Origin of the sequence: Cohnella suwonensis (genome assembly GCF_042655365.1) — a bacterium.
Lineage (GTDB): Bacteria > Bacillota > Bacilli > Paenibacillales > Paenibacillaceae > Cohnella > Cohnella suwonensis.
Window position 1 is genome coordinate 1 of record NZ_JBHSMH010000021.1, and the last position, 57,671, is coordinate 57,671.

At 49.0% G+C, this 57,671-nt stretch carries 51 protein-coding genes (1 of these 51 running past the window's edge); 26 read left to right on the forward strand and 25 right to left on the reverse strand.

Annotation, left to right across the window (positions count from 1 at the left end):
• Nucleotides 1-141: 141 nt before the first annotated feature.
• From ACFPPD_RS08715 to ACFPPD_RS08755, 9 genes are all read right to left on the reverse strand, one after another.
• Nucleotides 142-507, reverse strand: coding sequence for an ArsR/SmtB family transcription factor (locus ACFPPD_RS08715; protein ID WP_209750327.1), 366 nt, complete (start codon nt 505-507; stop codon nt 142-144).
• 108 nt (nt 508-615) lie between these two features.
• The gene (locus ACFPPD_RS08720; protein WP_378081888.1) at nt 616-1,368 is read right to left on the reverse strand and encodes a YheC/YheD family protein; all 753 of its coding nucleotides are present in this window, start codon (nt 1,366-1,368) and stop codon (nt 616-618) included.
• A 3-nt stretch (nt 1,369-1,371) separates the two neighbouring features.
• Nucleotides 1,372-2,493 carry a 2-aminoethylphosphonate aminotransferase gene (locus ACFPPD_RS08725; RefSeq protein ID WP_209750325.1) on the reverse strand — a complete coding sequence of 374 codons (1,122 nt, stop codon included), beginning with the start codon at nt 2,491-2,493 and terminating at the stop codon, nt 1,372-1,374.
• 18 nt (nt 2,494-2,511) lie between these two features.
• Nucleotides 2,512-3,651, reverse strand: a complete 1,140-nt coding sequence (gene aepY, locus ACFPPD_RS08730; protein ID WP_209750323.1) for a phosphonopyruvate decarboxylase — start codon at nt 3,649-3,651, stop codon at nt 2,512-2,514.
• Entirely contained in the window at nt 3,651-4,538 is an 888-nt protein-coding gene (gene aepX, locus ACFPPD_RS08735) for a phosphoenolpyruvate mutase (protein WP_209750321.1), read from the reverse strand. Before aepX ends, aepY begins: the two co-directional genes overlap by 1 nt.
• Nucleotides 4,539-4,597: 59 nt before the next feature.
• Nucleotides 4,598-5,413: a YheC/YheD family protein gene (locus ACFPPD_RS08740; protein WP_209750319.1), complete on the reverse strand. Its 816-nt coding sequence runs from the start codon at nt 5,411-5,413 to the stop codon at nt 4,598-4,600.
• A gap of 324 nt (nt 5,414-5,737) precedes the next feature.
• A complete protein-coding gene (locus ACFPPD_RS08745) occupies nt 5,738-6,919 on the reverse strand; it encodes a KamA family radical SAM protein (protein ID WP_209750335.1) in 1,182 nt (393 codons plus the stop codon).
• 132 nt (nt 6,920-7,051) lie between these two features.
• Nucleotides 7,052-7,963, reverse strand: a complete 912-nt coding sequence (locus ACFPPD_RS08750) for a phosphotransferase (RefSeq protein WP_209750317.1) — start codon at nt 7,961-7,963, stop codon at nt 7,052-7,054.
• A complete protein-coding gene (locus ACFPPD_RS08755; protein ID WP_209750316.1) occupies nt 7,941-8,993 on the reverse strand; it encodes a phosphotransferase in 1,053 nt (350 codons plus the stop codon). The genes ACFPPD_RS08750 and ACFPPD_RS08755 overlap by 23 nt, the downstream gene beginning before the upstream one ends.
• A gap of 211 nt (nt 8,994-9,204) precedes the next feature.
• On the opposite strand from ACFPPD_RS08755, the gene aroC reads away from it, so the two are divergent.
• From aroC to ACFPPD_RS08770, 3 genes are all read left to right on the forward strand, one after another.
• Complete coding sequence (aroC, locus tag ACFPPD_RS08760; RefSeq protein WP_209750314.1) at nt 9,205-10,260, forward strand: chorismate synthase; 1,056 nt, start codon at nt 9,205-9,207, stop codon at nt 10,258-10,260.
• Between the two features lie 66 nt (nt 10,261-10,326).
• Entirely contained in the window at nt 10,327-11,532 is a 1,206-nt protein-coding gene (locus ACFPPD_RS08765) for a cytochrome P450 (protein ID WP_209750313.1), read from the forward strand.
• A 110-nt stretch (nt 11,533-11,642) separates the two neighbouring features.
• Nucleotides 11,643-12,716, forward strand: coding sequence for a glycosyltransferase (locus tag ACFPPD_RS08770; protein ID WP_209750312.1), 1,074 nt, complete (start codon nt 11,643-11,645; stop codon nt 12,714-12,716).
• Here the strand turns inward: ACFPPD_RS08770 and ACFPPD_RS08775 are convergent.
• Nucleotides 12,707-14,005 carry a DUF6395 domain-containing protein gene (locus ACFPPD_RS08775; protein ID WP_209750311.1) on the reverse strand — a complete coding sequence of 433 codons (1,299 nt, stop codon included), beginning with the start codon at nt 14,003-14,005 and terminating at the stop codon, nt 12,707-12,709. The two genes, ACFPPD_RS08770 and ACFPPD_RS08775, sit on opposite strands and share 10 nt — an antisense overlap.
• A gap of 27 nt (nt 14,006-14,032) precedes the next feature.
• Nucleotides 14,033-14,815, reverse strand: coding sequence for a polysaccharide deacetylase family protein (locus ACFPPD_RS08780; protein ID WP_209750310.1), 783 nt, complete (start codon nt 14,813-14,815; stop codon nt 14,033-14,035).
• 180 nt (nt 14,816-14,995) lie between these two features.
• Here ACFPPD_RS08780 and ACFPPD_RS08785 point away from each other — a divergent pair, with 180 nt between their 5' ends.
• The 4 genes from ACFPPD_RS08785 (at nt 14,996) to ACFPPD_RS08800 (ending at nt 21,075) form a co-directional block, all read left to right on the forward strand.
• Nucleotides 14,996-16,327, forward strand: coding sequence for a nucleotide sugar dehydrogenase (locus ACFPPD_RS08785; protein WP_378081896.1), 1,332 nt, complete (start codon nt 14,996-14,998; stop codon nt 16,325-16,327).
• A 19-nt stretch (nt 16,328-16,346) separates the two neighbouring features.
• A complete protein-coding gene (locus tag ACFPPD_RS08790; RefSeq protein ID WP_209750309.1) occupies nt 16,347-17,693 on the forward strand; it encodes a phenylacetate--CoA ligase family protein in 1,347 nt (448 codons plus the stop codon).
• 77 nt (nt 17,694-17,770) lie between these two features.
• Nucleotides 17,771-19,273, forward strand: coding sequence for a class I adenylate-forming enzyme family protein (locus ACFPPD_RS08795; protein ID WP_209750308.1), 1,503 nt, complete (start codon nt 17,771-17,773; stop codon nt 19,271-19,273).
• Nucleotides 19,274-19,305: 32 nt separating this feature from the next.
• Nucleotides 19,306-21,075: an AMP-binding protein gene (locus ACFPPD_RS08800; RefSeq protein ID WP_209750306.1), complete on the forward strand. Its 1,770-nt coding sequence runs from the start codon at nt 19,306-19,308 to the stop codon at nt 21,073-21,075.
• A 68-nt stretch (nt 21,076-21,143) separates the two neighbouring features.
• Here the strand turns inward: ACFPPD_RS08800 and ACFPPD_RS08805 are convergent, their stop codons facing one another.
• From ACFPPD_RS08805 to ACFPPD_RS08815, 3 genes are read right to left on the reverse strand one after another with little or no spacing between them, the layout of a single operon-like run.
• On the reverse strand, nt 21,144-21,614 hold the full coding sequence (locus ACFPPD_RS08805; protein ID WP_209750304.1) for a hypothetical protein: 471 nt from the start codon (nt 21,612-21,614) through the stop codon (nt 21,144-21,146).
• 18 nt (nt 21,615-21,632) lie between these two features.
• Nucleotides 21,633-22,235, reverse strand: a complete 603-nt coding sequence (locus ACFPPD_RS08810) for a hypothetical protein (RefSeq protein WP_209750302.1) — start codon at nt 22,233-22,235, stop codon at nt 21,633-21,635.
• A 36-nt stretch (nt 22,236-22,271) separates the two neighbouring features.
• On the reverse strand, nt 22,272-22,547 hold the full coding sequence (locus ACFPPD_RS08815) for a hypothetical protein (protein ID WP_209750300.1): 276 nt from the start codon (nt 22,545-22,547) through the stop codon (nt 22,272-22,274).
• Nucleotides 22,548-22,804: 257 nt separating this feature from the next.
• Here ACFPPD_RS08815 and ACFPPD_RS08820 point away from each other — a divergent pair, with 257 nt between their 5' ends.
• Both ACFPPD_RS08820 and ACFPPD_RS08825 read left to right on the forward strand, forming a co-directional pair.
• Nucleotides 22,805-24,970 (forward strand): CotS family spore coat protein, encoded by a 2,166-nt coding sequence (locus ACFPPD_RS08820; RefSeq protein WP_209750298.1) that lies wholly within the window; start codon nt 22,805-22,807, stop codon nt 24,968-24,970.
• A 27-nt stretch (nt 24,971-24,997) separates the two neighbouring features.
• Complete coding sequence (locus tag ACFPPD_RS08825) at nt 24,998-25,951, forward strand: aldolase catalytic domain-containing protein (RefSeq protein WP_209750296.1); 954 nt, start codon at nt 24,998-25,000, stop codon at nt 25,949-25,951.
• Between the two features lie 101 nt (nt 25,952-26,052).
• Here ACFPPD_RS08825 and ACFPPD_RS08830 read toward each other — a convergent pair whose 3' ends face one another.
• On the reverse strand, nt 26,053-26,211 hold the full coding sequence (locus ACFPPD_RS08830; protein WP_209750293.1) for a hypothetical protein: 159 nt from the start codon (nt 26,209-26,211) through the stop codon (nt 26,053-26,055).
• 206 nt (nt 26,212-26,417) lie between these two features.
• Here ACFPPD_RS08830 and ACFPPD_RS08835 point away from each other — a divergent pair, with 206 nt between their 5' ends.
• Genes ACFPPD_RS08835 through ACFPPD_RS08845 form a run of 3 tightly spaced genes read left to right on the forward strand, consistent with a single transcriptional unit; the run spans nt 26,418 to nt 29,781 of the window.
• Nucleotides 26,418-27,020: a 4-hydroxybenzoate synthetase gene (locus tag ACFPPD_RS08835; protein ID WP_209750291.1), complete on the forward strand. Its 603-nt coding sequence runs from the start codon at nt 26,418-26,420 to the stop codon at nt 27,018-27,020.
• Nucleotides 27,021-27,077: 57 nt separating this feature from the next.
• On the forward strand, nt 27,078-28,259 hold the full coding sequence (locus ACFPPD_RS08840) for a threonine synthase (protein WP_209750331.1): 1,182 nt from the start codon (nt 27,078-27,080) through the stop codon (nt 28,257-28,259).
• 22 nt (nt 28,260-28,281) lie between these two features.
• Nucleotides 28,282-29,781, forward strand: a complete 1,500-nt coding sequence (locus ACFPPD_RS08845; RefSeq protein WP_209750289.1) for a glycosyltransferase family 4 protein — start codon at nt 28,282-28,284, stop codon at nt 29,779-29,781.
• 2 nt (nt 29,782-29,783) lie between these two features.
• Here the strand turns inward: ACFPPD_RS08845 and ACFPPD_RS08850 are convergent, their stop codons facing one another.
• Nucleotides 29,784-30,686, reverse strand: a complete 903-nt coding sequence (locus tag ACFPPD_RS08850; protein ID WP_209750287.1) for an NAD-dependent epimerase/dehydratase family protein — start codon at nt 30,684-30,686, stop codon at nt 29,784-29,786.
• A 316-nt stretch (nt 30,687-31,002) separates the two neighbouring features.
• Here ACFPPD_RS08850 and ACFPPD_RS08855 point away from each other — a divergent pair, with 316 nt between their 5' ends.
• Genes ACFPPD_RS08855 through ACFPPD_RS08870 form a run of 4 tightly spaced genes read left to right on the forward strand, consistent with a single transcriptional unit; the run spans nt 31,003 to nt 35,187 of the window.
• Nucleotides 31,003-31,755, forward strand: a complete 753-nt coding sequence (locus ACFPPD_RS08855; protein ID WP_209750285.1) for a sulfotransferase family protein — start codon at nt 31,003-31,005, stop codon at nt 31,753-31,755.
• A gap of 42 nt (nt 31,756-31,797) precedes the next feature.
• Nucleotides 31,798-32,898, forward strand: a complete 1,101-nt coding sequence (locus tag ACFPPD_RS08860) for a glycosyltransferase family 4 protein (RefSeq protein WP_209750282.1) — start codon at nt 31,798-31,800, stop codon at nt 32,896-32,898.
• Nucleotide 32,899: 1 nt separating this feature from the next.
• Entirely contained in the window at nt 32,900-33,427 is a 528-nt protein-coding gene (cysC, locus tag ACFPPD_RS08865; RefSeq protein ID WP_209750280.1) for an adenylyl-sulfate kinase, read from the forward strand.
• 17 nt (nt 33,428-33,444) lie between these two features.
• Entirely contained in the window at nt 33,445-35,187 is a 1,743-nt protein-coding gene (locus tag ACFPPD_RS08870; RefSeq protein WP_209750278.1) for a glycosyltransferase family 2 protein, read from the forward strand.
• Nucleotides 35,188-35,372: 185 nt separating this feature from the next.
• Here ACFPPD_RS08870 and ACFPPD_RS08875 read toward each other — a convergent pair whose 3' ends face one another.
• The gene (locus ACFPPD_RS08875) at nt 35,373-36,359 is read right to left on the reverse strand and encodes a polysaccharide biosynthesis protein (RefSeq protein WP_209750276.1); all 987 of its coding nucleotides are present in this window, start codon (nt 36,357-36,359) and stop codon (nt 35,373-35,375) included.
• A gap of 275 nt (nt 36,360-36,634) precedes the next feature.
• Between ACFPPD_RS08875 and ACFPPD_RS08880 the strand changes: the two genes are divergently transcribed.
• Genes ACFPPD_RS08880 through ACFPPD_RS08895 form a run of 4 tightly spaced genes read left to right on the forward strand, consistent with a single transcriptional unit; the run spans nt 36,635 to nt 40,587 of the window.
• Complete coding sequence (locus ACFPPD_RS08880; RefSeq protein ID WP_209750274.1) at nt 36,635-37,666, forward strand: glycosyltransferase family 4 protein; 1,032 nt, start codon at nt 36,635-36,637, stop codon at nt 37,664-37,666.
• Complete coding sequence (wecB, locus tag ACFPPD_RS08885) at nt 37,657-38,748, forward strand: non-hydrolyzing UDP-N-acetylglucosamine 2-epimerase (RefSeq protein ID WP_209750272.1); 1,092 nt, start codon at nt 37,657-37,659, stop codon at nt 38,746-38,748. Before ACFPPD_RS08880 ends, wecB begins: the two co-directional genes overlap by 10 nt.
• The gene (locus ACFPPD_RS08890) at nt 38,741-39,730 is read left to right on the forward strand and encodes a polysaccharide biosynthesis protein (protein ID WP_209750270.1); all 990 of its coding nucleotides are present in this window, start codon (nt 38,741-38,743) and stop codon (nt 39,728-39,730) included. Before wecB ends, ACFPPD_RS08890 begins: the two co-directional genes overlap by 8 nt.
• 11 nt (nt 39,731-39,741) lie before the next feature.
• The gene (locus ACFPPD_RS08895; protein WP_378081905.1) at nt 39,742-40,587 is read left to right on the forward strand and encodes a dTDP-4-dehydrorhamnose reductase family protein; all 846 of its coding nucleotides are present in this window, start codon (nt 39,742-39,744) and stop codon (nt 40,585-40,587) included.
• Here the strand turns inward: ACFPPD_RS08895 and ACFPPD_RS08900 are convergent.
• From ACFPPD_RS08900 to galE, 6 genes are all read right to left on the reverse strand, one after another.
• Nucleotides 40,580-41,671 (reverse strand): glycosyltransferase family 4 protein, encoded by a 1,092-nt coding sequence (locus tag ACFPPD_RS08900; RefSeq protein ID WP_209750266.1) that lies wholly within the window; start codon nt 41,669-41,671, stop codon nt 40,580-40,582. The two genes, ACFPPD_RS08895 and ACFPPD_RS08900, sit on opposite strands and share 8 nt — an antisense overlap.
• On the reverse strand, nt 41,668-42,396 hold the full coding sequence (locus ACFPPD_RS08905; protein WP_209750264.1) for a glycosyltransferase: 729 nt from the start codon (nt 42,394-42,396) through the stop codon (nt 41,668-41,670). Before ACFPPD_RS08905 ends, ACFPPD_RS08900 begins: the two co-directional genes overlap by 4 nt.
• A gap of 100 nt (nt 42,397-42,496) precedes the next feature.
• Nucleotides 42,497-43,867, reverse strand: coding sequence for a UDP-glucose dehydrogenase family protein (locus ACFPPD_RS08910; protein WP_209750262.1), 1,371 nt, complete (start codon nt 43,865-43,867; stop codon nt 42,497-42,499).
• Nucleotides 43,864-44,838: a GDP-mannose 4,6-dehydratase gene (locus tag ACFPPD_RS08915; protein ID WP_209750261.1), complete on the reverse strand. Its 975-nt coding sequence runs from the start codon at nt 44,836-44,838 to the stop codon at nt 43,864-43,866. The genes ACFPPD_RS08910 and ACFPPD_RS08915 overlap by 4 nt, the downstream gene beginning before the upstream one ends.
• Entirely contained in the window at nt 44,831-45,703 is an 873-nt protein-coding gene (galU, locus tag ACFPPD_RS08920) for a UTP--glucose-1-phosphate uridylyltransferase GalU (RefSeq protein ID WP_209750260.1), read from the reverse strand. Before galU ends, ACFPPD_RS08915 begins: the two co-directional genes overlap by 8 nt.
• A 194-nt stretch (nt 45,704-45,897) precedes the next feature.
• The gene (galE, locus tag ACFPPD_RS08925) at nt 45,898-46,890 is read right to left on the reverse strand and encodes a UDP-glucose 4-epimerase GalE (protein WP_209750259.1); all 993 of its coding nucleotides are present in this window, start codon (nt 46,888-46,890) and stop codon (nt 45,898-45,900) included.
• A gap of 126 nt (nt 46,891-47,016) precedes the next feature.
• Here galE and ACFPPD_RS08930 point away from each other — a divergent pair, with 126 nt between their 5' ends.
• The 5 genes from ACFPPD_RS08930 (at nt 47,017) to ACFPPD_RS08950 (ending at nt 52,938) form a co-directional block, all read left to right on the forward strand.
• The gene (locus ACFPPD_RS08930) at nt 47,017-47,973 is read left to right on the forward strand and encodes a hypothetical protein (RefSeq protein WP_209750258.1); all 957 of its coding nucleotides are present in this window, start codon (nt 47,017-47,019) and stop codon (nt 47,971-47,973) included.
• Between the two features lie 100 nt (nt 47,974-48,073).
• Nucleotides 48,074-49,366, forward strand: a complete 1,293-nt coding sequence (locus ACFPPD_RS08935) for a nucleotide sugar dehydrogenase (RefSeq protein WP_209750257.1) — start codon at nt 48,074-48,076, stop codon at nt 49,364-49,366.
• Entirely contained in the window at nt 49,363-50,343 is a 981-nt protein-coding gene (locus ACFPPD_RS08940) for an NAD-dependent epimerase/dehydratase family protein (RefSeq protein ID WP_209750256.1), read from the forward strand. The genes ACFPPD_RS08935 and ACFPPD_RS08940 overlap by 4 nt, the downstream gene beginning before the upstream one ends.
• A gap of 18 nt (nt 50,344-50,361) precedes the next feature.
• Nucleotides 50,362-51,774, forward strand: coding sequence for a glycosyltransferase family 4 protein (locus ACFPPD_RS08945; RefSeq protein WP_209750253.1), 1,413 nt, complete (start codon nt 50,362-50,364; stop codon nt 51,772-51,774).
• Nucleotides 51,775-51,786: 12 nt separating this feature from the next.
• Complete coding sequence (locus tag ACFPPD_RS08950; protein ID WP_209750251.1) at nt 51,787-52,938, forward strand: hypothetical protein; 1,152 nt, start codon at nt 51,787-51,789, stop codon at nt 52,936-52,938.
• 134 nt (nt 52,939-53,072) lie between these two features.
• Here the strand turns inward: ACFPPD_RS08950 and ACFPPD_RS08955 are convergent, their stop codons facing one another.
• Together ACFPPD_RS08955 and ACFPPD_RS08960 are read right to left on the reverse strand one after the other, a co-directional pair.
• Complete coding sequence (locus ACFPPD_RS08955; protein ID WP_209750250.1) at nt 53,073-54,056, reverse strand: polysaccharide biosynthesis protein; 984 nt, start codon at nt 54,054-54,056, stop codon at nt 53,073-53,075.
• A gap of 148 nt (nt 54,057-54,204) precedes the next feature.
• Complete coding sequence (locus tag ACFPPD_RS08960; protein WP_209750329.1) at nt 54,205-54,606, reverse strand: CHRD domain-containing protein; 402 nt, start codon at nt 54,604-54,606, stop codon at nt 54,205-54,207.
• Nucleotides 54,607-55,232: 626 nt separating this feature from the next.
• On the opposite strand from ACFPPD_RS08960, the gene ACFPPD_RS08965 reads away from it, so the two are divergent.
• Nucleotides 55,233-57,671 carry part of the coding region annotated (locus ACFPPD_RS08965; protein ID WP_378081914.1) for a hypothetical protein on the forward strand (this coding region is incomplete at its 3' end). Its footprint extends 2,983 nt past the window's final position, so 2,439 of the 5,422 annotated nt are shown.

Consider the following 57,671-nt stretch of genomic DNA (forward strand, 5'->3'; position numbering starts at 1 on the left):
GGGATGTCGGATCGGTCGACCCCGAGAGTTACAAGGGTCATGGGTATGATTGCTTCATTATGGAAATCCGCCAAAAGTAAAAGGACCGGAGGCAAAGCCTCCGGTCTTTCTTAACCGTGCAAGAGGGGCGTCGATGAACGGTTATTCGTGTTCGAGATGCTGCAACGTCTGAATGAAAATTTGCTCGATGTGCGTATCGTCTAACGAATAATATACCATTTTGCCGCTTTTCCTTCGTTTGACCATGCGTATGTTGCGCAAATACCGAAGCTGGTGGGAAACGGCGGATTGACCCATGTCGAGCAAGACGGACAGATCGTGGACGCATAGCTCTTGACGCAGCAAGGCACCGATCAGCTTTACCCTTGTCGGGTCTCCGATCGCCTTAAATAGCTCTGCTAGTCGGGATGCGGATCGGTCGTTGATCATCTCCTGTTTGATCTCATGCAACGGTGCATTCGAATGGGTACAGTTTTCGCCGGATTGTTCAAATCTGATGATATCCATGATTTGGCTCCCTTGTCGCATTTGTAATGTTCTTTCATTATAACCGCGACAAGGTAATCGCGGAAATATGACGGGTTATGTTGCGTCATTTCCGCGATTCCGAGTTATTCACTTTAATATCAAGCGGCGATATCTGAGAATTCGCCGATACATCCTCTTATTATCCATTTTTTTGAAATGGCTCAGCATCGGACTTAAATTCGCTTCAATGATCCAGACGCGACCACGTGAGCTTAATCCCATATCGAAACCATAAATATACTTTTCCTTAAACAATTTGCTGAGTCTTGTAGCCGCACGTATAGCGACTTTATTCATTTTCGATCCTAATACTGTAGATGACGCATTTTTTAACGAAGATTTTCGGATGGCTCTTCTAAACGGCAGTACGGTTCCTTTGGATCTCTCAATGTTCGTGACGATATAACCTTCGCCTGCAACTTTGACTGCTTTTCCTGTTACTTTCCATGGATGAAGTTTACTTATGCGTTGTACGATGACCCGTATATCGAAAGGCCGGCCTTTGATTGTTGCGAGGGGAATACGCCGTTGTACGATGTATCTGCGATTGCCGATGTATCTATTCACCGCATCGTATAACCTTTCGTTTTCTTCCACGATTTCCTTCATGTACTCGTAGTGTATCTCGTATCGATCCCGGTTTACTTCAGATACCCGAATCACGCCGCGACCGCGTTTGCCGCCCATAGGCTTAAGTATAATATCGCGGTATTCTTTCAAAAAATCCATTAACGTTTTTTTCGTCATTTTTTTCGTATCCGGGAGGTGCCGTCTTAGTTTTCGGGATTTCTTCATGAACTTGTATTTTTTATATTTATTTTGCCTAATGGATATTCCCACCTATTATCCTCCTTTCTCCATACAGTGAATTTGACTGAGATAATTTTCCAGCAAAGTCGAGAAAGCTTCCATATCTTCGTAAGTGATGTCACCCATATTCGCGATTCTGAACGTTTTCAACTCTCCGATCTTTCCGGGATAAATCGTAAAGCCCCTATCGTAAAAATAATCATGCATGTCGTTAAAATCATAGTTGTTGCAGTCCGGTTCAACGATAGCGGTAATAATCTTCGAATGATGTTTATTATTCACTAGATACTTGAGCCCAAGCTCCGTAATTCGGTTGATTAACGTTTCCCATGACCTGCAGTAACGTCTATATCGTTGTTCGATGCCTTCTTGTTTAAGCTCATCAATCGCTTGTTTAAGCGCGTAAAGCGTTTGTACGGGCGGAGTGAAGCGCATTTGGCCGTTTATTGAAAAATATTGAAATTGAGCATATAAATTCAGGTAATAATTCCTTGGCTTTTGATGGCGGATGTTCTCCAATTTATTTTTATTTGCGATACAAATGGCGACTCCCGCCATACCCTGAATGTTTTTGTTGGAGCTTGCCGCCAAATAGCTGATATTCATGTCTTTCATCGACAAGGGAATGGCTGCGAACGAGCTCATGGCATCGACAATCATATCTATTTGATAATTGTCGCATATCTTTCCGATAGACGGGATGTCATTTAATAGTCCGGTTGTCGTTTCATGATGAACGACGGCAAGATGGGAGACCGTCCGCGGGCACGATCGAATAAAGAGTTCTAGAGCGGCCAAGTCGATGGCCGCGTCGGGAGCGCAATTAAATTCGAAGTAATCCAGGCCGTACGATTCCGCAATCTCGCACATTCTTTTCCCGTATGCGCCGTTATTGACGATAACCGCCGCTTCATCGTCAACCACGGAGCTAATAATCGATTCCACAGCCGCAGTGCCCGAACCGCCAAACAGCACCGTCGTGTATTCATTCGGATCGGCTATCAGACAGGTCAGTTCGTTAGAAACGTAAGCCATCAATTGGCCGAATTCCTTTTCCCTCGGACATATATCCGGTACCACCTGGGCGAATTTTACGCTGTCCGTCGTTGTCGCCGGTCCGGGATTGAGTAGAATATTACGTTTGACGGTTTGCAAGCGGCTGTCCTCCTTTATTCAAGGGTGGATATTTTTCAAAAATTTCATGAGTCGTTCCTTCACTTCATGGGGCTTGATTTGAGGTCGTCCAAGGTTCCGGTCAAGGCTTCTTGATATTTTCATGCAAATAAAAGTTAATCTTTTCGTCAGTTTCCATTCTTTTATCCGATATTCCAATTCATCTAAATGGTGTACATAAACAGATTTCTTGTAACCGCATGAAGCGGCAATATTCACGAAATTCACATTGTGCGAGACCGTACTTTGTCCTCCTGTCGAATCATGAGCGTTATTATCCAGAACGATATGCAGCAGGTTGGGAGGTCCGTAAAAGCCGTTTGTCGCCAGACTCCCCATGCGCATGAGCAGGGACCCGTCTCCGTCAATGACAACGGCGTCGGCATTCTTTTGGTTTAGTGCCAATCCAAGTCCGAATGAACTGATACAGCCCATGGAACCGACCATGTAAAAGTTGTTCGGGGCATCCTCAATTTCGTAGAGTTCGCGTCCCGTCTTGCCCGTCGTGGCCAATTGTACGGTCTTACCGTCTTTCAAGGCGTTAATGACCGTCAAGGCTTCACGCCTGGAAGGTAGCTGGTCAGGAGCATGCCTTTCGTCAGTTTCGTCATTCACATGCGAGGAACGCTTTTGCTTATGCAGCGGTTCGTTCTCGAACGTTCCTTTTCGTACAACGAAGAAAAACGATCGGTTACGGTCGATCCATTGCGCTGCAAGCGACAGTTGATGCTGCGCTTCCTCCATATCGGAAGATAAAACCATCCATTTCACCTGCATGTGCTCCAATAGGGGAATCGTGATTCGGCCCATCAGTTCATGCTGTGGCTCATCCTGCTTACCGGGTTCGCCCCGCAAGCTGACAAAGCCGAGCACCGGAACCCGGAAGGTGTAGTTGAGAGAAACTAAAGGGGAAACGGCATTCGTTAAACCTGAATTTTGCATGAGAACGACCGGTTTTTTCCCAGCGACGAACGCGCCTGACGCAATGGCCAACGCATCTCCTTCGTTCGCTGCCGCTACATAATCGCATTCGTTAATGGCATAGTTGATTAGATGCTTTAAAAATGAGCAAGGCACGCCTGTATAAAACGAAAACCCCAACTTTTGCAATTCCGATCCGAATCGTTTGGTGTGGATCATCAGCGACCACGATTACCGGAAGGGAGATATTTGCGTTCCGCTTCTTGCAGCTCTTCGGCCCTTTGCAGCCGAAAAACTTCTTCCAGGGAAACGATGTCCGACTCTGCATTCGCGATACTTTCTTCTTTGAAAATTCGTTCCGATATTTTCTGCATCGCAGCGATAGACGTCCGAAGGTTATGATTTGCCCAGATGGCAACGCTGATCCCCAAATCGACAAAGCGCCGTGTCGGCGTTTCGTAATATTTGGTAGGCACAACGACGACGGGAAGCCTGCCTTGCCATTCTTTCATAAACGATTCGATTTCCGATATATCCGATCGGCGACTATGAATAAGGACAGCGTCCACACCCGCTTGTCGGTATGCTTCGGCGCGCCGCAGCGTTTCCTCTAACCCCCAGCCCGCTATGAAAGATTCGACTCTTGCTACAACCATAAAATCATCGTCGGTTTGCGTGTCTTTCATGGCTTTGATTTTGCCGCAAAACTCGTCGATATCGGCAAGCGGCTGCGCCTGACCGTTAATAAAGGAGTTGGTTTTCGGGAACAGCTTATCTTCGATGCATACCCCTGCGATATTTCGCTGTTCCAGTTTTGTAACCAGACGTCTTGCATTATTGAAATTTCCGTAACCCGTATCTCCATCGAGCAAAATCGGAATGGACGTTGCATCGCTCATAAACTCCAAAACATCCAAAACTTGCGTCCAGGAAGCCTCGTTGTTGTCTCTAACGCCGAGACCAGCGGATATGGATAATCCGCTGGCCCAAATCCCTTTAAAACCGGTCTCTTCGACGATTTTTGCCGACAAGCCGTTGTGGGCTTCCATTAGAAACTCCAAGCTTTGGGAGTTGATTAGATGTTTTAATCGGGATGTTTTACCCATGTTTCAGCAGCCTCCATCCATCAAAAAGTCAGATCGGCTTTCTCGTGCCGATCGGCGGATTATTTCCTCCTTCGCTTTATCCTGTTCCTTCTTGCTAATCTTTTTGCGTATAGAAGGGGGGCCAAGTATATTTTTCTTCGTATTTTTGGTCCGTACGCCTTCGCTATAGAAACTTTTGCGGATTGAGCGTTGCATTCAATCAACCAAATTTTACCTTTTTTATCAACGGCAAAATCGATTCCGAGCTCTCCGAACTTCCCGTAACATTTTTCAACGCTTTTATAAACCAAGACTACAAAGTTTCTGATTTTTCCCTTCAAATCCTCAATTTCTTCTTTCGAGTATCCAGGGAACAAATCTTGCAACCGATCCTCCATTTTATAAGCGCTGGCATGGGTCGTAATGGGAGAATGACTTCGGCCGATCCGGATGGATATGCCGGAAATTTTAAGATTGCCTTTGCCGTTTCTTTGTAATTCGGCTCGAAAATCCACAGGTTGATGATCGCCTAACCGAATGAGATCGATAGCCTCTTGAACGATAAACTCCCGATTGCGAAAAAAACGTTTCATTACTTTTTTCAGGTCCTTAAAATGGTCGACTTTTCTCCTGACCAAACGGTCGATAACCGCATAACTGTATCTATAACCGCCCTCGGACCTTTTTACCGCGCGCATAACCTTAGTGCCTTTTCTGCCGTAGGTCGCTTTAATATACACGCTGCCCAGCCTTCGCACGTATTTTCTTACTTTGCTAAATCGATGAATGGTTTTGGTGTATGGTAAATAGGGTCGTATTTTCTCAACCCGTTTCAATTTGCGAAACAATTCGCTTTTGCTGAAACGAACCAAAGGATTGATTTTCGGGATACCCATTCTATCGAAACGTCTTACGGTACGCCGAACTCTTGCGCTTGAACCGCCGCGTACATACAGGACGTCAGGCCTCCGAATCCAACTTCTTACCCAACGTCCATTACGACTATTGAAGCGGATTCCTCTTATTCTTCTGCGTCTGAAATTCGCATTTCTCGCGGAGAAAAAGTGGAGCGTCGTTTTCGCGACTCGATTCGCTTTGGCAAGCTCACGCATACCTGTTGTTCTTACAAGTCGCCTTCCTACGATAACTCCGATAATCGGTCTTCTGAGACCGGAGGAGGATGCCATGGTGGTTACACCCCGCTTAATATATTTAAACAATCAGAAAGTATAAGTTTTCGAACTCGCGATTTTCTGCGGCCGATCCGGCAATTCATTGACGGAGATGACGTCCATCGTCTTTTTGCCCGGTTTTTTCCAGTACTTCTCGTTGTCCGGCAAATCATCGAACCAGGCGGCCTCTTTGGGACAATCAAGAATCATGAGTTTGCCGAATTCCCCGTCGCGCGACTGGTGGTACTTCAGATATGCTTTTCCTTTTTCGACGGCTAATATCTCAATTTTTCCCGAAGTATGGCTCATGCACAGCTTTACGCGTTTACCGAGGCCCGAAGTTATCGCTTTCGCTTCTTCCACGATACGATACACTTCTTCCAGCGAATGGACGAATCCGCGATTACCTGCTACAGGCCGATTAACGAAAAAATAATAGGGTGTAACTCCAGCCCACGATAATTTATCCATTAATTCGCCAAGTACGGCGGGGTCATCATTGATTCCTTTGAGAATCGGGGTTTGATTCACCACAATCGCTCCGGCATCGTATAATGCTTTAAAACATTTTTGGGCTTCGGGAGTGATCTCTCTCGGATGATTCACATGGGCCATGACGTAAATTCGCTTCTCTTTCGTGGAGTAGGTCCGGAACAATTGGAGAAGTTGTTCGTCTTCGTAAATTCGCATCGGGTTGAAAACAGGCATTTTCGATCCGATCCGAATGATCTTCACATGTTCCATTGCCCGCAGGCTTTCAATAATCCGGCTTAGTTTTTTCGTTGACAGGATTAACGGGTCGCCGCCCGTCAGCAGCACGTTGTTAATCTCGGTATGGGTAGAAATATAATCGAGACCGTCCTGAATATCCGGCATGGCTTCTTTTACGTCTTCACGAAACAGTCTTTTGCGAAAACAGAATCGGCAGTAGGAGCCGCATACCTCCGAAACGAGCAGTAAGGCCGTCGTCTTGTATTTGTGCTGGCATCCTTTCACGACATAGTTCGTGTCTTCATCGGAAGCATCCCATCGGCCGTATTCCTGAAGCTCGTCGTTACTTGGAATCACTAGCCGTCTTATAGGATCGTTCGGATCGGACCAATCGATCAGCTTTACATAATAATCGTTAAGCCGAAAAACGAATTTATCAATAACCTGCCGTAAGGAACGTTTCTCATCTTCGGTTAGTTCGGGTAGGCTTCCTATGTCCGTGATATATTTTACCGGCATGGCCCTTTGATCCTCCAATCCATAGGTCTCAAGACGTGCAATCCCATCACCCTTTCGAGTTTTATATCTTAGAAAATGCATCATTCGTCCAATAAGTGTTGGCAGACGCGGAGTGGGCGAAAAAAAATACAATCAGATGATTTTTTTTAAGCTGCCGACATACTGATCGATCATTTTTGATTTTGGCATCGCGTTTCTTATTTTTTGGCGGCATTTGTGCAATCGAATCGCTCGAACAAGCGGATAAGGAACGTGAAGCAGAGCAAACAGCAAATGCCTGTCTCCGCTGCTTAACGGCCTTGTACGATCGTAATGCTCGATCCATCGCAGCGTTTCGTCGCCCTTCCAAGCGACATTTCGATGCAGGATATGGGCAAGGTCCGCCATTCTTACCTGGTGAGACGTGTTCTCAAAATCAATCAGATGAATGAATCGCCGCCGATCGAAGACCAGATTGGGATAATTGTAATCTCCGTGTACAAAGGCGCGCACGGACTCTTCATATTTGATCGCTTCCAAGCTTTCCGGCTCACTCAAATAGCGAATGGCATCATCGCAAAGTGAAACGCAAGCGCTCATATTTTCTACCGATGGATACTCAAGCATATTTTTGCGGTAATCCGCGATAATGTTAGGCAACTTTGCGAATCGGTTCCTTTCCGGCGGCACGTCGCGGATCTCCATGCGTTCGGCGTGGCGGTGGAAATCGGCGAGCATCCGGATCGCTTTGCGCCACTCTAACCGGTCACCCAAATTCGGTGCTCTTCCCCGTACCCAATTGGTGATCATAAATGCTTTTTCTTTTCTCATCGTCCAAAGCGCTTGGTCTCGTGTCGGTATGATCCGGGGACCGTAACGAAATCCCGTCTCGGCAAGATGAATCATCACCTGCGCGATAAAGCGTACTTCCGGTTCAGGGATCGGATAGCTTTTGATGCAAAGCACGCGGCCCCTCGTCGTCAGCAGCCGATACACATCACGAACTTTGGTCATGTTTCGGATCGCCAGAGGAAAGGCGGCTTCAATGTGATCGTTCAGCGTCAATACCGGTCGCCTCCTCTTCCGGGATGAAAGGCGTATCATTAACCGGGGAACGCGGCTGCCGACTAGCCCACGCATCCAACCAACGAATCGCTTCCAAACGCTTAGACCAGGTTTCCATCAACACGTTAAACATGTCCGTACGTATGCCTGACCGAATTTGCTCGGCGACAATCCATGCTTCGCGCGGCAATCGACACAGGGAGGTTATGATAAGTCGTTCTTCCGGCATTAACGGGTAATGTTTCTCGTAACCGTTAAGAAGCGCCTTCATGTATGGCACCGAAAAAGCCGCAACATTATTTAACGTTTTGGCGACTTCGTAATAAGCCGAGCCGCGTCTTGCACGTTCCCAGTCCACCAAGTAAACACCGTCTGTATGAACGATGACGTTCGGACTTGTTACATCGCCATGGATGATCGAAGTTTTTTCCTTCCGTATGATCCGCTTAACGTCATGTTGCTTTAAGGTGTTCCACGCTTCTTCGGCCATGGAAAGGCATTGATCTCCCCGCTCCCTAAACCAACTGCCGCTCTCGTTTCTATTCTTTTGTATAATCCGCAAATGCCGCGCAAATGCCCGATGCCGCTTCCGAAAGCGATGGATTTCCGCCTTCGAGAAGGAAGGGCGGACAGACGACCGCCGGCGTGAGATCAGATGAAGCCGTGCCAGTACTTCACCCAGCCTCTCATAATCCTGCGGGTCTTCTCCCAATGGGGTACCTTCCATCCACTCCGTTACATAATAAATCCGTCTGTTTTTTGTAATCCAATGCTTTCCGTTAGCCGCCCTGTGCCACTGAGGCATGCTATCGAAACCGTGTTTTTTTAACCATGCAAGTTGTGAATAAACCCGATTGAGAAGGCTCTGCCGGCCTTTATAGGGTTTTAGCAAAAAAGAGCCCTTATCGGTAAACGCGCGATATGCTGCTCTTTTTTTATAAAGGGAGCGGCAAGCATGGATTTTATAAGTACGCAAGCCATATTGCTGTAAAATCGAACTCAACCGTTGCGACGGCCTTGGATGGGTCATGGCTGAAACTCCTCCCGTTCATCAACGCTCGGGACATTTACCCAAATATCGCTCCTTTACTGGAATGAAAGCAATATATGAATTAACGATAGGAAAAGATTGGACTTTGTTACGGGGTAAGTAACGTCTTACTCCTCCCGCCATATAATAAACAAGGACAATCGACTATTAGATTCACCATCTACGGGGGTATCGTGAAGGGGATGAGTTAATGGCTGGCAACGTGTTCGGCGAAAGGATTCAGATTACGACATTCGGCGAATCCCATGGAGAAGCGGTCGGCGTGATCGTTGATGGCGTTACTCCTGGAGTGGAAATAGACGAGGCATATATTCAGGTACAAATGGACCGGAGGAAACCCGGACAATCGACAGTTACTTCCCCGCGAAAAGAATATGACAAGGTCAATATATTGTCCGGGCTATTTGAAGGTAAAACAACGGGTACTCCCCTATTTATTATCTTATTTAACAAGGACATGAGACCGGAAGATTATGATGAGATCAAACATTCTTTTCGACCCGGTCATGCAGACTTCACGTACTTAAAGAAATATGGTTTACGCGACCATAGAGGAAGCGGCAGAGCCTCCGGCAGAGAAACGGCTGCCAGAGTAGCGGCAGGGGCCGTTGCGCGCAAACTGCTCGAACAAAGAGGCGTATCCGTTATAGCCTATACGACTGAAATCGGCGGGATTCAATGCCGCAACTACGTAGAGGGTTCTATTGAAGCTAATCCCGTAAGGGCTTGCGATCCTGAAGCGGCTGCCAAGATGATTGAAAAAATTGAATCTTTGGCATCGGTTGGAGACAGTTGCGGCGGGATCGTGGAGTGTAAACTGCGAGGCGTTAATCCAGGATTAGGGGAGCCCGTTTTCGATAAACTCGATGCAGAGATAGCAAAGGCTATGTTATCCATCGGGGCAATAAAAGGGATTGAATTCGGCGCCGGGTTTGCTGCGGCTAAAATGTTGGGGAGCGAACATAATGATCAAATGAATGCAGATGGTTTTATAAGCAATCATTCGGGCGGGATTATTGGAGGAATCAGTACGGGAGCCGATATTGTCTTTCGGGTTGCCGTAAAACCGGCATCCTCAATCTCGATTCCCCAGCATACGGTCCATGTTAATGGAGAAGAGCAAGTTATTGTTACAAAAGGAAGACACGATCCTTGCATCTGCCCTAGAATAGTACCTGTCGTAGAAGCGATGGCTTGTCTTGTTATCGAGGACCATTTTAAACGTCAAGCAGCGATGCTTCATTAGTTATTGGAATGTATCGGACGCGGCAGAAATAATATTAATCAATCCGGTATAGAGATGAGGCTTGATATGTCTGGTTTCGCAGAGAAGTTCATCGATAATCCGTATGCCGTCTTCAGGGCGGCCAGGCAGAGGCACCCCGTGTTATGGCAGAATTTTTTCGGCTTACCGATGTGGCTGGTGACCGGCTATAAAGAGGCGGAGGCGCTCCTGAAAGACGCGCGCTTTATTCGCGAAGTCAAGAAAGCCGATACGTCCGGTCACCAGCCGGTTCATCCGGAGAACACCCCGCCGCCTGAAGTCGGGCTTATGCGTAACATGATGCTGTTCCGCGACGCGCCGGATCACACAAGACTACGCAATCTGGTGAACAAAGCGTTCACTCCGCGAATGGTTCAGAGGTTGAGCCCCATTATCGAGAGTATTGCAGACCAACTGCTGGATGAGTGCCGCGCAAGCCCGCAGCATGAGCTGATCCGTGATTTTTCGCACCTGCTTCCGGCATTTGTAATCGCAGAGCTGCTCGGCGTGCCGAAGGAAGACCAGGGTTTCTTCCGGAATTGGTCGAACGCGTTCTTCCGGTTTATCGACTTTAATCCGTCTATGGAAGAACTGGAGAGCAATACCAGAGATATCGAGGATGCAAAACGATACTTCGAGGCACTGATAGAAACCAGACGGTCGCATCCCCGGGACGATCTGATCAGTCGGCTGATTGAAGCCAAAGAAAAGTATGATCAGCTAAATACGGAAGAGATGGTCGCCACCTGTCTGCTGCTAGTGTTCGCCGGGCATGAAACTACGGGCAATCTGATAACGAACGGATATAAACTGCTCCTGGATCACCCCGGGATGTACGATATGCTGCGCGGCAACGCTGTTTTGGCTCCCGCTGCGGTGGAAGAAACGCTGCGCTATGAACCGCCGATTCTGATGGTCTACCGGGTCGTGAGCGATGATCTCGTGTTTGCCGGTCAATCCATGCAGCAAGGTCAGGTCGTCATGATCGCGCTCGCCGGCGCGAACCGCGACCCCTCGGTCATGAGTCAGCCTGAGGATTTCAATATCGTTCGTTCCGATTGCAAGCATTTGTCATTCGCATCGGGCCCGCATTACTGTCTGGGAGCTCCGCTGGCTAGGCTGGAAGGCGAAATTGCCCTCCGGAAGCTGGTGGCACGCTTGGAAAAACCGGAAATTATCGGTCAGCCCCGATGGAAACAATCCATCGTTTTTCGCGGTTATGAAACGCTTCATATCCGTGCTGAGGTCGTGTAACGTCAAGGGATTCAGACCATTGGCAATTAGGAAGGCATGAAGAGCATACGGTTCCGTATGCCCTCAGCCTTCTTTTATTAGATTCACCTTCAACGGGGGGGTGTCATGGATTGAATCACGGTACAATCATTTTTGTTCCGACGAATGGCAGCGGTTTGGGTCATTTAACCAGGTCGCTCGCTTTAGCGAGGCGGATGAAAAAGCTCGACAAAAAATTGGAAATTATTTTTCTCAGTACGAGCCCTGCCATGCACCTTATTATGAGAGAGGGATTTTTAGGCTATTATCACCCTGCAAAAAGCGCCTTTTTGCAAAATATAACTATCGCGCAATGGAATGAACTATTGGGAAAACAATTATCTACGATATTACGGATACATCGTCCGAATATGCTGGTCTTCGACGGCGCATTTCCATATGATGGCATTCTATCGTCTTTCGATGAAGACGACTCCTTGAAAAAAATATGGATCAGAAGGACTCAAAATAAGATAGGGCCGGACGAGCAAACCCGGAATCATTATAACATGTTCGACAAAATCGTCGTTCCGGGCGAGGCGGGAAGCGCATTAAGAAAAGGAAACGATGAAATCCATTACTGTGAACCCGTTATTTATTTGGATAGATCCGAGCTGCTATCCAGAGAAGCGGTACGCAATGAATGGCGGGTAAAGCAAGACGAGAAGCTGGTCTATATCCAACTGGGTGCAGGTAATATTAACGACATCCATCCCGTAATCTCAATGTTGCTAAAAGTATTAAAGAGAAGAAGAGAGATCAGGATCGTACTCGGCGAGTCGATTATTGGAAAAAGATTGGGCTTTCACAATAAAAATGCGATGATTCTGCGCGATTATCCGAACTCGATTTACTTTAACGCCTTCGATTTGGCTATATCCGCCTCCGGTTACAATACTTTTCATGAGTTAATGTATTTTGGCGTGCCCACCATTTTTGTTCCCAATGAAAATACCGGGCGCGACGATCAGGTGGAGAGAGCGATTAATGCATCTAAAGCAGGCGCGGGAATTTGTTTGAAAAATCCGGACTACGATGATTTTGCTCAAGCTATGGAAATAGGTCTGGACCCGAGCATCAATCAGAGAATGAGAAAAGCGGCTATGCAACTTATTTCCAGGAACGGAGCCGATGATATCGCGCAGCTATTGCTTTATTACCTCTGAGCGCGGTAGGTTTCCAAGGCCTCCATCAAATCGGTGGAATATTGTTGATATTCGTGACTGGATCGGTATTGACCCAAATCCCAACTCTCAGCCTGCCGCTCCTCTTCGGCATTCATAACTTTCAGGTATTTCTTGATTTGCGTTTGGACTTGGGCGCGATATTTCGCAGGCAAAAGGTTAATCGAAGGACTGTACCACTTTTCCATCCACCTCACTTGAAGTTTATCGCCTCTTGTTCTTTTCTTCAATTTGTTCATAATCGGGTGATCCCCATCATAATGGGCGGTAATATAAGCGATGATATTTTCCGAGTGTATTGGAAATTTGGTCAGGTGCATTTCGACAGAGGAAAGGCTGAATAATCGATCAAGTTCGGCATTGCTTGGTTTTGTCCTTTCCAATGCCCTTTCCAGCAATCCTTTCCTGAAGCATTTCCAACATTCGCCGCAAGCCCCGTTACCGTTCCCGCGCATACAGGATCGAGCAATCGAACGATACCGCGAATTCAAGACGATGAGGGAGGTACCTACCTCGCAAATTCCTCCTGTTACCTGGTTAAACGGCATGCCCACCAGCTCAAAAAGCTTTCCCCAGCGATTAAAATGAAGTCTTTGCGCATAGTCGGCATACTTTAGGTTTCCAATCTGATAAGTCGAATCCATCACCGTGCCCCAAGCCACGCTGTCAAGCCCAACATAATCCGATAACAGCAGAGCAGGAACCGCGTTCGCTACATCAACCGGAAATCCCACGGGGTCTCTTACATATTCCAGATCGGTCTTGATCGTATATACGGATCGACCTTCTTTCCGCAAGAAGCGGCAGGCATACAAGGCCGCTTCTTTGTTATAGAGCGTTTGTTGGTTCATAGGCGTAATTCTTTCCAAGAAGATGCTGCAGGCGTTCGGCGGCAGCAGCATTAAAGCGGCAGTAGAATCGACTCCGCCGCTATAGGCCAGGGCAGGGGAGGAACGGTTGGGTACCTGTCTCGGAATTAAATATGGATCTACAGGTAAAATCTCCTTTTTCGTGGTGCGTTTAAAATGGTCATGGAAGGGTTGACTGACACCCTGGGGCACTACGATTTTGGAACCGGCGAACGGATAGATAATCAAAATAGCCGCTAATGCCAGCACATCGGGATGAACCTTGCCAATATCCCAATCGGCAGGCATGTGTATAACGCACGACTGTTTTGCCATTCTAACCTCAACGCCAGATTGGTAGTCCGGCTGCGAACTAAAACGATATTCCAACACTCCTTTTTCAGCCCGATAGTTTATTTTCACGATAAACCTCCATGAAAGCTTTATTTTTCACGTCCGGCGGGTATAACGAAGAATTTCTTTAATGAGACCTTTCGCGGATAATGCCCCGTCTCCGGCATTAATACGTTTCGCCAGCACTTGATTGGGATAGTTCATTCCTCTTGAGACCGTAAAAAACAATTCAATGCCTAATTTTTGGCAAATTTTTATTACGTTGTCATTATATGAGCCAAAGGGAAAACTTAATATTCTCGTGTGTTCGCCAAGTTCTTCGTTTATTCTCTTATCCGCTAATAAAAGATCCTCAATAATTCGTCGTTCATATTCGATTTCGGTTTCAAGTCGACCTTCTTTTTCCAGAAATAGAGGGTTGGTAAGCATCCTTTTGTCTTCTCCATAATTTGTATTGCGATGAAGGTTGTAGGTGTGACTGAAAAAATCGAATCCATGCTGCTTCATCTCGCGCATTTGATCCCAGGTAATGCCGCGATCGGCATCGATTCTTTGGCCCACGATAAAATTCGTCGCGGAAAGAGACCTTTTTTTAAGTTCGGGATAAGCGTAAGTGAAGAAGCTTTTTTCCCCGTCGTCAAAGGTGATGACCAACGCATTTGGCGGGATGTCTTGTCCTTCCTTCATGAATGCCGCGAAACGAGCCATATTGATAATTTGAAAGCCCCATTCTTCCAAGGCATCCAGATGCTCGCTGAATAGGTGAGGAGTGAGACTGTAGGGCGATATCGATTGGTCGTTTGGATTGATATCGTGATAGGTTAGAACGATTGCACCTTTTTCATAGTAAGTTTTTGTTGCTCTTCGAGATTGGGACACCATGCATCCTCCCTTCCGTTTTTTAACTATATGCCGCGAGCGTCGAATGCATATGGGATGAAGTCCATACTGACGGTTAAACACGCTCCTGCCTAATTTCCTTAATCAATTATTTTATTCTGACCAAAAAGAGCAAACTCCCATATTGTGTATAAGATCATTTGGTGAAAGGGGATTAGGATGAGCCTTAGCAGCATGGATCCGGCTCATACAAACACATCCATGATCTCGATCATCGGAATGGGATTTGTAGGTCTGCCGCTGGCAATGCTCCTGGTACACAAGGGCTTTCATGTAGTTGGAATAGATCTCGATCACGCCAAAATCGAAAACATCAATCGAGGGATAAGCGGTAATCCGGATATTGACAACAGTCAATTGAGCGGAATGATATCCTCCGGTCACTTAACAGCTTCCGCAGATTACGACGGGGTAAAAGATGCGAACATTATCATTATTTGTGTACCTACGCCGATTGGAACGGACCATAATCCCGATTTAATCTACCTTAAGAGCGTTGGAAGGGCACTTTCATTCCGGATTAAAAAAGGGCAGCTAATCATCCTGGAAAGTTCAAGCTTCCCCGGAACGACAAGAGAAGTGCTTTTGCCTCTGCTTGAAGCAAGCGGATTAAACGCGGGGCGTGATTTTCATTTGGCTTATTCTCCCGAACGAATCGATCCGGGCAACAAGATACATGCGCTGGATCAAATCCCCAAGCTTGTAGGCGGGCTTACCGAGGACTGCGTAAATGGCGTTGTTCAATTTTACAGTCGTGTTTTTCAGCAAGTCGTGAAAGTATCTTCTCCCGAAGTCGCGGAACTGTCCAAGCTTCTGGAAAACACCTACCGGTTTGTTAATATCTCGTTTATGAATGAATTCGCGCAGTTGTGCGACAGGTTGAACATTGATGTATGGGAAGTCATCGAAGCAGCCGATACCAAGCCTTACGGTTTTCATGCTTTCTATCCTGGACCTGGCGCTGGAGGCCACTGCATACCGGTAGATCCCCTATATTTGCAATGGAAACTCAATCAAAGCGGTTTCCAAAGCGAGTTCATTACGCTTGCGCATACCGTTAACGGGAACATTCCGGCCTACATCGTAGATCAAATCAAAATGCACTTATCTCGCAGTACGGATTTAAGCGGAACGAGTATCATGATATACGGCGTCGCCTATAAGAAAAATACGGCAGACATCAGGGAGTCGGCCGCATTATCAGTCATTCGAGCGTTACTGGGCGAAGGCGCTTCGATCTATTACCATGATCCGCACGTACCTGAATTTACGGTCGACGGCCATAAGTTTGTAAGCAAGTTATTAACGGATGACTTGTTGGTAAAGACAGACTGCATGTTGATCCTTACGGATCATTCCGATATTCCCATTGAACGAATATTGGAATATGCAAAGTTCGTCTACGATACCCGGAATATTACGAAGAACAGGATCGGAAAGGCCGAAGTGATTCGATTGGGCGGGGGAACTCATTCGTATATCGAGCATTAATATGAAGAGGAGGGTATGCATGAGAAACCAGTCTCACAAGATGACGGTGTCGATCGACGAGCATACGTCGCATTTGGAGCAATTAAGAGCGTTCTTCGATCAATTGGACGAAGAAGGAAAAACAATCGAAAAGCTTCCGCGCGAGCTGCGGGAGCAATATCAACTGAAAGCAATAAACTTGACGCTAGAGCATATTTGGAACCATAACGAATTTTATCGGTCGGCACTTGAAGAAGCCGGATTCAAGCAGCCTTCGATCGACAATCTCGGGCAATTGGCTTCAGTGCCGCTGTTAAATAAAGACGTCATTCGCGGCGATAAATTGAAGCTGCTGTGCGTCGAACCGAAGGAGATCGGCCAGGTTCACCTCACAAGCGGAACATCCGGCAAACCGATTTATACGTCGTACACGCTGGCCGACCAGTACATTTACGATCTATTGCCCAAATATTTGGAGCTGTTTCCGGAGTCGGACAGCGATATTACCGCGATCGCCCTTCCGTACGAATTCGCGCTCCCCGGGCTCGGCTTCCAACGATTGTTCCAATTCGCTTTCGGAACCGCGATTCTATCGCTTGGCAAAGGCGGATACATGGCGCCGATCGATAAATCGCTGGAGCTCATGAAGGAATTTCAAGCGACCGTGCTCGTCACCACGCCTTCATATGCGGCGCTGTTGGCAGAAGAAAGCGAGCGGTTCGGCATTGTGATAGGCCGGGATATTTCTCTGCGGAGAATACTGCTTACCGGGGAAGGGTGCTCCAATACCTTTCGCAATCGGCTGGAAAAATGGTGGGGATGCGAAGTGTCGTTCTTTTACGGTTCGACAGAGTGCGGCGTAATAGCCGTCGAGTGTAAGGAACATAAGGGTTATCACGTCATGGATGGACACGTGAAAGTGGAAATCATCAATTCTCAAACAGGCGCACCGCTCAGATATAATGATACCGGCGAAATCGCCGTGACGACGCTGCTGCGCGAAGGAATGCCGATGGTGCGTTACCGGAGCGGGGACGTCGGTTATTTGCAAAAATCGCAGTGCAGCTGCGGAATTACGATGGACGTATTGCATCTTCGAGGAAGAATGGAAAATATGCTGACCCTGGACGGCAATGAATACTCGCCGTTTTTCTTGGAGCATTTTCTGATGGAAATTCCCGAAGTGAGCTTATGGTATCACTTCATTGTGGATAAAGAACGCTTGACGATCGAAGCCGAGCCATTTCGTACGGCATTAACGGATGAGCAATTGGCGGCCAAAATTCGCAAGCATATGTTAGATCACGTAGGAATCGATTGCAACGTTGAAATAAAGCGCTCTTTGCCCCGTACTTTCGGCAAAGCCACCCGCATTTACATGCAATGACGAGCCGAATTCTCCCGCAGGCTCACCGGCCAAGATTGGGAACTTCATGTACCGATTCGAATGGAAGGAGTTCCGATATGGATGAAGTTTCAACCTCGGTAGCCCGATGGGCTGCAAAGGATCCGGAACGAGCCGCAGTTATAGATGAATACGCAACCCTTTCGTATGGAGCTCTGAACGAACGCGCCAACCGTTGGGTTGGCGCTTTACAAGCGGCTGGCGTTACGCCGGGTGATGGGGTTCTGCTGATGCTTCCGAACCGCGTCGAGTTTATCGAAGTGTTGGTCGCAATGATACGGGCGGATGTCGTGCCGTATTTCATGAATTCCAATGTTACCTATTATACGGCCGATGACGTTATCAATTTGGCGGTTTCCACGAATGCCCGACTGTTGTTTACGACTCGTGCATTCATAAGGGAAATGGCACTTCATAAGGAGGTGCCTTTCCGGGTTTGGTGCGTAGAAGAGGTTAACGTCTTCGAGTATCCGAATACCGAAGAGCCCTTGACCGGGCGTGGCACCGACATCGTTTTCTTCACATCGGGAACGACAGGAACTCCGAAAGGAATTATCGTCAACAAATCCGTCTTTAATTTAAGGCTGCCGACAAGCAGTCACGTGATTGAACCGCGTCTTCATTTGCTGATAAAACCGCTCACTTTCCGCGGCAGCATGACGACGGCGTGCAACATCCTTCAGGAGGGCAATACGGTAGTCGTTGCCAGACAATCCAATCCCGCTAAATGGATGGAGTTGATTGAACGGTATAACATTTTTTTCATTAATCTGGGTCCGAGCGACTTTATGAGATGGTTGGATGATCTGGAAAGCATCGGAGCCAGGTTCCCGTCATCGGTGAAGCATATCATGACGATCGGCGAGCCGTTAACGGGCGCATTGAAATCGAGAATAAAGGGTCTGCCTTCGCACTTGCGGATCACCGATTTATACGGTACCAGCGAGGCAGGGGCGATTACGATGATCAATGACCACGAATGGGCCGGCAAGGACGAATCATGCGGGCGGCCCGTTTTTTTTAATACTATTAGGATTGTGGACGAGAATGATAGGGACCTGCCCGTCGGAGAGGTCGGAGAAGTATGGGTCAAGACGCGCTACCGAATGAGGGAGTATTTTGGCGATCCGGTGGCGACAAGCGAAACATGCGTAGGCGATTTTGTCAGGACAGGGGATATGGGCTTCCTCGATGAACAAGGTTATTTGTATTTGTGCGGCCGGAAGCACGATATGATCAAGCTCAGCGGATTTCAAATCTTTCCCGGAGAAGTGGAGAACGTGCTGCGGGAAGCGAGCGACGTCGAGGATGCCGTTGTCATTGGCATCCATCATCCCGAACGAATGCAGGAACCGATCGCTTTTATCCGCTTGCGCGAACCTATGAATGCCGAATCGGAAGTGAAGAAGAGGCGTGAAATCCTTTCGTTCTGCGAAAGCCGTCTCGCTCGCTATAAAGTTCCCGCCGGGGTTTGGTTTGTTAAGGAAATTCCGCTGAATGCCGCGGGTAAGGCCGACCGCCGAGAGCTGGCGCAAAGATTGGTACGAAACACAAGCGGCTGACGCCGCGCATATTGAGGGGAGCGTTATTCTGAATGTCTGAGACCCATATGGAGCGGGATCGGAGATTCCGTGATTTGCTGCAGCGTATCTCGAAATCACCTCTGTATAAAGAAAAATTGGCTGGGTACGACATTGTAAACACCCGATTGGACCAGATGCAGTCGCTGCCCTTGACTTCGAAAGAGGATCTTCGGAAGTCAGGCGCCTTCGGCCATCTAGCGGTGGATATGAAGGAAGTGGCGCAATACCACGAATCGTTCGGAACGACAGGAGAGCCCTCCGCTTCTTGGTTTACCAAGGAAGACTTGGAAACCGGCGGAAGGCAGATGAGAGACTGCGGAGTACGATTAACCCCTAACGACGTAGTACTGATTCGGTTTCCATATGCGATGTCGCTTCCTGCGTTCCTGATGCAGCATGCTTCAAGGCAGGCCGGCTCGGCTACCGTTCCGGCAAGCAGCCGCACGCCGGTCACGCCTTATCCCCGGGTGCTGGAGCTTTTAAAGCGCCTTGGCGTATCCGTTATAGCGGGGCTTCCCCGGGAGATGGAGCTGTTGGCCGAGACGGCAAGGCTGCTTGGATCGGATGCGAAAACGGATTTTCCCGCTTTGCGGGCAATTTGCGCTGCCGGCGAATTGATGAGCGAGCCCCGCCGGAATCATATCGAGAAGTTATGGGGCGTTCCGGTATTCAACCTATACGGTTCTACCGAAACGGGTAATATCGCCGCGATGTGCGAGCATGGCGTCATGCACGTCATGGAACGAGATTACTTGGTTGAAGTATTGAACGAGGACGGTTCCATGCCCGCGTCCCAAGGGGAAAGAGGTTTCGCTTCGGTAACGACGCTGTCTCATCAAGCATCCCCGCTGCTTCGCTATTTTAACGAGGACATTATCACCGTAGAACCCTGCCAATGCAAGTGCGGCCGCAGCGGAGGCAGTCTGGTTCATTTTGGAAGGCGTAAGGAACGGATCCCTTTCGGAGGGTTGGTATTGGACAGCAAGGATATTCAAGATGCCGTTTATTCATTATCTCCCGTGCCGGATGCTTGGAAGGCTCTGGAGCAAGAGAACGGACTTCACTTTATTCTGGATTCGCATCGATCTTCGGAGTGGTCGGAAAAGAATGTTAGGGCTCTTTTGACAAAGCGGTTGGGCGTTCCCGTCACCGTAGAGTTCGCCGACGATGGCGTGCTGCTGGGCCGCGGCGAGCTTGTGCGCAATACCCCTTCAAAGAAGCCGGTTTATATCCAAAGGCTGGAACTCCGCGTTTCCGGAGCGGTTTCCGTCGACCCGCTGCGCGATTTGCTTGACCAGGGACGCCGAAAGCTGGCAGGACGAGATTTTCATGAAGCGCGGGCACTGTTCGAGAAAGCAGTGGCGTTAGATGCCAACAGCGCGGATGCGCATGCTTGGCTCGCTGCGGCATATGGCCGCTTGATAGAAGCGGGTATTATGCTTGAGAAGATGAGATTGCTTCCGTTTCTGGAGAACGAGATCATGGCGGCTCTTGAAATCGATTCGACTCACCCTTTCGCAAGAAGAATCAACGGAGCAAGACTATTAAACACGCCCGATACGCTTGGAGGGGACCCGGCTAAGGCCGCGAAGGAATTTCAATATTGCATTGAAAAAGGGATGGATGAAGCCGATATATGGGCGTCGCTTGGCGAGTGTCTTATCCAGATGGGGGAGCCGGAAAAGGCTAAGGATGCATTGAAGGAAGCATTGGCTCGCGAGCCGGAGCATGAACAGGCAAAACATTTAACGGAGCAGCTAGCCGGCGGGCGTAAAATGTAATGAAGCGGAAAAAGCAATTGGCCCTAAGCCGATGACCGGTTTAGGGCCTTTCAATGTCGATCTGTGCGTCATTCTTTGGAAGCTTTATATGTCTTGATAAGTTGAACGAAATCTTCTACCGTAGTCATCATTTTTTCATTTGCGTAATTCGTTCCGCCTTTAACGGCGTCCGACAATTTTTTCGCGTCGATAGGAGCCGGGAATATAGCTTCTTCCAGCGCTATCATCATTTTATCGCCGACAAAATTCGCTCCGCCTTTAACGGCGTCCGTCAATTTATGGACCAATTCCGTGGAGGGTTGAATCAATCCCTCCACGGCCTCAAGGATTCGTTTATTCTCGCCTTCCTTTACGGCAGTCGACAAATTCTCGACAAGAACGGAGGAAGGCTCTACGAAATCATCTACCGCTTCCAGTATTTTTTCGCTGGATTGATTGGCGCTTTCTTTAACGGCAACTGCGAATTTTTCGGATAATACTGCGAACTCTTGCACCAAAAACTCCGTAAATTTGGACAACTCCTTTTTAACGCTCGCCATGTGGTTCACCTCCTTGCTTTAATCATCGTTCGCCGAACTCATCTTCTGTTCGATGAGCGGGAGATACTTCGGGTCCGTCGTTAGTTTCAAAAGCCTGCTCCAGCAGAGCTCGGCCTCCGGCCGTCGGTCAATGCGGTGGTATGCCTCGCCAAGCTCAAAGATCAGCTTCTCATACGTATCTTTGGAGATGCTGCCCGGGTTGCGAAGTTCCCCGTCGATGAGGAAGAGATAATCTTCGATCACCGTTTCCGTTCGATGGAAAAACTGCTCCGGCAGCCGATAAGCGATGTTGCCGCGCAGCAATCGAATCCTGTTATCGGACGGTGCGGAAGCTACCGCCTCGTCAAGAAGCTTTAATCCGCGTTTTGCCCATTGAAAACGTATCATCGGATTCGACTCATCGCGAGCGATCAACGACATGATGCTGCCATGAAACGCATCCGCGATCGGTTGATCAGGAAAATCCTTCCGCAGCGTTTCGAACACGCGGTTCGCTTTCCAAACGGCGTCGGATATCCCGCCGAGACCTTCATTATGCAGTTCGACCGCCTCGGCCAACCGCCGCTCGAATACGGCCTGATCCGACTCGCTCGGGACTCGTTCCGACGATTTCTTTGCCAAGCGGATGCACCTTCCTTTACCTTATGTTTTTCCAAGTTAGTGCAGCTCGCTCTTTGCAGGCATGCGCTTTGTTTTCTGAGAGGTATCCGAGTTCGCTTGCCACGTCTCGGATGAAGGAGGATTATTCGCTTCAGTTCCCTCATCCTCATCCGGATCCGGTCGCAGCAGTGAAAGCAGCGTCCCGTCTTTTCTGTATTTTTTCACGATCGTGATGACCGTAAAGATAATAACAAACAACAATATAAACACCGCAAAAGAAATACCAAGAACGAACAATAACGTTTCGGTTTTGCTCGTCGCTTTTTTCTTCATGTTATCTCTCCCTTAAGTTCCACAATCGGAACTCATCGCTTTGCGAAACTGGCGCAAGCCGCGTCACCTCCCGAAAATTCATTTGTATTTCCTATTGTATGGTGAACGGCCATGTGAAGTGTGGGCATCAACGCTTCTATGGGTTATGACACAATGTACCTCATTCGGACCGAAGTTCCGCTCCTGTTTATATCAAAGTCGCAGGCCTTGTCGTAACATGAACAAGGAATATACCTAAACGGCAGGGAGGTACACCTGTGAACGATATTCGTATCGAACCATGGGATCATCTCTTGCAGACCGGGTCCCATAACGTTCCGCGCGATCAAGCTGTTCCGCCAGAGGTGGAAGCTGTCGCACGGCATGTATTGGCGTATTACGATATGCATGTAGATAAGATCAATCTCGTTTCAACGAAGCCTGCCAAAGGTACCGCGGTATGGAAGCTTGCAACCAACCATGGTCCCCGCATGATGAAACTGCTGCGCAATGCGCCTAAAAGAAGTCTTATTAGAATACACGCGCAGGAGTATCTTGCGAACCAAGGCGCCAACATTCCGCCGTTGATCCCGACGAGCGATAACAAGAAGTACGTGTTGGCTGGAGGCAGGCTTTGGATCGTGACGGAGTGGATCGAAGCGCTTCAACCGGCATACGAAACGAATTTGGAAGAGGCTCAAGCTTTAAGCGAAGCCCTTGGCGATTTCCATCGCTTGTCCAAGGGGTATAATCCGCCGCCGGAATACGCGCCCTCCTCGGTGCTGGGCAGTTGGCCGGCATCCTACGAGAAGAGCATCGAAGATATCGGGAAGTGTCGGCATTTGGCGGACCGGAATCCCGAGCTCGAATCGGGCAATCGGCTGCTTTCCCTATTAGACGGTATGGAGGAGCAAGCGCGGGATGCTCTTCAACGGATCAAGCAATCGTCCTATGACGATATGGTTGCGATGGGGGGGCAGTTCTGGGGACTTACTTTTTATAATGACGAATGGTCGAAGAAAGACGCTCAGGCAGGACGCGCAGTCGTTTGGATAACCAACATTACTAACGTATTTTACGATTTTCCAATACGCGACCTTCGAAGAATAATCTCCCAAGCGATGATTAATCGAGGAGGATGGGACGCTGCATGGATTCGGGGAATGATAGAAGCTTATCATCGAACCCATCCGCTCGACCGGGAGACGTTTGAATTGCTGCTGCTCGACTTAAGCTTCCCGAATGAATGCTATGGCATTGTAAAAGAAATTCTTTTTGAATCGGTTCCATTCCATGTGCTGGATTGGGACTTGGACGCTATTTTGAACAAAGCGATGACGATGGAGGCTTCTAAAGAGAAAGCTCTTTCCCTATTGAGACAGGACTTGGCGTTGTACCCTAACGGCGAGTGGAACATGAAGACGGAACGAACTAGAGAAGTGCGGATATCGGAGTATTCACCGGATGAGGAAGAAACGATATGGAAGGATTTCATTCAGCTCGAGCTGAACAAAATACAGCCGGAAAATCCGGACAAATCACGGAGTCGCTTAATTGCTACGGAGGCAACTCAATTCGCGTTACGCCATGCGGCATCCTATTTGGCCGCACGATTGAAGAATTACCGGGAGTCTGAAGATCCTGTACGATTAAAAAAAAAAAACGAGCCGGTAGATCCCGAGGGTGATCCTGCGGGCGAAAGCGTATCGGACTTGCCGTGGAACGCTTCCGAGGAATATGCGGATGTCGCGATGGAAACGCTTGACGGATCGCAAACGGTTCCGAATATCGAGACGTTAAGGGCTGAGGAAGAGACGGAATGGCGGGAATTTATCCAACGCGAACGGGATAAATTCCAGCCTCGCGAAGAGGCTAAATCCCCGATTCGTGCCATCGCTCCCGAGTTGGCCCAATTTGCTTTTCGACATCTGGCGTCGTACTTGTACGCTCGATTAAGGAAAGCGATATCACCTTCGAAAGGCGAGACCTCGAGCGAATCGCAACAGAATGAAGAAGTCGAGAAATATTGGCCGCCCGAAAAAGAAGAGAAAATGGAGGATACGTACGTTCAACCGTGGAAGGTCTATGATTCTTCGGATAGCGTTCCTCGCCTATATATACCGAATAGAAGCGAGAAGTCCGGCAAGGATCCGAAGAAGCAGCGTCGGAGGAAAGAAGAGGCGAATAAGAAATACAAGCATAAACCAAAAGCTATTATTAAGCGTGTTGTCCGAGGCAAGAAGAAATCCGTGGTGAAGGCCAGCAAAAAGAAGATCATCGTCCACGGCAAGAGTAATCGGAGAAGACGGAAATCCTTACCGGCGGCCCTCAAAAAGAAGGCCGTTGTTCGCGGAAAGATCACAAGGACAAGGCAGAAATCCTTACCGGCGAAGGCTGTCATCTTCGTTAAGCAGACAGGTTCCTCTATTTACCCTGCGATGTGATCAAGATTCGAAGGGAGCCTATTTTTCATGATTACCGAAAAAAGTCACAATATCGTTGACTGCACTGTACGCGATGGTGGCCTTGTAAACAATTGGGATTTCAGTGTCGACTTCGTCCAATACCTCTATAAATGCCTGAACGAAGCCGGCGTAGATTATATGGAGATCGGCTACAAAAATTCGCCCAAGCTGCTCAAAGGCTCCGAATCCTCCGGCCCTTGGCGCTTTCTGAATGATGATTTTCTGCAAGACGCAATCCAAGAGAAACAGACGACCAAGCTTTCGGCAATGGTCGATATTGGCCGGGTTGACGTTAACGATATCCTTCCGCGCGAGAAAAGCCTGCTCGATCTGATCCGCGTCGCCTGCTATATCAAGGATGTCGATGAAGCGCTTGAGCTGGTTCGGCTGTTCCATGACCGCGGCTACGAAACGACGCTGAACATTATGGCGCTTTCCAACGTTAAGGAGAACCAGCTCGACGAAGCGTTCGAAATGATTTCGCGCAGCGTCGTAGACGTTGTATATATCGTGGATTCTTATGGCAGTTTGATGCCGAACGACATCCGTAATCTGGTGAAGACGTTTCGAAAGCACCTTAAGAATAAACGTCTGGGTGCACATATGCACAACAATCTGCAGCTCGGCTTTGCCAACACGCTGACTGCCGCGGACAATGGCGTCGAGCTGCTGGATTCTTCCGTATACGGGATGGGCCGCGCCGCGGGAAACTGCCCGACGGAATTACTGGTCGCACAGTTGAGGAATGCAAACTACAGCCTGCGCCCCGTTCTGGATATGATCGAGAAATACATGATTCCTCTGCGCGACAGAGAAGAGTGGGGTTACCTCATTCCGTATATGATCACGGGAATGCTCGGCGAGCATCCTCGTTCCGCTATGGCGTTTCGGAGCTCCCCGGACAAGGATATGGCTCTGCAATTCTATGATATGCTGACCGTGCCTAACGTTAACTCATAATCGGACTTCGGCTCAGCGGGCCGGAGACGCAAAAAAGATGACTTTTGATAAAATCAAAAGTCATCTTGCAAAATAACTGAAAGAGATGGGAGCCTCATCGGTTATTTCGATTTACCTTCGGCTTTCTTGCTCCCCTTCTCGGCCTCCTTGGCAGCCTTCTCGGCCTCCTTGGCAGCCTTCTCGGCGGTCTTCTCAGCCTTCCTGGTCATCTTTTGGGCGGCCTTCTCGGCCTTTTCGACCTCTTTCTCCGCATCACCCATTGTATCACCTCCTCGAATCTCGGAGCCTCCGATCGCTGCGCAAGTTACCAGCGTGGAAGCATTCCTTTTTAATATATGATTGTCAAAATAAAATGTTATGGGTTGCAGCTTTGTTTATGCCCAATGGGTATATGCTGTTGCTGTCCGATAGTCTCCATTCATATCCTAACTCGAGCATCCGGATTTGCTTTTATGGAGGGGATCGAGTGACAAGAAAGGAAATCAGGGACATCGACTCAAGGTTCGACTTCTTACACACGCTGTTATTTAAAATATTGCTGATTACGGATGGACGGACAACCGATATTCTCGAAACTTTGATGGACGAAACAATGTCTCTTCAGGTAGTCCGGCAGGAACAAATAAATGAAGAACAATCCGCTCGTCTTGGCGAAGATTCGGACGCTCCGTATTATGTGAGAGAATCCATTCTGATCGGTACGAAGAGTCAACTCGTTATCTCTCACAATATTGCGCTTGTATGTTCGAAATACCTGCCTCCCCTCATGTTTGAAGCGATTGCCGCCAAACAAGAGGGGATTGGGAAGACCATTAGCACATTCGGGCTGCAAACCTCGCGCAAGCTGGTCGAATCGGGATGGAGAAGCGATACGGAAACCGTCGACTTATTTCACAAGCCGATACAGCTTCGTTTTTCTCCAACGAAAAGAAAGGTACCGTACAAACATTACTCGATCGATTTTGGCTCCCATCCAGGTATCTATTTACTCGAATATTTTAATCCGAATATGGTTCTCCTCCGGTTGAAGCAATTACGTAACGAAACGATCGGCGGCGAGCAACAGTAAGCTGCGGTACTGCAGGCCGAACTTACTAACAGGAGGTATTCCATGACACGTATAGGTATGGCGTGTACCAGATGCGGCAATCATCAAGCCTTCTCTTATGATCGCGTTACATGCACATGCGGTGGTTCCCTTCTCGTGGAATACGATATGGAGTTTGCTTCAAAAACAATGACGAAGATGGCCATTCAAAGCCGCTCAGCCTCCATATGGCGTTACAAGGAGCTTTTGCCGGTTACCTCGTCCGAAGACATCGTCTCGTTAGGAGAGGGATGGACACCTCTTACTTACATGGATATTCAAGCGATTGGACTGCCCGTCAGTCATGTCTGGATCAAACGAGAGGAACTGAATCCGACCGGCAGTTTTAAGGCGAGGGGGATGTCGGTTGCCGTTTCCCTGCTTAAGGAACGCGGGGCGCGGTATGCGGCCGTCTCATCAAACGGTAATGCTGCTAGTGCCCTGGCCGCCTATGCTGGATGTGCAGGTATCCAAGCTTATGTATTCTTGCCTGAAGATTGCCCCCCGTTGATCGTGCAGGAATGCTTGTCCTATGGCGCGCGTACCTTTCGCGTAAAAGGACTCATTCAGGATTCAGGCCAGTGGGTAGAGGTCGGAAAACAATTGTTTGGGTGGTCTACCGTTGCGACGATGAAGGAGCCCGGTAGAGTCGAAGGTAAAAAAACGATGGGGTTCGAGCTTGCCGAGCAAATGGGTTGGAAGCTGCCCAGCGTCATTATTTATCCAACAGGCGGCGGTTCAGGGCTTATCGGAATGTGGAAAGCGTTTCATGAACTGAAGCAAATGGGAATGATATCCGACCCATTGCCGCGGATGGTAAGCGTCCAGGATGCAGGATGTTCTCCTCTGGTCACCGCAATGGGCAAACATGTAACCGTTCTGGAAGCTCCGGCCGCTACGGGCATGCGTGTTCCCCGACCTCCGGATCTTGGCCTTCTTGTGCGCATTTTGAAAGAAACCGGGGGAAAGGCTATAGCTGTCAGTCAAGCTGAAATCGATGCAGCCCAGCGTAACTTGGGTTATAGAGGCGTTTCCTCCTCTCCGGAAGGAGCCGCTACATGGGCGGGACTTCTTAAGCTTTGCGAGGAAGGGTGGATCGGGTCGGATGATAGCGTGGTGCTTTTCAATACCTGTCACGGGCTTAAGTACGGAAAAAGTCCGGGATTAGAAAGCGTTCCTTTACTTTCGAATTTGAACGAACTTTTCAATAAAACTTCTTAAGCGTATTGGAGGTAGCCGCTCGATGAATATTTTGTTTGCTTACTACCGTTACGCTCCTCATTCCAATGGCCCGTCCATCTATATCGAGCAGACACGCCGGGAGCTGGAGCGAGAAGGGCATATCGTGGACCTATTCACTCATGACAAAGGGTGGACGCTCCTGCAAATAGATGGAAAAGATTCGATCGATAAGCTGGATGTCAAAAAAGAAGCGATCGACCGCGCCGGCAGCCGCTACGACGCCGGCTATTCCTCGTGGATCTATTGGCGCGAGATGGAGAGGTATAGCATAGAGTTAGCTTCGATGAGAATGGATTTAGCCCGTTATGACCTTATTCACTGCCATGATTTCATGACGGCCCGAGCGTTGTTCCGGGTTAAGCCTCCGCATATTCCGTTGGTCGTCTCTATACACAATTGCAAATACAGGGAAGCTGTGTTGTCCGGCGAATACGGAACCCGAAGCTTGCAAGAGCAACAGTATATTCAGAAGGAGGAATACATAGGGGCAGAATCGGCTGACGCCGTTATAGTCGCCTGCGATTGGCTGAAGAAAGAATTGGCCGGTATCGGCGTGAACCGGAAACGAATTCACAAGATTCCGTATGCCGTATCCGAAGACAGATTCTCGAATAGGCAAGCAATGCCGCCGGCAACGTCGGAACCACTCATTCTGTTATGTCCCGCAAGACTCGTAATAATCAAAGGTCATCGCTATTTGCTTGAAGCTCTCCATGAGATTCGGCAGGAGAGGGACGACTTCGTTTGCGTAATGGCCGGGGAAGGCCCGCTATTGGATGAACTGTTGAGCATGACCGCCGCATTAGGTCTCGAATCGGTGGTGACCTTCCTCGGCAAACGCGGCGATATGCCGGATTTAATGAACAGCAGCGATATCATCGTCCTGCCTTCCCTTCACGACACTTTCCCTATTGTCTTGCTGGAAGGGCAATGGTCCGAAAGGCCCGTATTGGCGACGGATGTCGGCGGCGTGCGCGAAATCGTGACGGATGGATTGGACGGATTGATCGTACCCCCGGGGAATTCCTCCGCTCTGGCCGTTAAGCTGCGCGAACTTCTTGACGACAAGGAGTTTCGGCAACGACTCGGAGAGAACGGAAGAACGAAGGCGAAGCAGAGTTGGCGTGTCGACCATCACATGCAGGGGATTAAACGAATTTACGAAAAGACCACAGCGGGGGCGGCAAGCACTATCGAGCAATTGCCGAACAACCTGTGGCAACCGGATGAGCCATTGCTGAATCTGATCGGCATTAGCGATTCTCCAATCAGGGAAGTTTCGCTGAACGGAGTCCTCCCGCCCGAACTCTTGTCCGAATCCGTTTCCGAGCTTCGAGACAAGCCGCAATACATTCATTTGTATGATGCTTCGGGAGTCGTGCTGCAAACGAGTCCGGTCGGTAAGGACGGTAAGTATTCTTTTCTTCCCGTTCCCATAGGGACGTACGTACTTAGAAGCACGCTTTGGAATTTCGGGACGAAAGCAATAGCGTTGAGTTGACTCTAGGATTGGAGCAATTGTTGAAGACCGCCGTAAAGATCGATTTGCGGTTTCCATCTGAGCAACCGGAAAGCTTTCTTATTGTCCAGACAGCTGTTCCGGATGTCTCCGTCTTTCGAGGAAGTGTGCATGACGGGGATAGGTACGCCTTTCAGATGGCTTAGAATACGGACCAACTCGTTGACGGCCGTTCGCGTTCCCGTACTTACGTGTATCGTCTCCTGATGACCTTGCATGACAGCCGCGGCATTGGCGCGAACGACATCCGATACGTGAACGAAGTCGCGTGTCTGTTCTCCGTCCCCATGAATACGGAGAGGGGATCCATTTAGGATTTGACCGGCGAAGACGGAGACGACGCCTCCTTCTCCCTTAGGGGTTTGCCGGGGCCCGTACACGTTTGCGAATCTTAGAATGGTGTACGGAAGACCATAAAGCCGATGAAACGATCGGATATAGGATTCGGCTGTCAGCTTGGAGATGCCATAGTAACTAATAGGACTCGTCGGATCTTCCTCGGTTAGGAGTTCCTTTTCTATACCGCCGTAGACGGCGCAGGTGGAAGCAAAGACGAATTTGCTAACAGAGCCATCTCGGCAAGCTTCCAGAACGTTAAGTGTTCCACAGATATTGACGTCCGCATCGAACCCCGGCTCCTGTATCGAGCGTTGGACATCAGCCTGTGCGGCTAGATGGAAGACGACATCGGGTTTCTCCCGGACAATCAGATGGCGGCAATTCTTACTGCGGATATCCAGGATATGGAGAGTGGCATCCGAGTGGACGTAGTTGATCGATCCGGAAGACATGTCGTCGATGACATGGACCACGTAGCCGTCCTTCAGCAGCCGTTCGACTAAGTGTGAGCCGATGAACCCGGCGCCGCCGGTCACTATAGCTTTCACTGTTCATCCTCCTTGTCATTTTTGGGTTTCATGCGAGTCGCATCTTCTTTGTCAAACTGGATATTACATTCTATTAAGAGAGACTCCATTAGGTGTAGATTCATATCTTGCAAGCTACGTCCATTTTTCAAATATCGGGACGTTTTCATAGACGGAAGCGTAGTGGGCGGCCGCAACTTCCTATCGATTATCGGTTCGTGGACCGATCCTCCTGTCAGAAGACGAATTTTCGGTCGATTTCATTCTTTTCGTCCAACCGCGAACCTCTACAGTTTCATAACATGTACAGAGTCCGAATAACGAGAGGGAGGCGCATATGGTGCATACGGATATACGCCTTGGATCGGCGAGTTTTGTAGTCAATTCGATTCCGAAGAGCGGGACGAATTTGCTCGATCAAATGCTGTTAGGCATTCCGGGCCTGATCAGGAAAGAGCCATATCTGTTCGAAGGGCTGCCGACGGATTTGGAAGGCCATCGACGGATACTGGCGGACCTTCATGACGGTGAATATACGCTAGGGCATCTGTATCACTCGGCGGAGTGGGCGAACATGCTCCGCGGATTTGGGCTGAAGCAGCTTTTTCTTATCCGGGATCCCCGCGACGTTCTCGTTTCCCTCGTATATTTCATCCTTGACAAGTTCCCCGAGGACACGCTTTACCCTCACCTACTGGCGCTTCCCACGATGAAAGACCGCTATCTGGCGGTGCTCCGGGGAGTTCCGTCACTGGATTACCCCAATTTTGCCGCATGGCTGAATCTGTTCCTAGGGTGGCGCTTCGACCCGCTTACGCATGTTGTCACCTATGAAAGCCTGGTTGGGTCTTCGGAAATGCGGCGGAGCGCTATCGCCGGGATAGCGGGTCATCTATGGGGAACCGAAGCAGTAAGTGGCGATCGGCTCACGGACCTCGTTGCCGTCATGGAGCAGGGGATGAATCCCGACTTATCCTGGACGTTTCGAAAAGGGGTAATCGGCGCATGGAAAGACGAATTTGATCAAGAGCTGAAGACTGAATTCGACAAGGTGGCGGGTGAATTACTGATCGGCCTGGGATACGGCTAAATCTAGTAACTTCGCTGTGTAGCAATCCGCTCCTAAGGAGGGTTGACAATCAAGATTCTCTGTATGTTTGCCGTCCCCACTGGGGGGATGGAAACCCTGAACCGGCAAAGATGTCTGGCATTGAAGCGGCACGGGATCGCTTGCCATTTGTTATATTTACAGCCGGGAAGCGGAATGCAAAACATAAGAAGTGCCGGCATTCCCGTTCATGTGACCGATGAGGATGAGGAGATCGCGGCGTTGCTCCGGAAAGAGAATTACGACGTGGTCATCGTTACATTCGATTACTTGCTTCCAGGCCGCTTGCGCAAGCTGGGGTATGAGGGTCCCATCATTTATGATGTACAGGGGCTCGGCAATATCGAGGGTGCGACTCAAATATTGACCGCGGCGAAGCCGCATATTACCGCCCATGCCAACGCGATTTTGATGCCAAGAACGCGGCACTTGAATGAGTTGGTCAGCACCTACTATCCCCACATGAAAAAATACAGTTTTCATAACTGCATCGATACAGAGAAGTTCCGTCACCGTAGAGTCCCTGTCCCGGAGTACCCGGTTATCGGATGGGTCGGCCGGATCGAGTATATCAAGAACTGGCAGTATTTTCTGGACATCTGCCACCCCCTGATCCAGCGTATACCTGCCCTTAGAATTTGGATTTTTGAAGATCGCTCGCTGGCGGTGGACAACGACCCTTTCGAACAGCTTGTCGATCAATACCAGTTGGCCCCGCGTCTTGTGAGGCATTCCAACATTCCCCATTCGAAGATGGCCGATTACTATTCCATGATCGGGGATTCGGGCGGGCTGCTATGTTCGACGTCTATTCTTGAAGGCTTCGGCTATGCGCAGCTCGAGGCGATGCTGTGCAGCTGTCCGGTTGCGACGACCGATTCGGATGGAGTCAGGAGCTTTCTTCAGCATAACGTGACGGGCAAGTTTCTTCCTCAGAACAATGTGCAGGAAGCGGTGAACGAAATCGTGGAGCTCATGAATAATCAAGCCTTGCGTCATACGATCCGTTCCAACGCGGGCAAGCAGGCCACAACCCCATTTTCGTACAAAACTTATAGTGCGCATGTGACGGAAATGCTTCGCGATCTCGGTGTCAGTGCCCGAAGGAAATGGTGGAGATTCTGATATGCGGAACGGGATAACGTTATGGTTCACGGGTCTTTCCGGAGCCGGAAAATCGACGGTCAGCGAAGCTGTGGAAGCCATACTGAAGCAGAGGAACGTGAAGGTGGAACGCCTGGATGGAGACGATCTTCGTCATTACCTCCCTTCCAATCTCGGATTTACCAAAGAAGACAGGGAAAAAAACGTCCGATTGGCCGCTTTCATTGCAAAGCTGTTAACGCGTAACGGTGTAATCGTCCTAGCTTCATTCATATCGCCCTATCGGCAGATGAGAGAGAACTGCCGGCAGGAAATCGGGGCGATGAAGGAGATATATGTGAAGTGCCCGCTCCAGGAATGCATCCGCAGAGATGTGAAAGGGTTGTACCATAAGGCGTTGAGCGGCGAGATTCAAAGCTTCACCGGCATTTCCGATCCGTACGAGGAGCCGCTTCAGCCCGATCTTGTACTGGAGACGGATCTGGAAACGACGGAGAAAAGCGCAGCCCGCATCATTGCCTATTTGGAGAGGGATGGGGTCATCCAATAAGATAAGGGGAGTGAAAAGTGGGGAAAAATCTGCCGAAGGTTTCTATTGTTATTCCTGTGTATAATGGGGCTAATTATTTGCATGAGGCAATACACAGCGCATTAACTCAGACTTACTCAAACATCGAGATTATCGTTGTAAATGATGGTTCGCGGGATGAAGGGGAAACAGAGAAAATAGCTCTTTCTTACGGCAATAGAATCCGTTATTTTCATAAGGAAAATGGAGGAGTTGCAACGGCATTAAATCTGGGAATCAGGTATATGACGGGTGAATATTTCTCATGGTTAAGTCATGATGATATGTATACGCCCGAAAAAATCGAACGACAAATGGAGATATTGGAAAAAGTAACTCACGACACAATTCTATTCGGTGGTTATGAGTTAATTAATGAGAAATCCGAAAAATTTGCACAGGTTGACCCGGGCACCATATACCCGGAAGTCAAATTAAATATTCCAGTGTTACCGTTACTTCGAGGACTCATAAATGGTTGTGCCTTACTGATTCATAAGAGTCATTTTAAGAGAGTTGGTCTGTTTGATCCTGCATTAAGGTCGACACAAGATTATGATCTATGGTTTAAGATGTTTCGAGGAGCAAAAATTAAATATCATCAGGGTCTTTATGTTAAAACGCGCAGCCACTCGGAACAAGGCACAAAGAAGTCAGAACATGAAGAGGATTGCAGTAAACTCTGGATTTATATGATGGATAATATTAATGACGATGAAATGTGTGAAATAGATGGCAGCGTGTATTCATTTCGAAAAAACCAAGAAAAATTTTTAAAAGAAAGTACTCCCTTTGCGACAGCAATTGCCTATTCCGAAATCCTTTCGAAACAGGCGGAACTTGACATTGAACAAATAAGGGATAATTGTAAAGTGAGTGTCATAATACCGTTTAATAATAGAATATCATTACTTATCAAAAGTATTGAAAGCGTCCTTAACCAAAGCCATAGCAATTTTGAAATCATACTAATAGATGACGGCACAACTGATGATCTTACTCCCGTTAGAAAGTTAATGAAAAAAGAAAAAAAGAGAATACGTTTTTTTATTCAGGACCATAAGGGTGCCTCAGCTGCGAGAAATTTGGGTATGGAGAAAGCTTGTGGTGATTATATCGCTTTTTTGGATTCTGACGACCTTTTTGAAAGAGATAAGTTAAAGATTCAATTGGAATATATGATTCGAAATGGTTATGAATTTAGCCATACATCTTATCAAAAGATTACAATTGACGGTGATTTTTTGGAAACTGTTAACTCTAATGTGTTTTCTGGTCGTGTTTTCCCCCGTATTTTGTCAGATTGTCCTATTGCTACGCCTACTGTCATGATAAAACGCAGTATCATAAAAGACAAAAGATTTAAGGAAGAATTTTTGATTTGCGGTGAGGATACTTGTTTTTGGATCGACATTGCTTTCAAGTACCCTCTTTGGGGTTTGGACCAAGCATTAACTTTGGTTCGGATATCTGAAACTTCTGCAGCTTATAATTTAGACAAACAGCGCATAGGTTTACTCAATATTGTTACCCATCTGATTCGTAATCCCATGTATATTCCTTATGAAAAGGAAATCTATTCGAACCTCTCTGCCCTGAGTTCATTATTTAACAGGGATATTGAAATAAATCCGATGGCCAAAGGGTTGCTAGGGGAATTTAGCTTTATTAATAATACTGAAAAAAATAGCAGCAGGTTAAAGCGTTGGTTTATTAAAATATGGAACAGGTCTGTAAAATAGAATAGTAGGGGCTGTCCCAAAAGGCCCTTAGTTCACACATGGGACAGCTCACATTATCAATAAATCACGATTATAACGGAAAAGCGGTGGTGCAGGGGGGGTTATTCCTGCACCACCGCTTTTCGATTTTGGTCTATTACTGCCTTTTTTGAGCAGGTTATGGGCAAGAGAAAGCCCCCCGACCTCTATTGCCGTCCTGGCTGAATGTCCTGTATATAGCCGTTTTGCACAAGAAGAGATCTGAATTGATCGACCGACAGAATTGGAGAGTTGGCAGATGTACTATTGTCCGTCAACGGGGGACAGCTTGCGTAACCCGTCTTTAATCCGGGTATAATCGCAGGCAGGATGATCAGAAAATCATCGTCATAAACGATCGTACTTGTCCTTTCGTACTCTGACAACAGGATATCTTCGGATGTTTCTCCGGATTGCGGCTGCACGGGTTTGACCGCAGATTCGGCTCGGTCGAGCTGCGATCCTGTCAAAATTTCGATTAGATCATTCGTTCGGAACAATGGCATGACCGGGAGCAGAACTTCTCCTCCTTTGCCGATAGACGCTGCCTTCAATAGTAGCCGCGCTGCGTCTTTGGAGTGCAGGAAAAACCGTATTCCATTCGGTTCCATTGAAGAACCGGGGATGGAACGGACGGTATCATGTCTGGTTTCGAAGAGCGTGCCGCCTCTCACGCAAAGAAATGCTGCAGCCGAAGAAAATGTATTGGCATGGATGATAAGCTTCTCTCCAATGGCTTTGCTCAATCCGTACAGGCTGGATGGCGGCACGGCTTTGTCGGAAGACCAGTAGATGACTTTCTTTACTTCATTGGCAGCAGCTACTTCAATGAGGTTCAATATGCCTCCTATATTGGTTTTGAGCGCCTCTTCCGGCTGATTCTCGCAGAGCGCCACATGGTTTATTTCCGCTAGATGGAATACGTAGTCGACAGCTTCACAGGCTTTGGATAACGCAGCCTTATCCCGGACGTCCCCGATGTAATAGGATATTCTCGAATCTTCAAACACTCTGCTCATGGCAACCTGATTGGCTTCATTTCTGGAATAAATAATGATTTTTGCCGGGTTTTGCGGCAATAACTGCCTAACAAGACCGTAACCTAACACTCCAGTACCGCCGGTAATCAGTATAATTGTGTTTTGAAATCTCATCTGTTTCTACCTCCATAACACCCATCGTTATTATCAAAAATGATACATAATTATAAGATATGATGTGATCTCTAGGGGCGTATGGGCGAGAAGCGGGTTCAATACAAAAAGTATGTTTACTAGAGACTCCTTCTACAAACGATTCATTTTTTTGTCTCCCAAGATAGATTACAAGGTCACTCTTGCCTCAGCGGAAATATAATATAGGGATTATTTAGAGTATGTAGTCTTTAAGGGAGGGTATCTATGTGAAGGTTGTTATACCGGCAGCTTCATTGGAGACGGCCGGAGGATGTAAATCCCTTGTAGAAATCGCGAACACCATGCATGCGAGAGGTCATGAAACAGAGTTCGTGATTCCTTATTCGAGTCCGGTCGCATACGAAGTCAACTGCAAGGTGACGAGAATTCCCGTACCCGTATTGAGTAAAGAGTATATTCCTTACGGTGATATTGTTCTCACGAATTTCTATGCTACATTTCAGCCAGCATACGAGGCTTGGCCGGATCAGTGCGTCCGATTTTGTCAAGGCTTCGAGCCGTTGTGGGTGAAAGATAAAGATTTTGCCGTTTGGACGTATTCGAACGATGTTCCGGTCATAAGTAGTTCCCGATGGTTGGATAATCAATTATTCCTTTATACAGGCAGGCGAAGTACGGCAATTGTTCCTCTCGGCATGAGTCCGTATGTGTTTCATCCTGCGGAGCACCCGCGTCCCGGTCATGCGGAAAAGGTCATCCTCTATATCGCCCGCGATCCGAAACTAGGTTATCAGTTGAAAGGATACGATGATTTCCTGAAAAGTATGGAAATTCTGATGCAAACGTATAACGGGAAGTTTATAGTCGATATGGTTTGCGTGGAAAGCAACCTGCATCTTCCGGGAATTCCGCACCGTGTAATCGGTCCGAGAACAGATCGGGAGATGGCCGGGTTATATCGTTCGGCCGATGTATTTGTTTCCACCTCTTGGTACGAAGGCTTCGGTTTGCCGCCTCTAGAAGCGATGGCCTGCGGTACGCCCGTCGTTACGACGAATTCGGGAGGGGTATTGGAATACGCGAAGCACGGCTACAACGTTCATATGGTCGAACCCAAAAATCCGCAAGCGATTGCCGAAGGAGTCCGGGAAGTGCTGACTCAGCCGCTGCTCACCAAAAAGTTGATGAAAGCCGGGAAAAAATCGGCATTGAACTTTACGGAAGACAGATTTAGACAGAGCATCGTTACGGCGCTTGAGGATATTCATAAGAAAAGAGTGAACAAAAAGCTCGGGAAAAAGAGGTGGGGGTTCAATTGGATGTAGTAACGATTCTTGGCACACGGCCGGAAATGATCCGGCTTAGCCTAGTCATCCGCAAATTGGATATTGACTCAGCGAAACACATCCTCGTGCATACGGGACAGAATTACACCAGCACGTTAAGCGATATCTTTTTCGAGCAAATGGGTATTCGTCAACCGGATTACCGGATCCATACCGCGTCCCATTCACCCGGACGGCAGATCGGGCAGATTTTCTCCGAAGTGGAGCAAATCATCGACAAGGAGAAGCCGGATCGGATGCTTGTCCTTGGGGATACGAACAGCGCGCTGTGCGCTTTGCTTGGCGAACGGAAGGGCGTTCCCGTCTTCCACATGGAAGCGGGCAATCGATGCTTCGATACCCGCGTTCCCGAGGAAATCAACCGCAAAGCGATCGACGCTGTTTCTTCCGTTAATCTACCGTATACGTCCATAAGCCGCGACAATTTACTTCGGGAAGGAATGGCTCCCCACAGGATTTGGGTAACCGGAAATCCGATTTACGAAGTGATGCGACATCATGAGTCCGAAATCGGGCAAAGCGATGTCCTGGATAGATTGGGATTGGCAGAGGGGCAATACATCGTCGTAACGTTCCACCGGGCGGAAAATGTGGATGACGAAAGCAATTTGAAGCATATCGTCGGCGCATTGCATCTGGTTGCGGAGCAATGGTCCCTCCCCTTGATATGCAGCGTGCATCCGCGGACACGGTCCCGCTTACAGCAATACGGCATCGCCATCCAAAATCCATTCATTCAATTCCACGAGCCTTTCGGTTTTTTTGATTTTATCGCGCTGCAGAAAAACGCCTGTTGCGTGATCACGGACAGCGGGACCGTTCAGGAAGAAAGCTGTCTTCTCAGGGTGCCGGCCGTCACGATTCGGCACAGCACGGAAAGACCCGAGACAATAACCTGCGGAAGCAATGTGGTGTCCGGCATCGATTCGCAGCGGATTGCGGCATGCGTAACACTGATGATGCAATCGGACCGCACCTGGAGCTTTCCAGAAGGCTATACCGAGCCGAATGTGTCCGGCAGAGTCGTGAATATGATCGTTGGGGGAGTCAGCCATGTTTGAAAACAAAGTGATTCTCATTACCGGGGGCAGCGGGTCATGGGGGCAGGAACTGACGCGCAAGCTGCTTCCTCACCGCCCTAAGGAAATCCGCATCTTTTCGCGCAATCGTCGCGCGCAACTCCAGATGAAGATGAGATTCGGCGAGCAGACCGCCTTACAGTACACGATCGGGGACGTGAGGGATGCATCTGCCGTTCGCGAAGCCTGCGCCGGCGTCGATTATGTCTTTCACCTTGCCGCCTTGAAGCATGTCCCGATTTGCGAATGGCAGCCGGAGGAAGCGATCAAGACGAATATCCACGGTACGGAAAACGTCATTGCGGCCAGCATCGCGCATAAAGTGAAGAAAGTGATCGACATCTCGACCGATAAAGCGGCCGACCCGATCAATTTCTATGGGATGACCAAGTCGATCGGCGAGAAATTAATGGTAAAATCGAACGATTCGAACAGCGCTACCAAGTTTGTCTGCATTCGCGGCGGCAACGTCCTTGGGAGCAACGGGAGCGTAGTCCCGTTCTTCATGAAGCAAATTACGGAGGGACAGGATGTAACGCTCACCTCCATGGCCATGACGCGCTTCTTCCTGACCCTCTCCGAAGCGATCGACCTTGTGTTAATGGCCGCGCAGGAGACCATCGGAGGAGAAACGTTCGTCATGCGGATGAATGCCTGCAAGATTGTGGATTTGATCGACGTGCTCATCCGGAACCTCGCCGATAAACCGGTCCGGATCAAAGATATCGGCATACGGCCTGGCGAAAAAACTCACGAAGTGCTCGTCACCCGGGATGAGTCTCTCAGGACTTATCGCTATAACGAGCATTACTTTATCATTTTGCCGAATCAGGCAGCGCCGGCGCTGACCAGCCGTTACGGTGGATTGCCGAAGGTAACGTTCGAGCAGTACGCTTCCGACGACAATCTGATGACCGGCGATGAGATCGAACAGATGTTGAGACATGGCGGATTCATCGGGTGAAGATACTGGTCATGGGTGGACGAGGAATGGCGGGCCATCTAATCGTGGATTATTTCAGTCAAACGAATGCCCATGAAGTATGGAGTACGGTAAGGGGAAGATTGGATAACCTCCGAACGTTACCCTTGGACGTTACCGATGAGCTCGGCCTCTCTGCCGTATTGCATCGAATCCGCCCCGATCTTGTCATTAATGCGGCCGGTTTGTTGAATGATCATGCAGGCAGGAATATCAGGGACGCGATTCATGTTAACAGCCTTCTCCCGCATAAGCTGGCCCAATACGGAGAGCGATTGGGGTTCCGTCTCATCCATATCAGCACCGATTGCGTTTTCAGCGGGAACCGAGGAGACTATAACGAAACGGACGCTACTTGCGGTACAACGGTGTATGCCAGAACGAAGCAACTCGGCGAGGTAAAGGATGATTCGAATTTAACGATCCGGACATCCATTATAGGGCCGGAGCTTAAGATGGACGGCATTGGATTGTTTCACTGGTTCATAGGTCAGCGCGGGACCGTTAAGGGTTACAAGCAAGTGATCTGGAATGGCGTGACGACCCTTCAGCTGGCCAAAGCAATCGATTGGACGCTGGGTCATCCCGTTACCGGATTGGCGCATCTGGCTTCGCCGAACAAAATAGCCAAGTTCGAATTGCTGCAGCATATGAAAACCGTGTTCGGTAAGGATGGAATCAACATCGAACCAGATGACGGGTATCGATCCGATAAGAGTCTCGTCAATACCCGGCCGGATTTTGCGGTCGACGTTCCGGATTACCCCGATATGCTTGCAGAGTTGAAATCCTGGATGGAAACGTGTAGAGAAGCTCGGTACGGTCATTACGTTATTTGAAAGGTCTGCCAGACAGGAAAGAGAGGATTCGTCCGGTTTTGCGCGGTTTCAGGCCTGCTTCCGCCGTTAAAGTACGAACCGCCTGCTCGAACAAATCGGCGGTTCTTTCTCGTGTCCATTCCCGGGCATCCTTCTCGCCCTGCCGGGCCAAACGCTTCCTCAGCCGCGGATCGTTTACCAAGCAAACGATATGCTCCCGCAGACGGTTCTCATGAAAGGTGGAGATCAAGCCGTTCACGCCATGTCTGCAGTAATCGCTGTTGCCGCCCGAATGAACGGCCACGAGGGCCGCGCCGCATTTCATCGCTTCCATGCCGGCGGAAGCCACCATCTCGAACGATGACGGCGTCACAAATATATGGGCCTGATTATAGCAATAACACAGTTCGATATCGTTAGAGGGCACGATGACGCGAAACATGCCGGATGACGATAATTGCTGTAGGGCTGGCGAAGCTGCATATTCGTTCGGCATACAGATGAGATGAACGTCCAACTCTGGATGTGATTGCTTTAGAAGGCCAAGCTGTTCCAGCAGGTACGGCTGGTTTTGCGCGTCTGCGACATTCTCCTGCGCTCTCGCGAAGGCCGATACCGTAATGCGGGACAACCGTTCTCTATTATGGAAGTTGTCAAACATAGGATGGATGCCAGAAGGAACAACAATCCCCTCGACGCCGTATAGCGTGTGCATCAATTGCCGCTGCCACTCGGATACGACGATTAATCTGCTGGTCGCTTGGTAGGATGTATATTGGTCCGGATGCCCCGGAAGCTCCAAGGGTTCATAGCATAAGCTGTACCTGATGTGCGGGATGCCCAGACATTCTACGGCCGATTGCGAGCTCTTCACCGTAGAGCAATGAGTGGAAACGATAAGATCCGAGAGAGGGTAGTCGTGCGGCTCCAACCGGTCGCGACCGATACGGACTAACGGGTGCCGAAGGTCGTAGTCGACCTGTCCCGCCGCCGGCATCAGGATCGTAACATCATGTCCTCTTCGGCTGAGAAGGTTCGTCAAATCAGCCAACGTGCCTTGGGACCCGCCCCGTTGAAGACTATCGACGGCAAACGTAATTCTCATGGCGTGCGTGCCCCCTCCAGCCGACGGACATAGTCCGTTAATCGCGCATGATATTTCAGTCTTGTCCTCTCGCCTTCCTGTGCGATGAGAGCCGCGTATTTCTTCGTTCCCATTTCCTCATGAACGCGATACAGCAATAAGATTTCGTCCAGATAATGGAAGTCGATTCCGGACAAAACGACCCGCTGCCACAAATCGTAATCGTGCGTGTAGGGGAGCGATTCGTCAAAGAGTCCGACACGGCGAAGCACCTCCTGCTTCATGACGACCGTGCAGCCATTGATTAAGCAGCCGTAGGTCAAAGAGCGGTACAATTCAATGGCGTTCTCGAACCGCTGGGTGGCGGCGTATCGCGCGATGTTGTTATGGGTATCGATGATGTTGTAATCGGTAAAGCTGATCGACGCATCACGGGATAACATGTAGTGGATTTGACGCGACAGCTTGCCCGGATAGAACGCGTCATCCGCGCTGAGCCAAGAAATATATTCGCCAGCCGCCGACCGGATGCCGGCATTGAGCGCGCTGGCGGTTCCGCCGTTCTCTTTCTCGATGTAGCGAATGAGGCGCCGATAAGGCGTGATTTTGTCGTTGTGAAGGACCGAGCCGTCGCTCACGACGATGATCTCAACGTTCGGATACATTTGCCGGAGTGCGCTTTCGATCGCCTGATCGACGTAAGGGCAGTTATAGAACGGAATGATGATAGAGACTTTGGGGATCATACTCCGTCATCCTTTCTATTAAATGTACGCGGATTGACGATGACGCAAGACAAAAAGCTATCCGCCAAGGCGATAGCCCATGTCTGGATAGCTATATGTGTTAGATCCCCATTCCTTCATAACGGAATCCCGATTCGCTTAATCGCTGCCGAGACCAGAAGTTACGAGTATCCAATAGATATGGAGTTCTCATCTTGGTGCGCACCCGTTCCCAATCCAACGCGGCGTATTCCTCCCAATGCGTAATGAGGACGATCGCGTCGGCCCGCTCGGCTACATCTTCGGCTTCAGGGCAGTAACGGATGGGCAAATGTCCATTTATTTTAGCGAACATTTCCATTCCCTTCGGATCATGCACCGAGACGTTCGCTCCGAGAGCGATCAATTTATCGATGATATAAGAGGCTTGCGTATTCCGCGCATCATCTGTATTCGGCTTAAACGTAAGGCCGAGAATTCCGATGTTTTTTCCGTTCAACGTTTTTAATTGGCGCTTGATCTTATCGACGCAATTGATGTGCATTCTCAAATTGGAATGGACGGCGGCTTCCACCACGAGGAGGTCGGATCCGTATTTTCGGCTTGTTTCCAATAACTCCGCAGTGTCTTTAGGAAAGCAGCTTCCGCTCCAGCCACTGGAAACTTGCAAAAATTTATCGCCTATGCGAGAATCCAGTCCGATGCCCTTCGCTACATCGAGGACGTTGGCTCCTAGGGTTTCGCATAACCTGGCTACCTCGTTGATATAACTGATCTTAATGGCCAAAAAAGCGTTCGACGCATACTTGGTCATTTCCGCGCTTTTCGCGTCGGTTTCGAAATAGACTGCTTTTGGAGCCTGCATATTCATCTTAAAAGCGACCCTTTTCGATAGCTCGTCGTAATGAGTACGCTCAATCAGATTACGGTATAGCTCGCGCATCACGGTCCGGGCCCCCGGATGATCGGTTCCGATGACGATTCGGTCCGGAAATAGCACGTCTTCGAGAGCAAAACCCTCTCTCAGAAATTCGGGATTGCTCACGACGGCAAAATGTTCGTTCGTCCGTAAGCCCGATATTTCTTCGATGATGGAGGCCACAAGCTCGGAAGTTCCGACGGGAACGGTGGATTTGTCGACGATGACGGTGAATTGCTCCCGATTCAGATGTTCGGCGATAGATCTGGCTGCCGACTTGACGTATTTTAAATCCACCGTGCCGTCCGCCAGCGAAGGAGTGCCGACGGCAATAAAGACGACATCGGCATCAAATATTTCTTCGAACGAAGTAGATGCCGATAGAATCTGACGGTACACCATTTGGGGAATGAGAGATTCCAAGCCGGGTTCGAATATGGGACTGTTTCCGGAATTGATAAGATCAACCTTATCGGAATCGATATCTATGACGGTCGTACGATGGCCCAGGGCGGAGAAGGCAGCCCCAGTGACGGTTCCGACGTATCCTGATCCAATGCATACGACTTTCATAATAATAATCCCTTCTTATCGTTATTTTCCGCTCGATATACAGCGATGGTGCGATTTAATCCGTCTTCTAGACTGACCTTCGGCTCCCACCCCAACAATTTTTTGGCTTTTTCGATCACCGGACGTCGAACTTTCGGATCGTCCTCCGGAAGAGAATGGAATGTGATCGGGCTCGCGGAACGCGTTAATTCCTTCACCAATTTCGCAACCTCAAGAACGGTATAATCAATCGGATTGCCGATGTTGATAATTTCTCCGTTTGCCGCGTCGTTTTCCATCATTAGCTGCAAGGCTTGTATCGTATCATCTACGTAACAGAAAGATCGGGTTTGAGAGCCGTCGCCGAAAACGGTAATATCGGTTTGTTGTAAAGCTTGGGTTACGAAGTTGGAAATCACCCTGCCGTCATCATTCCGCAAGCCAGCCGAATAGGTATTGAAAATGCGCGCGACTTTAACCGGTACCTGAAAACGATGGAAGTATTCGTAGCAATAGACTTCCCCGAGTCTCTTCGACTCGTCATAGCAGGCCCTTGGCCCCCACGTATTCACGTTGCCACGATAGTCCTCATGCTGGGGATGGACCTGAGGGTCGCCATAGGCTTCGCTCGTGCTCGTATAAACGAACTTAGCGTTATTCGTTTTGGCCAATTCCAGCATGAAATTCGTACCGATCGTATTGACCGCTATCGTCCCGAAAGGGAGGCTTTGATAAAATCTCGGAGAAGCGGGGGAAGCGAGGTGGTAAATTTCTTCGATCCCGCGCAACGCGTCCAAAGTTAATACTTGGTGCGAGGTTATATCATAGGGTATGAATTGAAATCGGCCCGTATCGATTAACCGCATAACGTTATTCATTTTTCCCGTTGACAAGTTATCGATTCCGATGACCTGATTATCCTTCTGAATAAGCTGAAAGGCTAAATGGGAACCCAAAAATCCTGCGGCACCCGTGATTAAAACTTTACTCAAGGGGTTCACCTCTTTTCCATTCGATTTGCTGTAAGTATTCAGCAAAATGAGTTTGAAGCGTTTCATGCCCCAAGGCCAATTCGACCGTCGCTTTTAGATATCCCAGCTTGTTTCCGACGTCGTACGTTTTTCCTTCGAACGTAAAAGCGTGCAAATCCGATTGCTTAATAAGTTCTTGCAACGCATCCGTCAGTTGGATCTCGCCGCCGTCCCCCGGCAAAAGACGCTCCAGGATAGGAAAGATTTCCGGTTCTAAAATATACCTTCCAATAATGGCTAGATTGGAAGGAGGATCGACTTTCGGTTTTTCCACCAAGCGATCCACTTTAACGAGTCCGTTTTGTAAGGTTTCCCCGCAAATCACCCCGTAGTTGGAGACGTTAACCCAATCGACGGGTTGCACGGCAATGATCGATGAATTCGTTTCTTCGTACGTTTGGATTAAGGGTTTAAGACAGGATTCCGATATCACGTCGCCGAGAAGAACGGCAAACGGCTCGTCGCCGATGAAATTGCGCGCGCACCACACGGCATGACCGAGTCCGAGCGCTTGTTTTTGCCTTACATATTGAATTTTCGTATGGGCGATGTCCTTCACGAGTTTCAAAAGCTGCGGTTTGTTTTGTTCATATAAGAACAGTTCGATTTCATGATTTCTATCGAAATGGTCTTCGATGGCTTGTTTATTTCGACTGGTCACGATTATGATTTCTTCGATTCCGGCATCTATTGCCTCCTCCACGATATATTGAATGGCGGGTTTGTCCACGATAGGCAGCATTTCTTTAGGTATGGCTTTGGTCGCGGGGAGTAATCTCGTACCAAAACCGGCTGCGGGAATTACTGCTTTCTTGATTCTGCTCATCCTCTATATCCCTCTTCTCCTTAGTCGCTAAATCCTACTTGTGTAAATCATATGCATTCGAGGTAATAGCCTCTTAGACGAAAACCTTATCAGGTATAATTTGGCGCATGTCCATACTAATGGAAGTGAATAGAGTCGGAGAACAAACAAACGGTTCCTTGGCGGGCAAAGGAACCGTTTGTTTTGTAATGACGTTACTGCTCTGACGGATATCCGCCCGGATGACGACGATGCCATTCCCACGCTGTACGTACCATATCTTCCAGTGAATATTCCGGTTTCCACTCCAGCTCCCTCGTTGCTTTTTCATAAGAAGCGACCAATCGCCCCGGATCGCCTGACCGGCGGTCGGCAAAGGCTACATTCGCTTTTTTGCCCGTTATCGCTTCGCACGCTTTAATGATTTCTTTCACGGAATAACCGGTTCCGGTTCCCAGATTATAAACGGTTGCCGATTTTTCTCCATAGAGCAGCTGTTGTAAAGCTAAGATGTGGGCGTTCGACAAGTCGTCAACGTGAATATAGTCGCGTATGCAGGTGCCGTCCGGCGTATCGTAATCTTCGCCGAAGATCGAAATATGCGTCGTCTTTCCTAATAAGTGAAGGAGGACGTTAGGAATGAGATGCGTTTCCGGTTCGTGGCACTCGCCGATGACACCTGACGGATTCGCACCCGCCGCGTTGAAATAACGAAGGCAAATGAAGGAGAGCTCGTACGCATCGGCAAGATCGCGGAGGATTTGTTCGATCATTAATTTAGACCGACCGTACGGATTAACGGGTCTGGTCGGCAGTTCCTCATGCAGGATGCCGATATCCGGTACGCCGTAAGTCGCACACGTGGAGGAGAATATCAGCTTTGCGATTCGATGCCGCATCATCGCTTTCAGTAGCACGGTCGTCGCAGCCACATTATTTTCATAGTACTTTAAGGGCTGAACGACGGATTCGCCGACCAGACAATGGGCAGCAAAATGCATGACTCCTTCGATTTGATAGGTTTCGAAGAGTCGGTCCAACGCAGGCTCATCCTGGATATTTCCCTGCCAAAAAACAGCTCTGACGTCTACGGCTTGACGGTATCCCGTTAAGAGATTATCCAACACGACAACCTCAAAGCCACGGTCCAGCAGCTGTTTCACGACGTGGCTGCCGATATACCCGGCTCCTCCCGTTACAAGAATCATAGAACCCCTCCTTCATCCTGTTTGAATAATGTTATATCCTATTCAACCTTTTTTTCTGCGACTCTGGTGAATGCCCTCTCGAAAGGGGAACGCTCCGCATACAGTAAACAAGTTCATAACGGTGATATGAATAATACAATACATGCGAGGTGGGACCACGTGATTGTCTGCTCTGTCGCAGGCGGTAATCATCTATCATTCGCTAAGGTGCTAGCGAAATCGGTAAAAGAAAATGCCAAGCATTGCAAGTTCGTGTTATGTCTCGTTGAAGAAGAAATTCATCCGGATACGAAAAAAATCGACTTCTTTGATCATGTCGTGTTGGCAAAAGATATAGGCGTTCCGAATTTTTATAAATTTGTTTCGAAATACAATCTATACGAAGCCGCTTGCGCCCTGAAGCCCTACTTGCTGCAGTATGCGTTCAATGTATACGGCAAAGAGGAAAAGTTCCTTTATTTGGACTCCGATTTATGCGTGTACGGTTCTTTGGATAAATTGGAGGTTTTGTTGGAGAAACACTCCATTTTACTTACTCCTCATCGATTAGAACCGCAAGATATTCTAAATTCCATCGACGAAGAGATCGTGAACTTGAGAGACGGAGTCTATCAAGCCGGTTTTTTCGGAGTACGAAAAACGACGGAGTCCGAACGTTTTCTTCAATGGTGGGCGGATAGAAATCAAGATTACAGCTATAACGATCCGAGCGAAGGATTGTTCCTCGACCAGAAGTGGCTGGATTTGGTGCCATGCTTCTTTGACGGAGTACACGTCATTCAAGATCCCGAATACAACATGGCCAGCTGGAATCTATCACAGAGAAATTTAACGCTTAACGATAATAATCAATATTTGGTTAACGCGAGGCCGTTAGTTTTTTTCCACTATTCGGGCATGGGGAAATGGCTGGACAACAGCATACGATTGCATGTGCCGGACAAATCGAACGCTATTTACAGGATGGTCAGCGAATACGTTTTAGCCTATACGAGGATGGGATATCACAAATATATTCATAACCCGTGGAGCTACGAAAATTTCGATTATGAAAAATATTTGATGAAGAAGTGGATGAATTGAATACATTTTTATGCAAAAGAGGGGGAGTTCGTCCATTCCTATAATGCCTTTCTGGAATAAGTTAGCTTGAAAAGAAGACTAGGAAGGGATGAACCCTAAGATGCGCGTTAGCGTTCAAAGAATAGGAGTCATAGGGCTGGGGTACGTCGGGTTGCCGCTTGCCGTCATGTTGGCCGAGAAGGGATTCGAGGTCATCGGTATCGATCTTGATCCGCAGAAGCTGTCAAATCTGGATAAGGGCATCAGCTATATCCATGATATATCCGATGCCAGAATCAGGTCGATGACTTCTGCGAACAAATTCAAGGCGGTTGCCGATTATGATGCGTTAAAGCAGGTAGAGGCGATCGTGATTTGCGTTCCAACGCCGTTAACGGAGCATGGAATGCCGGATCTGGGGTACGTCCAAAGCGCAGGGGAGCAGATTAGGCTGCGGCTGCAAAAAGATCAGATCGTCATATTGGAAAGCACGACTTATCCGGGGACGACGCGGGAAGTGTTGCTTCCGATGCTGGAGCATAGCGGACTTACGGTGGGAATTGATTTCTACTTGGCTTATTCTCCCGAAAGAATCGATCCAGGCAATAGAAGCCACGCCGTTGACGAGATTCCGAAAATAGTAAGCGGCGTTACCCCGGCCTGCAAGGAGAAAGCAAATGAGCTATACAGCCGTATATACAAAGTAGTCGTTCCCGTCTCTTCGACGGAGGTGGCGGAGATGGCGAAAATATTGGAGAACAGTTACCGGTTCATTAATATCTCTTTCATTAACGAAATGGCTATCCTATGCGACAATCTTCAACTGGACATCTGGGAAGCCATTCAGGCCGCAAGCACGAAGCCGTACGGATTTCACGCTTTCTATCCTGGACCGGGAATAGGTGGACATTGCATTCCGGTCGACCCGATGTATCTTCAATGGAAAGCCAAACAAAACGATTTGAAGAGTAAGTTCATCGAACTTGCCGATCAAATGAATCACGACATAGTCAAGTATATCGTCAACCGGACCGAACAGCTCCTAGATCTCGATAAGCCAATAAAAGGTGCACATATATTCATCTACGGAGTCACCTACAAAAGCGATATTGCCGATACGAGAGATTCCGCGGCCCTCCGCATTATTCGGGAATTGAAAAAGGCAGGCGCAAGCGTTGTCTACCACGATCCTTATATTCCGGTCCTTACGATAGATGATGAGCCGTTATTCAGCGTGCCGCTTACGGATCAAACGTTGGCGGAAAGCGACTGTTTGATCCTATTGACTGATCACGCCGGTTTACCGGTTCAACGGATTCTCGATCATGCCCCACTTGTTTTTGATACCCGTCATGCCGTTTATGGACAGAAAGGCAGGGCCAAAGTCTATCATTTGGGAGAAGGAAAAATATGAAAATCGTAGTCACGGGAGGCGCTGGATTCATCGGTTCCCACTTGGCCGACGCTTTAATCGTCCAAGGGCATGAAGTCGTCGTGCTGGATGACTTGTCTAACGGGAAAACGAAGTTTGTTGCCGGTCTCGAGGGAAATCCGCGTTTTCGATTTGTCCATGGCTCCATCCTGGACCGTCCGTTAGTGAAACAATTGCTGGCCGAATGCCAAGTCGTGTACCATCTGGCGGCTGTGCTCGGAGTGAAAAATACCGTAGAAAATCCGCTTAAAGTCATTGAAGGAAATATCGACGGAACAAGAAACATCCTAGAGGTCGCTTGGGAGAACCGAATAAAGGTCGTATTCGCGTCAACCTCGGAAATATACGGGAAAAACGACGCTCTTCCGTTCACGGAACTATCTGACCGCGTCCTGGGGGCTCCGCACATTCACCGGTGGTGCTATGCGACGGCTAAGGCGTTGGATGAACATATGTGCTTCGCTTATGCGGATAAAGGGCTGCCGATTACGATCGTTCGTTTCTTTAATACCTATGGATCACGTCAAACTTCTACGCAGTATGGTGGCGTAGTACCTAAATTTATCGTTGCGGCCCTAACCGGCCAAGACATTACGGTGTACGGGGACGGCGAACAAACGAGATGCTTTACGTTTATCGATGATGCCGTCGGCGGCCTGCTTCCATGCATGGACCCGGCATTCGACAAGCACGTTTTTAATATCGGAACGACCTATCGCACGACCATTAATGAATTGGCGCTCCAGATCAAGCGACTGACCGGTTCTACCTCTTCCATCGTGCATCTTCCCTACGAAAAAGCATACGGAGAGGGTTACGAGGATATGCAAAACCGACTGCCCGATATTAGCAAGGCCGGAGCGATGCTCGGCTATGTGCCGCGAGTGGATATCGAACAAGGTTTGGCGAAGACGATCGCGTGGTACAGGGGCATGAATCCGGGCGATAAAAATGAGTAACACGGAAAGGGTGGAAACATGAGAATCTTACTCACATGCTATTTCTATCTTCCATCCACGGCAGGGCTATGGCCTTATGTGAAGGAGCTTAAACAAGCTTTGGAGCGCGAAGGGCATGAAGTCGATCTTTTTACCCACCACCCGGACGTAATGAAGTACTACATCGCCAATAAGGGAAGTTACGTAACGAAACACAAGGTCAAATACCAGATCCAAGAAAAGGTAGGACCCATGTATGATCGGTATTTTCCGGGATTGGACGCACGAGTGAAGGATTACGAATTCGAACGGATTAGCTTTGAGGTGGCGGCTAGCTGTTTCGATCTGTGGAAGTACGATATGATTCACGCCCAGGACGTGATTTCCGCCCGCGCAATGTTCCGCGTGAAGCCGGAAAAGACGCCGTTATTCGTCACTGTTCATGGAGCTTTTGCCCATGAACAGCTGTTGCAGGGTGAAATTGCAAGCAAAGATTCGATGAGGTGGCACTACGCTCTTTTTCGGGACCATTACGGCGCGATGGCGGCCGATAAGGTCATCGTTCCGTCCAAATGGCTAAAAAATATACTTGTCAATGAAAACAAGATTCCAAGCGACAACATTCAAGTGGTGCCGTATGGAATAGACATCGATTCATTCGCGACGCGAATGGAGGAAAATCCATTAATCGGGCCGCCCAACAATAAAAAAATCATTGCATGCCCTGCGCGTCTGTCCGTCGAGAAGGGGCACAAGTATTTGCTCGAAGCTTTGGCGAAATTGAAGCAAGAACGAGACGATTGGGTTTGTTGGCTAATCGGGGACGGCGTACTTCGCCACGAATTGACGCAGCGAACGAAAGATTGGAATCTACAGCAAAACGTTCTGTTCATGGGTAGTCAGAATAACGTACCCGCCCTGCTTAAGATGGCCGATCTATTCGTACTGCCCAGCATTCAAGACAATCTCCCTTTTGCGGTCATGGAAGCGCAGTTGGCCGGCAAACCGATTGTCGTTACGGATGCGGGCGGATTGCCAGGAATGATCGAAAATAACAAGACGGGTTTAATAGCCAAGGCAGGCAACGGAGAATCGTTATACCAGCATCTAAAGGTACTGATGGAAAATGGCGCTCTCCGGGAATCGTTGGGCAGAAACGCGTGGGAATTCGGAATGACGAACTGGCCGATCGATAGAATGATCACGGATTTATTCGGTATTTATGAGAAAACGCTGCAATTGAAAAACGGAGGAACGCTTAAATCGATAAATAAAAGAAATCTCAGCACTCCGTTTATTAGCGAACAACTGAATATGTCTTCCACTCCGTTCGATAACCATGATGGCGCGAATCTGTGGAAACGGCTGTACTCCAATCTTCCTTCGGAATATTCCGTGCTGGATAGCGGCTTTATCCGCGTGTTGAATGAGTACAAAAACTTCGGCTCCTAGGAGGTGAATTCATTGATTATTTGCACCGTTACAGCGGCTAACCATCTCGCTTTCGCGAAAGTGTTAGCGAAATCAGCGAACGTTCATGTCAAGGGCAGCAAAGTCGTTTTATGTTTAATGGAAAACCAGATTCATCCGGAAGCAACGGGTTTTTACGACGTCGTATTGATCAAAGATTTAGGGATTCCTAATGTTGATAGTCATATTGCCAACAAAAATATTTACGAGCTATCCCAAATCATCAAACCCTATTTATTGCAATATGCATTCAACCGTTACGGGGAGGAAACCAAATTCGTCTATTTGGATGCCGATTCCCGCGTTTATAGCTCTTTTGAGGAAATCGACAATTTGCTGGACCGTCAGAACATTGTTTTAACCCCCCACCGCGTGAAGCCTCAAAATCATCCGAATGCCATTACAGAAGAATTGGTCAATTTGAAGGATGGCGTATTCCAAGTCGGCTTTATCGGTCTGAGCAAAACGACGGAGGCCCAACGATTTCTGAAATGGTGGGCGGCAAGATGCCATGATTATGCCATTGTCGATCGCAGTAGGGGTTTATTCGGTGACCAAAAGTGGCTTAATTTGGTGCCTTGTTTTTTTAAGGGCGTTTATATCTTACGAGAACCTGCCTACCATGTGGCCAGTTGGAATCTTTCGCAGCGAAAGCTGAAACGGGATCCTGAGCTCGGCTATACCGTAGGCGGCAAACCGCTTGTTTTCTTTCATTTTTCCGGGATGGGAAAATGGCTGGATAAAAGCATCGCTCTGCATGCCTCCAAGAATGGTAACGTGCAAAATCTTGTCAATGAGTATAAGCTCGATTTGAAAAATAGCGGTTACGATGATTTGATAAACATTCTATGGGACTTTGAAAAGATATTGCGGCATGAAGCAAACCAACAGCCGGTTGTGAAACCACCTTTGGAGCAGGCAGCTATCGAGGAGCCGCTCATTAGTGAGTTTGTCCAGGAACCGGATGAAGAAGAGGAAAGCGAGCCGGTAATCGTACAGAGAAGCGAACCGATAATAGAGCTGGTAGAAAGCGCTCCAGCAGACCGGCAATTCGGTCAATTTTGGAACAAAGGCTGGATCATCTCAATTTGGGATCAAATCAAGGCGCTCAAAACAGCCCTGATCAATAAGTTTTCCAGAAAATGATGAGTCAGGCTTCTACGTTCGATTCCGTCCCGTAGGTCACCTATGCCTGAATAAGCACCGTGCGGGGATTCGGCAGTATAACGATTAGGTTATAACCGACTCCCAGCATGGTATTTCGCTTTGCGGAGGGAAGCTCAAAGCCCGGCCTCGACTAGCAATTGAGAGATTTCTTTTTTTGTCAGCAGAATAATTGGATTGTCGCTGCAGTAGTTTCCTTGACCCAACGGGGCATTGTCACTGTAAAATTCCTGAAGTCCACGAGTATCGACCGTCGGTAAAATAACGAACAATTCCGGAGAGAACACGACCGCTCGATCGAGCTCGGAATCGGTGAGCAATATATCGTTCAGCTTCTCGCCCGGCCGGATTTCGGTTTCGACCAGCGGAACGGAGCGACCAGCCTTCTCCCTCAGCACTTCGGCTAAGTCGGCCATTTTACAGGAAGCCATGTTCAGGATGAACGTTTCCCCCCCTTGACCGACGATCGCCGATTTAATAAGCAGCTTGCTCGCTTCTTGCAAAGTAAGAAAAAAACGGGTCATTCGCAAATCCGTAATGCCGATCGGCTGGTTATTCGATATTTGCCGCTGAAACAGGTGAAGGGCGCTTTCGCTCGCGCCTAGCAGATTTCCTCCCCGTACGCAAATGAACCGGGTGTCCGTCTGTTGAAGGTTGGCGCAAATCATTAGCTTTTCGCTGATCGCTTTGGTCATCCCGTAAATGCTGTTCGGGTTGGCAGCTTTGACCGTTGAAACGTGGATGACCTTTTTCACCCGGTTCGTAACGGCTGCCTCGATCACGTTCTGGGTGCCGATCACGTTCGTCTGGTGCGCTTCCATCGGCAGTTCCTCACATACGGACACATGCTTCATCGCGGCTAGATGAAAGACGTAATCCATCCCGCTGCACGCTTGGAGGAGCGCTTCTTTATCCCGGATATCACCTCTGTAAAATTGTAGGTGATGATCTTGAAGCTCTTTCTGCATGAACATCTGAACAGATTCGTTGCGGGAGAAAACGACGACTTTATTCGGTTTGCGATCGAGCAGCTTCCGGACAACCGCGGCCCCCCATGATCCAGTTCCTCCGGTAACGAGGATGTTTTTGTTTTCGTACAACGTTGATCACCTCCATAATTATTCTATTCAGGCGAATGACGCGCGGTTCGTCTCGATCAATGCGTCGCTCAAATCGGTTAGCGGTTGCCAGGTTTCCGGATATCAAAAAATGGCGAGAGAGGGATCCCTCTCTCGCCATTTTCTTCCCTCATTTCAGGATTTGCCCCCGGATTTCGCCATTCGGGTTTTGTATGGTGTGAACATTGGCGTACGTATTGCAGTTTCGCATCTCGTTGATCAAATCAGACAGTCGCATCCCTGCCAAAGGGCCTACCAGATCATTGGAGGTCAGCGAGCCTCGGACAACTCCTCTCCTGACGGAGATGCCAAATTTGGACGGTCCAAATAGGAACGCGACTACAGGTCCATTCTGACCTTTGCGGCCGAGATGGATATGGGCTTGCGTTACCCTAGCAATATTCCGGACGACCAGACGGAAAAACAATCGTGAACCGTCTTGACTAAGTCGAAAAACGGCATCGCCTGAAGCAACGGTTTGGACCCGCGGTACTTCTTGACCGCCGGTTAAGCGTGCTTTGAACGTTCGGATAGCCCCTCACTCCTCTATTGATTGGAATATTGCATTATATTGCGCTCGTATACTTACGACCTGTTTGTCCACCCAGTTTTGAGAAATATTGCGATGGCGAGCGAAAAACCTACTCTCCGCTTTTTCTGAGGTTGACCGACCGGTACATGAGCCCATCCTCGTGACGTGCCCATGGGTGAATGCATATGATACTGAAGATTTCGATGCATAGGAAGGAGACGGACATGAAAAGGAACAAGACGAAGAAGAAAACAACCCAAACGCGCCGACCGCTTTATTTCGTCGACAATCCGCATAATCTCGAGCTGAACTGGCTAGATGACATACAACAATCGAACACTAAACCGATTTCCGTTCACGGAGTTGCCGCGGCAGTCGAACAATCGGCGGAAAGTCAGGCAGTAAGCAAAAATGGACGCGTTAACGCAAAAGCGAGAGGAAAAGAACCCTCGAAAAATGCACCGGCGGCACCGCTTAAAACGGAATCGGCTTTACCCGCGAAAGAGTCTTCGGAAATTTTATCGACAGAACAAGAGACAGAACAAGAGGCCGAACAAGAGACCGAAGAAATCGTTGCGGTCGCAACTTCGGCATACGCGGAAAATGCTCAGCCGCCGGAGGAGAAATTGCAGGACATTGCAGCGGTCGTTGAATCCTTGCAGAATGAAAGAATGCAATCCGCCGACGCCTTAGCCGCGCTGCTCCGCGAGGAAACGATGCCTGTGGCCGATATGGAGCAGACTGACGTTGCGGAAGCGGCGGAGAAGCAGGAGCAACGCCATTCCAAGCTGCAAGAGAAGCGGATGCCATTCCACCCGGCGCCGATCGTGTATACGGACGACTTGGTGGACGAAGCGGTAACAAGCGAGAAGATTGCTCCGTTTGCGGTCGGAGCTGCGCATATGGCTGCGGATTCGATTCATTCGGTTTCGCTGGCCGATTTTGCGGTGACGGCCATTAAACTAGCGGACGGCTCCGTGACTTCGTCGAAGCTGGCTCCGGAATCCGTTGTGGGCGACCATCTCACCAAAAACGCGATTTCCGGGCAAAAAATTCGCGACCGCTCCATCACCGGCGAGAAATTGCGCGATGGCAGCGTTTCATCGGAGAAGCTGGCGGACCGAACGATTAGCTCCGACAAAATTGCGGAAGGTTCTATTCAGGCTAAACATTTGAGCTTGAACGCCATTACTTCCGAATTGTTGCAAGACCAAGCGATTACGTCCGAAAAGATCCGGAGCGGTGCGATTCGAAGAGAAAATTTAGCCAACGAGAGCATCGATACTTCCAAATTGGCGGACGGATCCGTTACCTCCTCCAAGCTGCGCGACGGCGTCGTATCCAATGAGAAAATCGCTACTGGAGCCGTAGAATCCCGCCATCTAACGAACGGACTCATACTTGCCGAACATGTGGCCGCAGGGGTGCTGCAGGGGAAGCATTTGGCCTCGCAAGCCGTGACGGCGGAGCATCTCGCGGAAGGAACAGTCGGTAAACGCGAGCTGGCCGACCGGTCCGTATCGGGAAGCAAGCTGGCTTATGGATCGGTTCAGGCCGAACATTTGCAAGCCGGATCGGTGAAAGGCGTTCATATCGCGGAGGAAGCCGTTGAAACCCGCCACCTGGCGAATGAATCGGTGTCGGCTTCCAAACTGACCGAACAGTCCGTTTCAACCATTAAACTTGTCGATCAAGCGGTTACCTCCACCAAAATCGCCGATCAAAGCATCGTTTCGGGCAAGCTGGCGGATGAAGCGGTTCAATCCCGTCATTTGTCCAAAGGAAGCATTGTATCCGATAAGCTGGCGGACGGGGTTGTGGAGGCGCGTCATCTCATGAATCTGTCCGTGGAAGACCGGCACTTGGCGATAAAAGCAGTCGGGCGGGGACATTTGCAGGACGGAGCGGTCGGCGGCGAGCAACTTGCACCAGGTACGATTATTTCCCGTCATGTGGCCGATGGAGCCGTCGGAACTTCGAAGCTTGCGAATGGATCGGTTAGCGGCGCGAAGCTGGGAGACCATTCTGTCGGATCCCGGCATCTGTTGTCCGGATCGGTAAAGACGGAACATCTTTCCTCGGAATCCATAACTTCGGAGCAATTGGCTTCCGGCGTATTAAAGCCGTACCATTTCGGCACGGAAACGGTTATGGCCGGGGCATTGGCTCCGGAATCGGTGGAAGGCCGCCATATCCGGAAAGGCGCGGTGGAAACAGCCCATCTGGCGAATGGAGCCGTAGGCACGGCTGCCCTCCAAGCGGAGTCGGTAACGGATAAAATCCTGGCTCCGGGAGCAGTCGGCGAGCGACAGTTGGGCATTCGGTCGGTGTTTTCCCACCATTTGACGGACCATTTGATCACCTCGTTAAAACTTTCTCCCGAATCCGTATCTACGGATAAATTAGCGGATTCGGCAGTGACGACCGGGAAGCTGGCTGACGGAAGCATTACTTCCGCCAAGCTGGATGAAGATGCCGTCTACGAAGGAGCTTTGCAGAATGGAGCGGTTACCGGACGCGTTCTGGCAGATGCTTCCGTATCCTCCAAGCATCTTCAGTCGAACGCCATCAAACGGAATCATTTGAGCGACGGGATCGTAACGACGTCAATATTGGCAGACGGAGCGGTCACGTCCGAGCGTCTTGCCGAAGGGGCGGTAACGGCGCTTCATCTAGCTTCCGAAGCAGTGGAAAGCCGTCATCTGGCGGAGGAGGCCATACTTGGATTTCACCTGGCGGAAAAAAGCATCCGGGAGGGGCATTTGAACGACGGCGCCATTACGTCGGATAAACTGGCAGCCGACAGCGTGGAGAGCAGACACCTTCAACCGGGATCGGTGAAAGGACCGCATCTTGAGGAGAAGGCGGTAACTTCCTTGCATTTGCAAGCCGGGTCCATTGACTCGATCCATCTGCGGGAAGGCATTGTGGGCACCGCTCATTTGGCAGCCGATAGCGTGGGCGAACATAACATTGCAAAAGGCGCGGTAACCTCGGAGAAGCTGGCGGAGGAAAGCGTGACCTCCCTTAACCTGTCCGCCGGAAGCGTCGGCAGCGCGCATTTG

Bases quoted from the DNA above. Each gene is read 5' to 3' on its own strand.
- ACFPPD_RS08715 (WP_209750327.1), bottom strand. From the start codon at position 507: ATGGATATCATCAGATTTGAACAATCCGGCGAAAACTGTACCCATTCG.
- aepY (WP_209750323.1), bottom strand. From the start codon at position 3,651: ATGATCCACACCAAACGATTCGGATCGGAATTGCAAAAGTTGGGGTTT.
- aepX (WP_209750321.1), bottom strand. From the start codon at position 4,538: ATGGGTAAAACATCCCGATTAAAACATCTAATCAACTCCCAAAGCTTG.
- ACFPPD_RS08740 (WP_209750319.1), bottom strand. From the start codon at position 5,413: ATGGGTATCCCGAAAATCAATCCTTTGGTTCGTTTCAGCAAAAGCGAA.
- ACFPPD_RS08745 (WP_209750335.1), bottom strand. From the start codon at position 6,919: ATGCCGGTAAAATATATCACGGACATAGGAAGCCTACCCGAACTAACC.
- ACFPPD_RS08755 (WP_209750316.1), bottom strand. From the start codon at position 8,993: ATGACCCATCCAAGGCCGTCGCAACGGTTGAGTTCGATTTTACAGCAA.
- aroC (WP_209750314.1), top strand. From the start codon at position 9,205: ATGGCTGGCAACGTGTTCGGCGAAAGGATTCAGATTACGACATTCGGC.
- ACFPPD_RS08765 (WP_209750313.1), top strand. From the start codon at position 10,327: ATGTCTGGTTTCGCAGAGAAGTTCATCGATAATCCGTATGCCGTCTTC.
- ACFPPD_RS08785 (WP_378081896.1), top strand. From the start codon at position 14,996: ATGAGCCTTAGCAGCATGGATCCGGCTCATACAAACACATCCATGATC.
- ACFPPD_RS08790 (WP_209750309.1), top strand. From the start codon at position 16,347: ATGAGAAACCAGTCTCACAAGATGACGGTGTCGATCGACGAGCATACG.
- ACFPPD_RS08795 (WP_209750308.1), top strand. From the start codon at position 17,771: ATGGATGAAGTTTCAACCTCGGTAGCCCGATGGGCTGCAAAGGATCCG.
- ACFPPD_RS08800 (WP_209750306.1), top strand. From the start codon at position 19,306: ATGTCTGAGACCCATATGGAGCGGGATCGGAGATTCCGTGATTTGCTG.
- ACFPPD_RS08805 (WP_209750304.1), bottom strand. From the start codon at position 21,614: ATGGCGAGCGTTAAAAAGGAGTTGTCCAAATTTACGGAGTTTTTGGTG.
- ACFPPD_RS08815 (WP_209750300.1), bottom strand. From the start codon at position 22,547: ATGAAGAAAAAAGCGACGAGCAAAACCGAAACGTTATTGTTCGTTCTT.
- ACFPPD_RS08825 (WP_209750296.1), top strand. From the start codon at position 24,998: ATGATTACCGAAAAAAGTCACAATATCGTTGACTGCACTGTACGCGAT.
- ACFPPD_RS08830 (WP_209750293.1), bottom strand. From the start codon at position 26,211: ATGGGTGATGCGGAGAAAGAGGTCGAAAAGGCCGAGAAGGCCGCCCAA.
- ACFPPD_RS08840 (WP_209750331.1), top strand. From the start codon at position 27,078: ATGGCGTGTACCAGATGCGGCAATCATCAAGCCTTCTCTTATGATCGC.
- ACFPPD_RS08845 (WP_209750289.1), top strand. From the start codon at position 28,282: ATGAATATTTTGTTTGCTTACTACCGTTACGCTCCTCATTCCAATGGC.
- ACFPPD_RS08855 (WP_209750285.1), top strand. From the start codon at position 31,003: ATGGTGCATACGGATATACGCCTTGGATCGGCGAGTTTTGTAGTCAAT.
- cysC (WP_209750280.1), top strand. From the start codon at position 32,900: ATGCGGAACGGGATAACGTTATGGTTCACGGGTCTTTCCGGAGCCGGA.
- ACFPPD_RS08875 (WP_209750276.1), bottom strand. From the start codon at position 36,359: ATGAGATTTCAAAACACAATTATACTGATTACCGGCGGTACTGGAGTG.
- ACFPPD_RS08890 (WP_209750270.1), top strand. From the start codon at position 38,741: ATGTTTGAAAACAAAGTGATTCTCATTACCGGGGGCAGCGGGTCATGG.
- ACFPPD_RS08895 (WP_378081905.1), top strand. From the start codon at position 39,742: ATGGGTGGACGAGGAATGGCGGGCCATCTAATCGTGGATTATTTCAGT.
- ACFPPD_RS08900 (WP_209750266.1), bottom strand. From the start codon at position 41,671: ATGAGAATTACGTTTGCCGTCGATAGTCTTCAACGGGGCGGGTCCCAA.
- ACFPPD_RS08905 (WP_209750264.1), bottom strand. From the start codon at position 42,396: ATGATCCCCAAAGTCTCTATCATCATTCCGTTCTATAACTGCCCTTAC.
- ACFPPD_RS08910 (WP_209750262.1), bottom strand. From the start codon at position 43,867: ATGAAAGTCGTATGCATTGGATCAGGATACGTCGGAACCGTCACTGGG.
- galU (WP_209750260.1), bottom strand. From the start codon at position 45,703: ATGAGCAGAATCAAGAAAGCAGTAATTCCCGCAGCCGGTTTTGGTACG.
- galE (WP_209750259.1), bottom strand. From the start codon at position 46,890: ATGATTCTTGTAACGGGAGGAGCCGGGTATATCGGCAGCCACGTCGTG.
- ACFPPD_RS08930 (WP_209750258.1), top strand. From the start codon at position 47,017: ATGAATAATACAATACATGCGAGGTGGGACCACGTGATTGTCTGCTCT.
- ACFPPD_RS08935 (WP_209750257.1), top strand. From the start codon at position 48,074: ATGCGCGTTAGCGTTCAAAGAATAGGAGTCATAGGGCTGGGGTACGTC.
- ACFPPD_RS08940 (WP_209750256.1), top strand. From the start codon at position 49,363: ATGAAAATCGTAGTCACGGGAGGCGCTGGATTCATCGGTTCCCACTTG.
- ACFPPD_RS08945 (WP_209750253.1), top strand. From the start codon at position 50,362: ATGAGAATCTTACTCACATGCTATTTCTATCTTCCATCCACGGCAGGG.